Annotated in this window: 41 protein-coding genes and 2 pseudogenes (1 of these 43 running past the window's edge); 33 read left to right on the top strand and 10 right to left on the bottom strand. The window is 42.6% G+C overall.

Going from position 1 to position 57671, the window contains the following annotated elements:
- The 3 genes from NLF99_RS19035 to NLF99_RS19025 all read left to right on the top strand — a co-directional run.
- On the top strand, positions 1–2134 hold the 3' portion of the coding sequence (locus tag NLF99_RS19035) for a putative LPS assembly protein LptD (protein ID WP_214648520.1). Its footprint begins 479 nt before the window's first position; 2134 of the gene's 2613 nt are visible here — the last part of the coding sequence; its start codon lies beyond the left edge, outside the window; it ends in the stop codon at positions 2132–2134.
- Positions 2135–2160: 26 nt separating this feature from the next.
- Entirely contained in the window at positions 2161–3411 is a 1251-nt protein-coding gene (locus tag NLF99_RS19030; protein WP_254530163.1) for a competence/damage-inducible protein A, read from the top strand.
- A 107-nt stretch (positions 3412–3518) separates the two neighbouring features.
- Positions 3519–4943: a dihydrolipoamide acetyltransferase family protein gene (locus NLF99_RS19025; protein WP_254530160.1), complete on the top strand. Its 1425-nt coding sequence runs from the start codon at positions 3519–3521 to the stop codon at positions 4941–4943.
- Positions 4944–4989: 46 nt separating this feature from the next.
- On the opposite strand, the gene NLF99_RS19020 is transcribed toward NLF99_RS19025, so the two are convergent.
- Entirely contained in the window at positions 4990–6366 is a 1377-nt protein-coding gene (locus NLF99_RS19020; protein ID WP_254530158.1) for an MATE family efflux transporter, read from the bottom strand.
- A gap of 154 nt (positions 6367–6520) precedes the next feature.
- Here NLF99_RS19020 and NLF99_RS19760 point away from each other — a divergent pair, with 154 nt between their 5' ends.
- From NLF99_RS19760 to NLF99_RS19005, 3 genes are all read left to right on the top strand, one after another.
- Positions 6521–7066, top strand: coding sequence for a twin-arginine translocase TatA/TatE family subunit (locus NLF99_RS19760; RefSeq protein WP_185218541.1), 546 nt, complete (start codon positions 6521–6523; stop codon positions 7064–7066).
- Positions 7067–7141: 75 nt separating this feature from the next.
- On the top strand, positions 7142–9391 hold the full coding sequence (locus NLF99_RS19010; protein WP_254530156.1) for a Tex family protein: 2250 nt from the start codon (positions 7142–7144) through the stop codon (positions 9389–9391).
- A gap of 111 nt (positions 9392–9502) precedes the next feature.
- Positions 9503–9790, top strand: coding sequence for a hypothetical protein (locus NLF99_RS19005; protein WP_254530154.1), 288 nt, complete (start codon positions 9503–9505; stop codon positions 9788–9790).
- Here the strand turns inward: NLF99_RS19005 and NLF99_RS19000 are convergent.
- Entirely contained in the window at positions 9735–14102 is a 4368-nt protein-coding gene (locus tag NLF99_RS19000) for a translocation/assembly module TamB domain-containing protein (protein WP_254530152.1), read from the bottom strand. The genes NLF99_RS19005 and NLF99_RS19000 overlap by 56 nt on opposite strands.
- A gap of 148 nt (positions 14103–14250) precedes the next feature.
- Between NLF99_RS19000 and tsaD the strand changes: the two genes are divergently transcribed.
- A complete protein-coding gene (tsaD, locus tag NLF99_RS18995; RefSeq protein WP_254530150.1) occupies positions 14251–15252 on the top strand; it encodes a tRNA (adenosine(37)-N6)-threonylcarbamoyltransferase complex transferase subunit TsaD in 1002 nt (333 codons plus the stop codon).
- A 224-nt stretch (positions 15253–15476) separates the two neighbouring features.
- On the opposite strand, the gene NLF99_RS18990 is transcribed toward tsaD, so the two are convergent.
- Positions 15477–16769, bottom strand: a complete 1293-nt coding sequence (locus NLF99_RS18990) for a carboxypeptidase-like regulatory domain-containing protein (RefSeq protein WP_254530147.1) — start codon at positions 16767–16769, stop codon at positions 15477–15479.
- Positions 16762–17337 carry an RNA polymerase sigma factor gene (locus NLF99_RS18985; RefSeq protein ID WP_185214330.1) on the bottom strand — a complete coding sequence of 192 codons (576 nt, stop codon included), beginning with the start codon at positions 17335–17337 and terminating at the stop codon, positions 16762–16764. Before NLF99_RS18985 ends, NLF99_RS18990 begins: the two co-directional genes overlap by 8 nt.
- Before the next feature lie 79 nt (positions 17338–17416).
- Between NLF99_RS18985 and NLF99_RS18980 the strand changes: the two genes are divergently transcribed.
- Positions 17417–19249, top strand: coding sequence for a von Willebrand factor type A domain-containing protein (locus tag NLF99_RS18980; RefSeq protein ID WP_185214331.1), 1833 nt, complete (start codon positions 17417–17419; stop codon positions 19247–19249).
- Between the two features lie 512 nt (positions 19250–19761).
- Here the strand turns inward: NLF99_RS18980 and NLF99_RS18975 are convergent.
- Positions 19762–21147, bottom strand: a complete 1386-nt coding sequence (locus NLF99_RS18975) for a LutB/LldF family L-lactate oxidation iron-sulfur protein (RefSeq protein WP_185218547.1) — start codon at positions 21145–21147, stop codon at positions 19762–19764.
- A gap of 184 nt (positions 21148–21331) precedes the next feature.
- Positions 21332–23086, bottom strand: coding sequence for an aspartate--tRNA ligase (gene aspS / locus NLF99_RS18970; protein ID WP_254530145.1), 1755 nt, complete (start codon positions 23084–23086; stop codon positions 21332–21334).
- A 435-nt stretch (positions 23087–23521) separates the two neighbouring features.
- Between aspS and mraZ the strand changes: the two genes are divergently transcribed.
- The 15 genes from mraZ to NLF99_RS18895 all read left to right on the top strand — a co-directional run bounded on the left by mraZ (position 23522) and on the right by NLF99_RS18895 (position 40852).
- Positions 23522–23995: a division/cell wall cluster transcriptional repressor MraZ gene (gene mraZ / locus NLF99_RS18965; RefSeq protein ID WP_185214334.1), complete on the top strand. Its 474-nt coding sequence runs from the start codon at positions 23522–23524 to the stop codon at positions 23993–23995.
- Positions 23988–24899 (top strand): 16S rRNA (cytosine(1402)-N(4))-methyltransferase RsmH, encoded by a 912-nt coding sequence (gene rsmH / locus NLF99_RS18960; RefSeq protein WP_254530232.1) that lies wholly within the window; start codon positions 23988–23990, stop codon positions 24897–24899. Before mraZ ends, rsmH begins: the two co-directional genes overlap by 8 nt.
- Before the next feature lie 12 nt (positions 24900–24911).
- Positions 24912–25322 (top strand): FtsL-like putative cell division protein, encoded by a 411-nt coding sequence (locus NLF99_RS18955; protein ID WP_185214335.1) that lies wholly within the window; start codon positions 24912–24914, stop codon positions 25320–25322.
- A gap of 16 nt (positions 25323–25338) precedes the next feature.
- Positions 25339–27465: a penicillin-binding protein gene (locus tag NLF99_RS18950; RefSeq protein ID WP_254530143.1), complete on the top strand. Its 2127-nt coding sequence runs from the start codon at positions 25339–25341 to the stop codon at positions 27463–27465.
- Position 27466: 1 nt separating this feature from the next.
- On the top strand, positions 27467–28924 hold the full coding sequence (locus NLF99_RS18945; protein WP_254530141.1) for a UDP-N-acetylmuramoyl-L-alanyl-D-glutamate--2,6-diaminopimelate ligase: 1458 nt from the start codon (positions 27467–27469) through the stop codon (positions 28922–28924).
- Positions 28925–28929: 5 nt separating this feature from the next.
- Entirely contained in the window at positions 28930–30174 is a 1245-nt protein-coding gene (mraY, locus tag NLF99_RS18940; protein WP_254530139.1) for a phospho-N-acetylmuramoyl-pentapeptide-transferase, read from the top strand.
- A 9-nt stretch (positions 30175–30183) separates the two neighbouring features.
- Complete coding sequence (murD, locus tag NLF99_RS18935) at positions 30184–31557, top strand: UDP-N-acetylmuramoyl-L-alanine--D-glutamate ligase (RefSeq protein WP_254530137.1); 1374 nt, start codon at positions 30184–30186, stop codon at positions 31555–31557.
- Between the two features lie 11 nt (positions 31558–31568).
- Complete coding sequence (locus NLF99_RS18930) at positions 31569–32762, top strand: FtsW/RodA/SpoVE family cell cycle protein (protein ID WP_185214340.1); 1194 nt, start codon at positions 31569–31571, stop codon at positions 32760–32762.
- A 12-nt stretch (positions 32763–32774) separates the two neighbouring features.
- The gene (gene murG / locus NLF99_RS18925) at positions 32775–33881 is read left to right on the top strand and encodes an undecaprenyldiphospho-muramoylpentapeptide beta-N-acetylglucosaminyltransferase (RefSeq protein ID WP_254530135.1); all 1107 of its coding nucleotides are present in this window, start codon (positions 32775–32777) and stop codon (positions 33879–33881) included.
- A complete protein-coding gene (gene murC, locus NLF99_RS18920) occupies positions 33878–35236 on the top strand; it encodes a UDP-N-acetylmuramate--L-alanine ligase (protein ID WP_254530133.1) in 1359 nt (452 codons plus the stop codon). Before murG ends, murC begins: the two co-directional genes overlap by 4 nt.
- Positions 35226–36056: a cell division protein FtsQ gene (locus NLF99_RS18915; RefSeq protein ID WP_185214343.1), complete on the top strand. Its 831-nt coding sequence runs from the start codon at positions 35226–35228 to the stop codon at positions 36054–36056. The genes murC and NLF99_RS18915 overlap by 11 nt, the downstream gene beginning before the upstream one ends.
- Before the next feature lie 33 nt (positions 36057–36089).
- Complete coding sequence (gene ftsA / locus NLF99_RS18910; RefSeq protein WP_185214344.1) at positions 36090–37472, top strand: cell division protein FtsA; 1383 nt, start codon at positions 36090–36092, stop codon at positions 37470–37472.
- Positions 37473–37613: 141 nt separating this feature from the next.
- Entirely contained in the window at positions 37614–39320 is a 1707-nt protein-coding gene (ftsZ, locus tag NLF99_RS18905; protein WP_185214345.1) for a cell division protein FtsZ, read from the top strand.
- Positions 39321–39451: 131 nt separating this feature from the next.
- Positions 39452–39637, top strand: coding sequence for a histone H1 (locus NLF99_RS18900; protein WP_185214346.1), 186 nt, complete (start codon positions 39452–39454; stop codon positions 39635–39637).
- A 78-nt stretch (positions 39638–39715) separates the two neighbouring features.
- On the top strand, positions 39716–40852 hold the full coding sequence (locus NLF99_RS18895) for a sugar phosphate isomerase/epimerase (RefSeq protein ID WP_185214347.1): 1137 nt from the start codon (positions 39716–39718) through the stop codon (positions 40850–40852).
- Between the two features lie 50 nt (positions 40853–40902).
- Here NLF99_RS18895 and NLF99_RS18890 read toward each other — a convergent pair whose 3' ends face one another.
- Entirely contained in the window at positions 40903–41547 is a 645-nt protein-coding gene (locus NLF99_RS18890; protein WP_185214348.1) for a response regulator transcription factor, read from the bottom strand.
- Between the two features lie 333 nt (positions 41548–41880).
- On the opposite strand from NLF99_RS18890, the gene mscL reads away from it, so the two are divergent.
- From mscL to tsaB, 5 genes are all read left to right on the top strand, one after another.
- Positions 41881–42288 (top strand): large-conductance mechanosensitive channel protein MscL, encoded by a 408-nt coding sequence (mscL, locus tag NLF99_RS18885; RefSeq protein WP_185214349.1) that lies wholly within the window; start codon positions 41881–41883, stop codon positions 42286–42288.
- Between the two features lie 171 nt (positions 42289–42459).
- The gene (gene rpmH, locus NLF99_RS18880; RefSeq protein ID WP_093098370.1) at positions 42460–42618 is read left to right on the top strand and encodes a 50S ribosomal protein L34; all 159 of its coding nucleotides are present in this window, start codon (positions 42460–42462) and stop codon (positions 42616–42618) included.
- Positions 42619–42678: 60 nt separating this feature from the next.
- Entirely contained in the window at positions 42679–43092 is a 414-nt protein-coding gene (locus tag NLF99_RS18875) for a ribonuclease P protein component (protein ID WP_185214350.1), read from the top strand.
- On the top strand, positions 43055–43309 hold the full coding sequence (gene yidD / locus NLF99_RS18870; RefSeq protein WP_185214351.1) for a membrane protein insertion efficiency factor YidD: 255 nt from the start codon (positions 43055–43057) through the stop codon (positions 43307–43309). Before NLF99_RS18875 ends, yidD begins: the two co-directional genes overlap by 38 nt.
- 6 nt (positions 43310–43315) lie before the next feature.
- Positions 43316–44026 carry a tRNA (adenosine(37)-N6)-threonylcarbamoyltransferase complex dimerization subunit type 1 TsaB gene (tsaB, locus tag NLF99_RS18865; protein ID WP_254530130.1) on the top strand — a complete coding sequence of 237 codons (711 nt, stop codon included), beginning with the start codon at positions 43316–43318 and terminating at the stop codon, positions 44024–44026.
- On the opposite strand, the gene NLF99_RS18860 is transcribed toward tsaB, so the two are convergent.
- Positions 44021–44926 (bottom strand): CorA family divalent cation transporter, encoded by a 906-nt coding sequence (locus NLF99_RS18860; protein ID WP_185214353.1) that lies wholly within the window; start codon positions 44924–44926, stop codon positions 44021–44023. The genes tsaB and NLF99_RS18860 overlap by 6 nt on opposite strands.
- A 152-nt stretch (positions 44927–45078) precedes the next feature.
- Positions 45079–45690: an OmpH family outer membrane protein gene (locus NLF99_RS18855; RefSeq protein WP_093098363.1), complete on the bottom strand. Its 612-nt coding sequence runs from the start codon at positions 45688–45690 to the stop codon at positions 45079–45081.
- Between the two features lie 201 nt (positions 45691–45891).
- Between NLF99_RS18855 and gyrB the strand changes: the two genes are divergently transcribed.
- The 5 genes and pseudogenes from gyrB (at position 45892) to NLF99_RS18830 (ending at position 56636) form a co-directional block, all read left to right on the top strand.
- Positions 45892–47850: a DNA topoisomerase (ATP-hydrolyzing) subunit B gene (gene gyrB, locus NLF99_RS18850; RefSeq protein WP_185214354.1), complete on the top strand. Its 1959-nt coding sequence runs from the start codon at positions 45892–45894 to the stop codon at positions 47848–47850.
- A 399-nt stretch (positions 47851–48249) separates the two neighbouring features.
- On the top strand, positions 48250–50301 hold the full coding sequence (locus NLF99_RS18845) for a helix-hairpin-helix domain-containing protein (RefSeq protein ID WP_254530128.1): 2052 nt from the start codon (positions 48250–48252) through the stop codon (positions 50299–50301).
- Between the two features lie 2 nt (positions 50302–50303).
- Positions 50304–52397, top strand: coding sequence for a ComEC/Rec2 family competence protein (locus NLF99_RS18840; protein ID WP_254530126.1), 2094 nt, complete (start codon positions 50304–50306; stop codon positions 52395–52397).
- The gene (locus tag NLF99_RS18835; RefSeq protein ID WP_254530124.1) at positions 52327–54246 is read left to right on the top strand and encodes an ATP-dependent DNA helicase RecQ; all 1920 of its coding nucleotides are present in this window, start codon (positions 52327–52329) and stop codon (positions 54244–54246) included. Before NLF99_RS18840 ends, NLF99_RS18835 begins: the two co-directional genes overlap by 71 nt.
- 143 nt (positions 54247–54389) lie before the next feature.
- Positions 54390–56636, top strand: a pseudogene (locus tag NLF99_RS18830) (sodium-translocating pyrophosphatase).
- A 72-nt stretch (positions 56637–56708) separates the two neighbouring features.
- Here NLF99_RS18830 and NLF99_RS18825 read toward each other — a convergent pair.
- Positions 56709–57671: pseudogene (locus NLF99_RS18825) on the bottom strand (alpha-2-macroglobulin); the annotation flags it as partial.

Below are 57671 nucleotides of genomic sequence, written 5' to 3'. Positions count from 1 at the left end.
AGAGGTAAGGAAAAACATCTATGATGAAATGTCCCTCTACAAAGGGCTTTACTCCACCTGTAACCTACCTTATCCACATACCCACTTTGGTATTCAGATTACCAAAGGGGTCATCACCCAGAAACAGATTATTGCCGGACCTTCCTATTTGGTCGTAGCAAATATTCCGATTAAGTTTTTGGCCATCCCATTTGGTTTTTTTCCTAAACAGGACAAGAAAAGTTCCGGATTCCTATTTCCCTCTTTCGGTGAAGATGCCGCTAGAGGTTTCGCGATGCGTGATCTAGGATGGTACCTGACATTCAATGATTATTGGGACTCGGAAATCAGGGGTACCTTATATTCCAAAGGAACCTGGGAAGCCAATGTGAGGACCCAATACTTAGTGAATTATAAGTTCAATGGTAACTTCGCCCTTCAATATGGCTCATATGTGCAAGGGGTGGAAGGAACCGATAATTATGGTCGCGAGAAAAACTTCCGATTCACTTGGAACCACTCTCAACGTCAAGAAGCAAATCCAGGTACATCATTCTCCGCATCGGTAAACTTCGGTTCTCGAAATGCTTACCGTAATGCTGCCACAACAGGTGGCTATAACCCTCAGCAAGCGATCAACAACAGTATGCGTTCATCGGTTGCTTACGGAAAAGTGTTTGCTGATGGCAAGGTGAATTTCACGGCAAATATGTCCCATGAACAGAACCTATCGACAGGTGCCTTGTCCATGGACCTACCAACCATCAGTTTAAACGTTGCAACCTTCAACCCATTCGATTCCAAAGACCGTATCGGTGAACAGAAATGGTATCAGCGTATCACGGTAGGATATAGCTTGCAAGGTCAAAACCGAATCGTAACGACAGATTCCCTGTTGTTCAGAAAAGAATCACTGAATAAATTCACCAATGGTGTACAGCACAATATCCCAGTAAGTTTAAGTTTAAACGTGATGAAGTACTTCCAATTCAATACTTCATTCAACTATACAGAACGCTGGTACCTTCAATATGTAAGGAACAGACTGGTGAACCAACCTTATGGATTTCAAAACGTAAGAGATACCCTTCAGGGCTTTAAGCGTGCTTACGACTATTCAGTATCTTCAGGATTATCGACCAAGATCTATGGTCAGATGAACAAGAAGATCGGGAAGATCGAAGCCATGCGACATACCATTACCCCATCGGTGAATGTGAACTATAGACCCGATTTCTCGGATGCCCGTTATGGTTTCTATCGGGACTTTACGGATGAAAATGGGGTGTACAGCAGATACTCCATCTTCGAGAACGGTATTTATGGAACACCGAGCGCAGGTAAATCCTTTGGTATTGGATTCTCCGTGGATAATACCCTCGAGGCCAAGATCCGGAACGATAAGGACACCACCGGTACCGGGATCAAAAAGGTGCCCATAATCCAAGGTCTGACCTTCAGTGGTAACTACAACGTGGCGGCCGATTCCCTGAAACTTTCCCAGATTACTTTCTCTGGTCGTACAGCCCTGTTCGACAAAAAAGTAAATGTGAACTTCAACGGGGTATTCGATCCATATACCTACGATAAATATACCGGTAACCGTATTGACCGTTTTGCAATCAAAGATGGTACGCTAGCACGCTTGACCAACTTTGGTTTATCCTTCGACTATAGTCTAAACCCGAAAGCAAACCAAAACAGAAGCGATAATATTGACTCCCTGAGAAGCTCTATGCCTAACCTAACGCCTGAACAGGCGCAAGCCTTGGCAAGGATCAGTACCGACCCGAATGCATTTGTGGATTTCAATATTCCATGGAACTTGGCCGGTTCATTCAGTATGAACTATGCCCGTGTATTCAGTCGTGAAAAGCAAAGAATGGAGACCAGACTGACCAGTACGGTAAACGTGCATGGTGATTTTAATGTTACTCCAAAGTGGAAGGTACAATTCAACACCGGTTACGACTTTGTGCAGAAAGAAGCATCCATGACCCAGGTCAGCATCTATAGAGATCTGCACTGTTGGGATATGTCGGTGGGCTGGGTGCCATTCGGAACCTATAAGAGTTATAATATTACCATACGTGCGAAAGCATCCATATTACAGGATTTAAAATTGACCAAGAGACAGAGTCACTATTCGTACTAATAGACATTCTGTATAAAACTATATCTATGAAAGCTGAAATTATTACCATTGGTGATGAAATCTTGCTCGGACAGATAGTAGATACCAATTCTGCTTGGATAGCCCAAGAGCTATTCGCCCAGCAAATCCAAATACAACAGATCACTTCTATCACAGACCAGGAAAGCCATATCCTGGAAGCATTGCATGATGCTGCCAGCCGTGCCGAAATCATCATCTGTACCGGTGGTCTAGGGCCTACCAAAGATGATGTGACCAAGTTTACAGCTGCTAAATTCTTTAACACTTCTTTGGTCCATAATCCAGAGGTGATGGAACATGTCAAACAGATCTTCCATCGTTTCGGACGTACCATGCCTGAAATCAATAAGGGACAAGCTGAAGTATTGGCCAATGCCGATGTGCTGTTCAATGATTGGGGTACTGCTCCCGGTATGTGGGTAGAGCATGATGGCAAGGTCTATGTGTTCCTTCCTGGGGTTCCATTTGAAATGAAGAACCTGATGACTTACCGTGTCCTTCCTAAATTGAAGGACTTTAAGACGGAAGAAAAGGTGGTCAACAAATATATCCTGACGGTCGGAATAGGAGAGTCCCATCTAGCTGAACATATTGCAGCAATTGAGGATCAATTTCCTCCTCATATCCATTTAGCATACTTGCCTAAGATCGGCTTGGTTCGATTAAGGTTGACTGCAACTGGATCAGATCTTGAAAAGCTTGAAGTCGAAGCAGAGGACTGGAAAAATAAATTGGTCGATCGAATAGGCAATGCGGTGGTAGCTACTGAGGATATCAGTTTTGAAGAGGTCATCGTCCATGCTTTTTCTGAAAAGGGAAAGACCTTAGCGACAGCAGAAAGCTGTACTGGAGGCAATATCTCCAGGTTGATAACCGAAATTCCGGGCTCCAGTAAAATGTTCAATGGAGCGGTTGTTGCCTATGCCAATGAAGTTAAGGAGCATGTGTTAGGGGTAGATAGGGAAACCTTGATCGCCCATGGAGCCGTAAGTGAGGAGACCGTCATTCAAATGGCAAAGGGCGTTCAGCAAAGGTTAGAAGTGGATTATGCCATTGCTACCAGTGGAATTGCCGGCCCAGATGGGGGTACGGCCGAGAAACCTGTAGGGACGGTCTGGGTGGCCATTGCGGGTAAGAATGAGGTGAAAACAAAGCTGTTTCACTTCCATCATGACCGTTTAATTAACATAGAACGCACTACTGCTCAGGCATTACTGATGCTCTGGAACTTATTTCAACAAGAATCAGAGTTTTAACAAAACGATATTTTGTTAATTATATATGATAAAATATTTAATTTTGTTCACTTGTCAAGTAAGTATTAATAATTAACTTAGTAATCTAACAATCCAAATAATAATAGATGGCAATATATAAACTTTTGTTACCTAAGATGGGGGAGAGCGTCTCTGAAGCGACCCTGACCAAATGGGTAAAGCAGGTTGGGGATCATATTGAAGAGGATGATGCAGTTGTAGAACTTGCTACCGATAAGGTCGATTCTGAAGTTCCATCGCCAGTATCTGGAATTCTTAAAGAAAGATTGTTCGAAGAAAATCAGGTAGTTCAGGTCGGTGAGGTCATTGCCCTGATTGAAATTGAAGGACCTGAGGAGGAAAGCCAAGAGCCTCAGTCTACCCAACAGGAAGAACCTACTGAAAGCTCAGATACGCCTGTAGATACTGCAAACGAATCCGAATCCATTCATAAGGACCTTGCTGATGTCGAATCACCGGCATTGGAAATACCAGACCATGATATCCCTGGTCTTGATCAGGTTCAGGAAAAAAATATTCAAATCGAATCCAACCATCAGGAGATCCACTCCGGCATCCGCTTCTATTCTCCTTTAGTAAGGAATATCGCTCAGCAAGAGGGTATTTCCCAAAAAGAGCTTGACGGTATCCCAGGTACTGGCGGTGAAGGAAGGGTTACCAAACAAGATATCTTGAATTACCTTGAACAGAACAAAGGCGTGCAAGTGCCAAAGCCTGTTCAACCCGCTACGGAAGAAAGACCTCAGCCTAAAATAGTTGAACCTCAAACCCCAGCAGCTCAGGTCGTGAAAAGTAGTAATGGTGATTCAGAGATCATTGAAATGGACCGTATGCGTAGGCTGATTGCAGACCATATGGTGAACAGTGTCAAGACTTCTCCGCATGTTTTCTCTGTAGTCGAAGCCGATGTAACCAATTTGGTGAATTGGAGAAACAAAGTAAAAGATGGCTATAAGAAATCTGAAGGTGAGAATATTACCTTCACACCATTGTTCATTGAAGCTATTGCAAAAGCCATCAAAGATTTTCCAATGGTGAATGTTTCAGTAGATGGTTATAATATTATCCGTAAAAAGAACATCAATATTGGAATGGCAACGGCACTGCCTACTGGCAACCTTATCGTTCCGGTAATCAAGAATGTCGATCAACTGAGCTTAACCGGAATCTCCAGGTCTGTGAATGACTTGGCAAACCGCTCTCGAGGCAACAAACTTAAACCAGACGATACCCAAGGTGGTACTTTCACTTTCACTAACATCGGTGCATTTGGTAATATCTTTGGGATGCCGATCATTAACCAACCTCAGGCAGCTATCCTAGCCGTCGGAACGATCAAAAAGAAACCCGCAGTTCTTGAAACTGAATTTGGTGATGTCATTGCTGTACGCCATATGATGTATATCTCCATGTCCTATGACCATCGCGTTATTGACGGTGCATTAGGTGGGCAGTTTATCCGACGTGTGGCTGATTACTTAGAAAATTGGGACTCTGAAAGAGTTATCTAATCCATAATAAAACAAAAACGCTCATCATCCGATGAGCGTTTTTGTTTTATCCATTTACCATAAGCTGATGCCTCGGTAATTTCATCATCACCATATAGCGGTATCTGAAATATAGTAATATCGAAGAGGTCAATAAGCCCAAGGTCAAACCGTACCATATTCCCTTAACGCCAAAGTTCAGTTGAATTCCCAAGAAATAGGCTGTTGGTAAACCGATCACCCAATAGGCAAAGAAGGTAATAAAAGTAGGGGAATTCACATCACCCATACCCCGTAATGTACCTAGACCTACCACCTGCGTACCATCAAATATTTGGAACATTCCTGCAATGATCAATAACTGTGATGCCATAACCACTACTTCATGATCCTTGCTGATGATGTATGGCAGGTATTGATTGAACACAGCAAAAATAATTGCACAGATAACCATGAAAATCAATACCAAATGGTAGGACACCGTTGCAAACTTCTGTAAGCGGAAGAAGTTTTTGTTTCCATAGGCATTGCCCACCTTGATGGTAGCCGCAGAAGCAATTCCACTTGCCATCATATAGGTCATTGCCGCCAGTGTTATGGCCGTTTGGTGAGCTGCCTGCTCTACAGCACCGATCTTACCTGCAATTAGCGCCGCTCCTGCAAATGCTCCGATTTCAAATACATATTGCATCGCCACAGGACCGCCTATCTTAAAGATCTGTTTTACTCTATTGAAGTCAATAAACTTGGCCGAGAAATGGTCGATATAGCGCTTGAAGTTTTTCGATTTCAATACATACCAAGCCATCACGATCATCATCAAGATGCGGTCAACCAAGGTTGCAATACCCACTCCACGCACGCCCATCGGTTCGATTCCGAACATCCCTTTCACAAGGATTACGGCAATGATGACGTTCAGCACATTCCCCCAGATGGTAATGTTCATCGCCTGTTTGGTGAATCCCAAACCTTCTGCAAACTGTTTGAAGGTATTAAAGACCATTAAGGGCATGATAGAAAGACTCAAGATCAACAGATATGGCTTCGCAGTCTTAACTACCTCAGGATCCTGATCGGCATGTTCCATGGCAAACATAGAACCATAAAAAACGAATAGGAAGAGGAGGATAGCTGATACAATGTTCAACCAAAAACTATTGGATAATAATTTTGCACATTCCTTATAATTCTGCCGACCGTTTTCTTGGGCGATCAAAGGTGTCAAGCCGTAAGCTATCCCCAAGCCAATCACCAAAACTACCATGAAAACAGAGTGTACCAAGGAAACTGCTGCCAATGGGATGGTCCCTGCAAAGTGACCGACAATAATGGTATCTGCTGTTTGGACCAAGGTATGCCCCAATTGTGAAATCACAACCGGACCCGCCAAAGCCATCGTACTTAAGTAATAAATTTTATTGGATTTGATTTTCTGCAGCATATACGAAAAAAGTAAAGAGCACAAAGGTACGAGTTAAAACTTGCTTAGCGAATCATGTTTGGGTTAACTTTTTGTTTCTAAATATTTACATCAAAAAATTGCTGAAAAAAAATAATAGACTTACCTTAGCTTATTAACAATTAATAAAGTAGAGATGAATTTAGCGTTTTTGAACATTGGTACCCAAGAGATGATGCTTATTATTTTAGTTGCATTATTGCTTTTTGGTGGCAAGAAATTACCAGAATTGGCTAGAGGACTGGGACGTGGTATCCGGGAATTTAAAGATGCTTCTGAGGGGATTAAGAGAGAGATTTCAGATCAGATCAATAACTTCGAAAAAGAAATTGACGATATAAAAACAGATATTGATAAAGAGCCTGAAACCAATAAACCTGCTGCAACACCTATCCAAGATTTTGAACAGGTAAATGCAGCCACCGAAACAGAGGAAGTGTCCGAAGAGGGTGTAGTAGAGAAGAAAGTTCCTCAATTTACGGCTCCTGCTGGAACCTATGAGCATAAGCCATACAGCACGCCAACACAGGACGATTACTATAGCTATGGTTATAATGATCACTTTGGAAGCAATGACAGCCCAGCTGCTGATGACACCCAAGCAGTAGCTAACTCAACGGAAACCCCTGAACCCGAAGTTGAGCAAAATCCATTAGAAGATAATAATTCTAAAAAAGCCTAAAACAATTAAGAATTCTATATCGATAAGCTGTTGGAATCCATTCAACAGCTTTGTTTTTTCATTTTAAAATATTTTATGAGTACATCCCACGAGATTATCGTATCGAAAGAATTGTCGATTAGCGAGAAACAAGTGCATACCACCATCAACCTATTGGATGAAGGTGCAACGGTTCCTTTTATCGCGAGATACCGTAAGGAATTGACCGGAAGCTTGGATGAAGTGCAGATTACAGCCATCCGTGATCGCATGCAGCAATTGAGAGACTTGGACAAACGTAAGGAAGCCGTCCTGAAGTCGATCGCTGATCAAGGTAAGCTTACTCCGGAACTAGAGATCCAAGTGAAATCAGCCGAAACCATGGCTGCCTTGGAAGATATCTACTTGCCTTACAAACCTAAGCGCAAGACCAGAGCTTCTGCAGCGCGCGAAAAAGGCCTGCAGCCTTTAGCTGATCTCTTGCTTACGCAAGATAAATTGGATGTGGAATCCAATGCTGCCAACTTCATCGATGATGAAAAAGGTGTAGCAACCTTGGAAGAAGCACTCGCTGGTGCTCGTGATATCATAGCCGAGCAAATCGCTGAAGATGCAGAAGTGCGCGCTCATGCCCGAAAAACATTGTTGAACAAAGGACAGTTCGTTTCGCGTGTTGTTCCAGGCAAAGAAGAAGCTGCACTGAAATACAAAGATTATTTCGAATGGACTGAATCCCTGAAAGAGGCCCCTTCGCACCGTGTCTTGGCCATGCGAAGAGGTGAAAAGGAGGAATTATTGTACCTCGATATTGATATCGCTGAAACAGATGTCGTTCCAGGCATTGAGAAGCTATATATCAAAGGAAACAATGAAGCGAGCAAACAAGTGTCATTGGCACTGTCCGATAGCTATAAACGTCTCCTAAAGCCTTCTATGGAAACGGAAATCCGCGTATTGACGAGACAGAAAGCTGATGAGGAAGCCATTAAGGTATTTGCGGACAATGTTCGTCAATTGTTATTGGCGGCACCACTTGGTCAAAAAAGACTGTTGGCCATTGACCCTGGGTTCAGGACTGGTTGTAAGACGGTCGTTTTAGATGCGCAAGGGAACCTTTTGGAAAATACAGCTATCTTCCCGCACAATGGCGCGGCCGGACAGGCGGAAGCTGAGCGTATCATCAAAAAATTGATCTCAGCACATGATATCGAAGCCATTGCTATCGGTAATGGTACTGCCGGTAGGGAAACGGAAGATTTTATCCGTAAAATGAACATGCCGGGAGCAACAATCGTAATGGTCAATGAAAGTGGAGCATCTATTTATTCTGCTTCAGAAGTGGCAAGGGAAGAATTCCCTGACCATGATGTAACCGTGAGAGGTGCAGTCTCCATTGGTAGAAGATTAATGGACCCTTTGGCCGAGTTAGTGAAGATCGATCCTAAATCAATCGGGGTTGGACAGTACCAACATGATGTGGATCAAAATAAATTGCAGTCAGCGCTGGATGATACCGTGATGTCCTGTGTGAACTCGGTTGGGGTGGAGCTGAATACAGCTTCGAAACAGATCCTATCCTATATATCTGGATTGGGACCTGCTTTGGCACAACAGATCATTAACTATAGGAAAGAAAATGGTCCATTCAGTTCTCGCAGGGAATTGAAAAAGGTGCCTAGGCTAGGGGACAAGGCTTTTGAACAGGCCGCGGGTTTCTTGCGTATCCGCAATGCGGATCATCCTTTGGATGCCTCTGCAGTTCACCCCGAGCGTTATGCTTTGGTGGAACAGATGGCGAAAGATATCCATGTTTCCATCCAGGACCTGATGAAAGATGAAAAGGTCAGAAAGAGTGTTGACCTGAAGAAATACATATCGGATGAAGTAGGGTTGCCTACCTTGAATGATATCATGGCTGAATTGGCTAAACCAGGGTTGGACCCTCGTGATAAGTTTGAAGCCTTCTCATTTACCGAGGGAGTGAATAAGATTTCAGACCTGAAAATCGGTATGAAACTGCCAGGTATCGTTACGAATATTACCAATTTTGGAGCATTCGTGGATATCGGTGTTCATCAGGATGGATTGGTTCACCTCAGCCAACTGGCTAACCATTTTGTTTCTGACCCCCATGAGGTCGTAAAAGTTCAACAGCAGGTGACCGTTACAGTGACTGAAGTTGATGAAAAAAGAAACAGAATCAGTCTGACCATGAAAACGGAGGAAAAAGCCCCAAGGAAACATTCGGAGAAACGTTCAGATAAACGTTCCGACAAACGTCAGGAGCGAGCACCTGAAACCGATATGGCAGCTAAACTGGCAGCCTTGGCAAGCAAGTTTAAATAATAAAAACAAAAGGGCGATAATCGCCCTTTTGTTTTTAACTATCTCTTGAAATCTATCGCCTCGAAAGCCGCACGATTTCCTTTATCTTAAAAAAATGAATATCTTAATTCCATGACTTTAGAAGAATTTAAATCAACCTTGAAAGACGCTCAGCCAAATCCAAACTGGAATGTACAGGTTCAAGCACTATGGTATGATGCGAAAGGGGACTGGAAAAATGCCCATGACCTGATCGATCACCTTAATGATAGGGAGTCTGCCCATGTACATGCTTACCTACATCGTGTGGAAGGGGATCTATGGAATGCTAGGTACTGGTACAACCGTGCCAAGCAGCCTGAGTTTACTGGAAGCCTGGAGGCGGAACATAACCAGCTTTTGGAGCTTTACCTGGATTAACGTTCGTACTGCTGTCAGACGAGCTCTTGATGCTGTCCTGTGGGATGTTAGGGATAGATGGGATGCTGTCGCGCTTAGGCTTCCATGTCCACATCTTACGCCAAAACTCACCAAGGGTATTGAATTCCTGACGGTATACCAAACCGACAGCATTGATATAATCGTCCGTAGGGGTAAAGAGAATATTTCTTGTATTCAATCGGTTATATGCCCTAAACATCAAGCTACCATCTCTCCTGATCTTATAGGTCAGTTCAGCATCGGTCGCCACCTGGTTAGAGAAAAAGGTCAGGTCGGTCGTCTGTATGTTCCTACGGTCCACAATTCCTCCTGTCAAAACCAATCGGTCATCAAAGAATCGGAAGGATGCAGAGGCATCGTTTAGCGATCGGATGTTGAAATCCAGGAAGTTGATCTTTAGGGATTGCGCCAGAATATTGTTCAATTGGTTAAAGGCGATTTCCGTTCCGGCAGATAATAAGGTATTGTTTACCTCCCTGCCAATTTCTCCCGAGTTTCCAGCGGTAAAGCTTCTCCGGATAATTAAACTCAATGCCTGTTGATTGACATTATTGGCGTCACTGAAATAGGCTTGCAGTTCATCCTTGACATATGGTGTTTGTGGGAAGTTCAGGTCAAAGGAGACATCGGGCTGGCTCAAGGTTCCCTTGATGATCATGTCAGCCTGCGCCAATACTCTTTCGTCCGTGCCGGCACGCCCAGCTGCATTATACAGATCACCAATGGAGGTGCGCTGCTGATAAACTGCCGTGATATTGACGGTTGCTCCTGAAGGAGATCCCGTCCAGCGAATCGTTCCACCTTGCTTGATGTCGAAATATTTGTTGATAAAATCCTGCGCCGTAAAGTGGAATTTTCCTGAATTGATGGCGTAATCCCCGAACATCTCAAAATCGCCCAAACTGGAAATCTTCAAACTGATTTCTCCGGTTCCAGTACCTTTCAGCGAACCAATGTCGGTCTGTAGGTTGACCTCTGCACTCGGAGTCAACTCCAGGTCCATATTCATCGTCATGCCCTTTAGGAAATATCGGTTTGCATTTTCCTTGTTTACGCTGGAGTCTTTACTGACAAAGTAGATAAAGTCACTTTCTGAGATCGTCATGGCCGTATTGAATGGAATACTGATTACCGTATTGTCCTCTGACCTGGCCTTGATATTAATGTCGATCGCCGAGGTATATCCTTTAAATTGATAGGTTCCTGTGGCATATGCAGTACCATAATATAGGTTATTGTCCTTATAGGTTGTATTCAGGATCATCACATTATTGGTCGCTACATTCACATCGATATATGGATTGCTCAATGTTGAAAGATTGACTACTCCACCCGCTACGGCCTGATGCCCTTTAGAGTCGGTAAAGGTCAGGTTATTCATCATGACCGCGTTATTATCGATCATCACAGACTGATTGTTCAGGTTATAGGTGGTCTTTAGGTAATTAACCTTGAAGGATGCACTTTCAATCTTCGCTGAACCATTGATTTGAGGATTTTGAAGTGTTCCTGTGATTTGAAGGTCCGCATCCATTTTTCCTTCCAGGTCGGATGCCAAGCTACGGATAAAAGGTTGGAACAAGATCAATTCGGTCTGGTTCAGGTTTCCCTTTAAATTTATGGCTTGTTCACCGGATACCACTTGGTAGGTACCGTTCAGGGTCAATCCTCTTTTTCGGTCGTCCAATAACTGGAAATCCAAATTGGCCACCTTCGATTCCGGATCGAAATCTGCTAACAGGACCAATTGCCCAATTGGTATTTGGTTCCACACCAAAGGTGTGGTAGTTACGTTTGCAGATAGGTAAGGCTTTTTGAAAATGGAATGCAATTCGATGTTTCCGTTCAATTCACCATCTAAATGAACCCCTATTGGCTTGGTTACCGTTTCCAAAGAATGCAGGTTGAACCTTTCAAATTTGATGTCTAGTTTATCGTCTTCATTGGATAATACGCCATTGAATTCCACCCTTTGGTTTCCTTGGGATGCAATTAAGTTGTTTAAATAGAATTTCCCCTTGGACACCCGCATTTCAGCATCTTTGTTGAAAGCCCAAGGTTCATAATTCACAACGATGGTGGACTCCTCAAAACGGATATATGCAGGTTTATTGTGGGCGAAGTGAATGTTACCATTCAAACGCATGTAATTCTTTTCGGTTTCTTCTGCCCCTTTGATATTAAACAATAGGCTGTCCTTGGAAAGGATATTGTTGATTTCAACATTATTGACAAAAACGGAGTCTGTCAGAAATGCCTTGTCCGCTTTCAGGTTGAGGGAGAAAGCATTTTCGTCAGCAATCTCATCGATGCTCAGGTTTTGCAGGTTAATGCCCTGATACTTTACAAAAGGACTAAAGGCATTGAATTCGGCCGTAAAATCTTCTGAATTAAAGTGGGCCTCTAAGGTTGCTCCATCCTCCAAGGTTAAGGTTGGGTCCAAAAATGCGGATACAGGTTCAAAGGATTTGACCTTGAGTTCAAGGTCGAAAATTTGAGGATTGTACGGTTCTGTTTCCAAGCCAATTGCCGGTGCATATTTCATGGCCAATGCCTTGAAATAAGGTACAAGTGTGTTCAGGTCTATCACACCTTTCATCTCTCCATCCATCACATTGGATTTTAGGGTCAAGAGCCTATCCGTTTCATTGCCTTCAGCGGCAAAGAACACATCATCAATGCTGAATTTCCCCTTACTGGTCTGCATGTTGATCTGATTGGCCCGAAGGTCTCCGTTCAGGTTGTTGAGGTTGTTGCCGGTCAGGTGCGTGCTGATATTGGAATCATAGATGATGATGCTATCCTTATTGACCAAGCCTAATTTCTTTAGGTTGATTTGATCGATCTGGGCATCAACATTATAGATGTTGAATTCACCGGATAGGTTAATTTTCGAATCATAAGCCAAGGCAATGTTCGGGTCACTGATGTGGCCATTCATTTCAATCTGCTCCTCAAATAGGAAGGCATCCACGGATACGCTGTCGTATTGGTAATTATTAAGTTGTAGTCTTCTCAGGTCTCCTATGATGTTCAATTGAATTTCTTTGAAATCCAAGTTTTGCCCATCAAAGTCCAGATTAAGCCCCGTGTTCTTGATGCTATTGCTGTTGATCAAATTTCCAATCTGAAACTCTTCAGATTGCATGTTTCCAGCGTACTGAATATTCTTTTGGATGTCTATTTTAGCGTTGGTCTCTAATTTTCCCAATTCCGTGTCGAAGGCCCCCACGACATCAAATAAGTTATACAGCCCTTTAAAAGTCCCCCTAAAATTAATCTGTCCCAATCTATGAAGCTGCTCAGGTAAGTCAAAAGAACCTCTGTTAGAAAGTTCAGGTACCAGTTTTTCCACGTCAGAAGCGCTGGTCTGCAACTGATTGGCATTGAAATCAAAAATTGTCCTGTTGATATCGGGTAGCCCCTTGATGCTGAAATCCCCCGTCAATCGGGTTTCCTCTCCGGTCTGTATATCGGCATCCTTCACGAACATATTGGCTACCGTACCCTTGACACTACCTTGGTTTACTTTGGCTTTAAACTTGACAAATTTCATGTCTGGCGCAAAGTATTCGATGTCCTTGGAATCAACAAATACATTGCTCATGCTTGACTCAATCTGTACTTTCTTCACGAAATCACCAAAGTCGCCAAAATCTTTATAACTGAATTTCAAGTGTCTTCCCAAAGAGGAATTGTTGGTGATCAGCTTTAATTGGTCAAATTCCATGGATTGGTCCGTAACGAAGGCATCTGCACTCAGTTCTCTTACGATAAAACCAGATTTCTCCTGGAATGTCAATTTCTTGATCTTGGCTTTTATCGAACTGCTATCCTGTTCTATCTTGCTGAAATTGCCTGTGAGATGGGTCAGTTCGATGTCCGAAAAATCCACTCCACGGTTATAGTGTTTCTGGGTATGGTTAATGATCTTGACATGGTTGTCAACCAAATTGACTTCGTACAATTTCAGTTCCATTTGCTTCTTAGGGCCAGTTTTTTTCTTCTTTTTCGGGCTGAAATAGTCGATAAGGAATTTGATGTTTGAACTGTCTTTGTAGACCTGAAAATCCACATAGGCCTGCTCAATATTTAATTTTTCAATGATGACCTTGTTCCGGAAAAAATCCGTCAGGATAAGGTCTGCATTTAATTTCTTTGCAGAAAGAATAAGGTTTCCATTTTGGTCTGCCAGGTTGAAATTATAGAGATTAAGTTCGGAGAAAGGCTTGAAGTAAATGCTTCCGATTTCTACTTTGGCATTAAGCTCTTTGGAAAGGTATTTTGCCACTTTTTTGGTGACAAATGTTTGAACAGATGAAAATTGTAAAGAGAATAAAATTACCGACAGCAGTGCGAGTATGCTGAGCAGGCTAATAAGCGTTATTTTAAGTATTTTTTTGATACTTTTGTAAATTAAATTTTATACTTCTCTCAAAATGGCCATTATTCTAGGAATAGAATCTTCATGTGATGAAACTTCGGCCTCTATATGTATAGACGGCGAAATTAAGTCAAATATTATTGCAAGTCAAGCAATTCATGCTAAATATGGGGGTGTGGTTCCTGAGTTAGCTTCTCGCGCACATCAACAAAACATCATTCCAACAGTAGACCAAGCTATCGCTGCTGCTAAAATACGGAAAAATGACATAGATGCAGTAGCTTTTACACGCGGACCTGGACTTTTAGGTGCTTTATTGGTGGGGACCTCCTTCGCAAAATCATTTGCCTTGGCCATGGATATCCCATTGATCGATGTCAATCATATGCAAGCACATATCTTAGCGCACTTCATTGATGATCCAAAGCCTAATTTCCCTTTCCTATGCCTTACCGTTTCGGGTGGTCATACGCAAATCGTATTGGTCAAGGATTATTTTGAAATGGAACTGTTGGGCGAAACTTTAGACGATGCAGCAGGGGAGGCCTTTGATAAGACTGCAAAGATTTTAGATCTTCCTTACCCTGGCGGACCTTTGATTGACAAGCATGCCCAAAACGGAAACCCCGATGCCTTTAAGTTGCCCGAACCTCAAATCCCAGATCTGAACTTTAGCTTCTCCGGATTGAAAACCGCAATTTTATATTTGGTACAGGCTGAAATAAAACAGAACCCTAATTTCTTGAATGAAAAAATGGATGACCTATGTGCATCTGTTCAGAGCCGTATCGTTTCCATCCTGTTGAATAAATTAAAGAAAGCAGCCAAGCAGACCGGAGTGAAGGATATTGCCATCGCCGGTGGGGTATCTGCCAATTCTGGTTTAAGGAATGGTCTGACTGAAATGGGGAAAAAATATAATTGGAATGTATTTATCCCTAAATTTGAATACTGTACAGATAATGCAGCCATGATTTCCATTGCAGGCTACCAAAAGTTCTTGAAAGAAGACTTTATTGGACAAGAGGTTGGACCTGTAGCTCGAATGGGAGTATAATCAAGCTCAAATAGAGTTTTGTTCAATATTATCGGTCAGAAAAATTTTAGTATTAATATTTCAGCTCATACTTTGACCTTATTCGAGACATATTCGGAAATCTGGCAATATGTCTCGAATATGTCTCGAAGCATTCTCGAAGAATTTTCAGAGCAATAGATAGGATGAATTCATGATTTATCCTTTTTTATTTTAGCAAGATTAAACTTTAAAGGGGATGTATTTTATCTGAAATTGATCTTGACTTCAATCTTTTTGCCATCATTACCTTTTTTCCAATCTGGTCCATTGTGGATAATCTGAATGGCTTTCTGACTTAGGTCAGGATTGCTTGATTTCTTGATGCTGATGTCAATCGGCCTACCGAATGTTGAAATATCGAAGATCAAGGTAACGGAGCCTTTGCCCAACAGGGTTTGGTAAGAATTATCGTTGATGTACTTCTTGTAGGCAACCCAACCTACTAGAGGTTCTGATTTTACCTTTTCCGTTTTATTTCCATAGCCAACGACAACTACTTCGTCAAGTGCTCCAAAGCTTGGTTTGAGTTGCACGATCTTATTGTTGCTGGCAGTGATCAATTCTTTCTCGTAACCTAGGGAAAGGATTTCCAGTTTTTGATTGTCTGAAGTCAAGGGCAGTATATATTGGCCAGAAGAATCGGTCATGACCACATCGTTGGTCTTGACATCGCGCACCGATGCACTAACGATCGGCCTTCCAGATTGCTGATCTAGGACACGGCCGGTCGCTAACTTTTTAACGTCTTGTAGGGAGCTAACGCGGTCTGCCGAAGCAACTGCAGCTTGGCTAGTTTGTTTTGACTTCGCTGGCGTCTTTCCATTCATCAGGATGACATTGGTTTTGTCTATCTTTTTGAAGGATCCCATTTCGTTTGAAGCTATTCGATTGTCAATTTTATCATGGAAAGTACTTGTGTCCGATCGAGGAACTTCCCTTAAGAAAACATCGGAATTATCAGCAAGCACTTCTTCTACCGTAGGCTTTGCAATATTCGCGTTTTTTTTCCTTTGGGCTGAAGCTTCCGCTCCAGCTGGAGCAGGTTCGGCTGGTGTAGCAAGGGCAATCAGGTTGTCCTCTTCGGAGAGGCCATCTAAACTGTCCAAATGTATACTGTTCAGCGTGGTATCCGTCGGCACATCGGCTTTGTTGTCCATGGCCACGGTTTCCATCGTCTCAGCGACCTTGTTCTGGTCCCTGTTTAAGTACCAAATCGTACCGATACCTAATGCCAGTAATACCGAGGCTGCGATCGATAGGTTTCTATAGAAGCTGAATGGTCTAACCTTCGCAGGATGCGTCCTTTCGAAAATTGCGGAATGAAGATCTGCGACTTCAAGAGGGTTGTTCAGTTTTTTCTCTTCCTCCAATCCCATCAATACATCCATTAAAAGTTCATCTTCATGGGATGCCTTTTCAATAGCATACATTTCGGAGTCGCTCAGTTCTCCGTTCACGTATTTGCGTAGATATGCTATGTCAAAGTCCTTATTCATGAGAATTCCTTTCCATACAGTTCTTCAAATTCCTTTTGCCATTTTGGATATAGCTTTTTACATCGTTCATGCTGTAGCCGGTTATATCAACCACTTCTTTGTAGCATTTCTGTTCGATGAAAAAGAGCTGAATACTTTTCTTTTGCTTTTCTATTAAGGTATCCAAGCAGCTTTCCAGTCTCAATAACTGTTCCTCCCTTTCTTGATAGTTTTCCTCCTGATGCAGGTTCATTGAAAATTCCACAAAATTATCTGTAACAATTTCTTGTTTGTTTTTTGCAGATCGCAGTGCCATCAGGCAGTGGTTCTTACTGACCACGTAGAGCCAGCGGGGGAAATCCTGTATATCTTGTTTTTTGACTTTGTCGATGAGTTCCTCAAAGATTTGCATGACCGCATCCTTGCTGCGTTCAGGCTCTTTAAAGTATCGTAAACACACATAATAGACCATTTCACTATGCTTTTGATAGAGGTCTCCCAGATGGTTGAGGTCGCCATCCAGCAGATAGAGTTTTAGCAGATCTTCATCCGATAGATTTTTCTGTTTTGACAAGGTCCTAGTGCTCATTTACTGCTGAAAATTAATTTTTTTTTCTCGTTTATGGAAATTTGATTTTTTCTGCATCCTTTGGCAAAACTTACTAGTCATGAATAAAATATTTGCATTATTAGTCTTTTTGCTTACTCTAGGTGGTAGCGGACTAGCCCAAGAAAGAATGATCAAAGGTATTGTAACTGAGGCGGGAACACAGCTGGCACTCGCCGGTGTGGAGGTTCGCGTGGAAGGAAAGCAGCAAGCAACGCTGACCGATCAGCAAGGAGCATTTTCCATAAAAGCTGCTGAAAAAGATATTTTGCTGTTTAAATTTTTAGGGTACGAAACTAAAAAAGTAAAGGTAGGAAAGAAGAATAGCATAAAGGTAGTACTGCAAGCAAGGGAAGCCTTATTAGAAGAAGTTGTTGTTGTAGGCTATGGTAATAAAGCACAAAAGAGGGTAACCGGCAGTGCAATGGCACATTCAAACGGTTTATATTTGCAACCTAGACCTCAAAATACGGAAACTTATGGTCGTTTTGAAGAGAACGGATTTATTTCGCCTACGAAAGAAGCTTTGTCAACTTTTGCTGTAGATGTGGACGCTGCTTCTTATTCTAATGTAAGAAGAATGATCAATGCAGGGAATCTGCCGCCTAAAGATGCGGTAAGGGTAGAGGAGATGATCAATTATTTCCAATATGACCTACAAGGTCCGACCAATGGCGAGCCCGTGAAGATCTATACAGAGCTAACCACTTCGCCCTGGAATAAGGAGCATCAGTTGATGCGTATCGCCTTGAAGGCAAAAGATATTCCTAAGGAAAATTTGAAGGCATCCAATTTTGTTTTCTTGATCGATGTATCAGGATCTATGATGGGAGATAATAGATTACCATTGGTGCAGTCTTCCTTGAAGATGCTGGTGGACCAATTGAGACCAGAAGATAAGGTTGCCATTGTTACCTATGCAGGCTCTGCTGGAGTAAAATTAGAAAGTACCCGTGGGGATCAAAAGATGAAAATCAAGACTGCCATTGATGAACTGACAGCTGGAGGTTCTACTGCCGGTGGAGAAGGAATTAAGAAAGCCTATCAGATTGCCCGAGCAAATTTTATTAAAGATGGAAACAATAGAATTATCCTGGCATCGGATGGAGATTTCAATGTGGGTGAGTCCAGTGATGAAGCGATGGAAGACTTGATTGCCAAAGAACGCGAAAGTGGGGTTAACCTGACTGTATTAGGTTATGGAATGGGAAACCTGAAAGATAGTAAGATGGAGACTTTGGCGGACAAAGGAAGAGGCAACTATGCCTATATCGATAATATTTCAGAAGCAAGAAAGGCTATGGTGACTGAATTTGGAGCGACCTTATTTACCGTTGCCAAGGATGTGAAAATTCAAGTGGAGTTTAATCCGGCTTATGTGCAAGCCTATAGATTGGTGGGCTATGAAAACCGTTTATTGGAAGCGGAAGATTTCAATAATGATGCTAAAATAGGCGGAGATATGGGGGTTGGACATACCGTAACTGCGATCTACGAAATCATTCCGGTAGGTGTTAAGAGTTCAATTATTGGAACGGTTGATCCATTGAAATACCAGAATAACGATAAACCAAATCTGGGGTCTAAGAATGGGGAATTGGCAACCGTGAAATTCAGGTACAAAGACCCTAAATCGGACAAGAGTGAATTGCAGCAGACTGTCGTGAAAGATGCTCCAAAAGCATTTGATACCGTGAGTGAGGATTTCCGTTTTGCAACAGCAGTTGCTGAATTTGGGATGTTGTTGCGTAATTCAGATTATAAGCAAAACTCAAGTTTTGCAAGCTTGATCGCCCGTGCAAAAGCTGCAAAAGGAAAGGATGATGAAGGCTATCGTGCAGAGTTTATCCGTATGGCAGAAAATAGTAAGTCAATTGTCGATACAGAAAAGTAAAAGTGAGGAGATAAATAGGTTTTTAATGTTTTTATTTTTAAAGGTTCGCGAAAGTGAACCTTTTTTTCTATTAAAAAAAAGTCTGGAAGATGAAATTTACCAAAGGGCGTAAATATCATCGACTATAGGAACCTAAAGGATCCTCAAGTACGAAGTCGAGTTGACAATAATTTTCTTTGTTACTTTTTCAAGTTAATCTGAGGCAAAAAGATTATCGAAACCATTCAAGCAATGAGTTTTTTGGCGTACAGTTCCTGCACCTTTCGGTGCAGAATGACAGGGCCTGATGGAGGAGAACCGAACGGATTCTTTACTGACCGTTCAGAATTGGAAATGCGCTGGAGTTGTATTCATAGAAAGCTAAAGGAGCAGAGTCGAGCCACATCCTAGTTCATTCTCCGTTCTTGGTCTATCCTCGAATCTGTTGAATCCTGGTTCATTCCCAGATCTTGGTCCATCCTCGAATCCCGAACATCCTGGTTCAAAAAACGGACCTGTTCAATAAGATTTATCTACTTATCTTTCTGTTTTTCTTTCCATTGCTGGGAAAAAGATTTATCGGCAATTTTTGGAAGTTCGCGTTGGTTACCCCAAGCTTTCTTGAAGAAGTTTCGGACAAAGAAGTTTTTGGTCTTTCCTCCGAAGAAATCAAGGAGTTTTCTTTTTTGGATTGCCCAAGTGAACATGCTCCAGCCTTTCTTCTCTACTGAAGAAACCAGGTCTTGTTGAACAGCATCCCTTCTGTTTACCAAAAGCATCTTTTGAATATCGATGCCTACCGGACAGACCTCTGTACATTTTCCGCATAAGGAAGAAGCATAGCTGAGATGCTTGAATTCTTTCATGCCATTCAAGTGAGGTGAGATCAGGGAGCCAATAGGACCTTGATAGGTTGTTTCATAAGTATGGCCACCAATATTTTGATAGATTGGGCATACATTGAGGCAAGCGCCACAACGGATACAGTACAATCCTTGGCGTTGCTCTTTCTGTTCAAGTACATTGGTACGGCCATTGTCCAAGAGGATGACATACATCTCCTCAGGGCCATCGTATTCCGTGTTTTTCCTTGGGCCAGATAAGACGGTATTGTATACCGTTAGATTTTGACCAGTTCCATGGGTGGCCAATAAAGGCCAGAAAAGGTCTAGGTCGTTTATGCTCGGCAATATTTTTTCGATCCCTACAACGGCGATATGCACTTTAGGGAAGGTGGTAGTCAATCGGGCATTTCCTTCATTTTCGGTAATGGCGATGGCACCGGTATCTGCCAATAGGAAGTTTGCTCCTGTGATTCCGATATCGGCTTGGGTATATTTCTCTCGCAATATTTCCCTGGCTTTCATCGTGAGCTCTTCAGCTGTAGCTTCCAATGGGGTATCAAACTTTTCATGGAATAGTTTCGCAATCTCCTCCAAGCTGAGGTGCATGGCAGGAGTGACGAAGTGATACGGTTTTTGACCAAGCAGTTGAATGATAAATTCACCCAAGTCACTTTCAATGGTCTCAATGTTTTTCTTTTCCAGGAAATGGTTGAGCTCAATTTCCTCGGTGGCCATGGATTTGGATTTTACTACCGATTTGGCTTGGTGCTGTTCCATGATCTTCCAGATTTCCTCCCGAGCTTCTTCAGCATCGTTTGCCCAAATGACCTTGCCGCCATGCGCTGTAAAATTGGATTCAAAATCCAGGAGATAGCGATCCAGATTCTCTATTACCTTCCATTTGATCAGGTTTGCCTTGATCTTGGAATTTTCGAGGTCTAGGAACTTACTTTTCCCTTTTTCAAAAGCATGCTCATACTTATCAATGTTATTATTGATAATCTGTCTATGCTGTAAATCGAAGGATTTTGAAGCACTATCTTTCAGGAATTTCTCAGCTACTGTCTGTGCCATAGGGATGTTCTGTTGCTCATGCAAAAATAAAGGTTGAGCGTGATAATCAACCAATTTTAAAGATAAAAAAATATCTGCTAAAGGCAGTAAAATGTTTATAACTAAAGCGCTGTTCAAAATTTGAGCTATGAACAAAAAAATAGCGGTCAATTTTCGTTGACCGCTATTTTTGCTTTTGTGTTTTTTATTTTTTCGGTTCGATTAAGCTGATGCTTAGTTCGTCCAATTGTTCTTTGGCAATTTCAGCAGGAGCATCGATCATAACATCGCGTCCGGAATTGTTTTTCGGGAATGCGATAAAGTCACGGATGGTTTCCTGACCTCCTAAGATTGCGGTCAAGCGGTCAAGGCCGAATGCTAAACCACCATGTGGAGGAGCTCCATATTGGAAAGCATTCATTAAGAAGCCAAACTGCGCTTGTGCCTGTTCAGGAGTAAAGCCTAGGTGCTTGAACATCAAGGCTTGCATATCCTTGTCGTGGATACGGATAGAGCCACCGCCGATTTCATTTCCGTTCAACACCAAGTCATATGCATTGGCACGAACCTTTCCTGGGTCAGTATCCAATAAAGGCATATCCTCGATTTTCGGAGATGTAAATGGGTGGTGCATAGCGTGGAATCTTTCCGTTTCTTCATCCCATTCCAATAATGGGAAGTCTACTACCCATAGTGGAGCAAATTCGTTCGGCTTACGTAAGCCCATGCGATTTCCTAATTCCATACGCAGGGCGCTTAATTGCGCTCTTGTTTTATTTGCAGGTCCAGAAAGGATTAAGATCAGGTCGCCAGTTTGAGCGCCGGTTACCTCGGCCCATTTAGCTAGGTCAGCCTGGTCGTAGAATTTATCTACTGATGATTTATAGGTTCCATCAGCTTCACATTTTACATAGACCATTCCAGAAGCGCCTACTTGGGGGCGTTTAACCCAATCAACTAGCTCATCGATCTGTTTTCTAGTGTAGGAAGCAGCGCCTGGAACTGCGATACCAACAACCAATTCGGCATTGTTGAAGATCGCGAAGTCCTTATGTTGAGCTACGGTATTCAGTTCGCCAAACTTCATTCCGAAACGGATATCTGGTTTGTCGTTGCCATAGGTGCGCATCGCTTCGTCAAAAGTCATTCTTGGGAATTGATCCAATTCGATTCCATGGATGGTCTTTAATAGGTGACGCGTCATACCTTCGAATACGTTCAAGATATCTTCTTGTTCTACGAAAGACATTTCACAGTCGATCTGTGTAAACTCAGGTTGTCTATCAGCACGTAAATCCTCGTCACGGAAACATTTCACGATTTGGAAATATTTATCCATTCCACCCACCATCAACAGTTGTTTAAAGGTCTGTGGAGATTGGGGAAGTGCGTAAAACTGACCAGGGTTCATGCGGGATGGAACGATAAAGTCACGGGCACCTTCAGGTGTGGACTTTATTAAATAAGGTGTTTCGATCTCGCAGAAATCTAGGGCAGATAAATAGTTTCTTACCTCTTGGGTTACCTTATGACGGAACAATAGGCTGTTCTTTACGGGATTTCTACGGATATCCAGGTAACGGAATTTCATACGGAGGTCTTCACCGCCGTCTGTTTCATCTTCTATAGTAAAAGGAGGTAATTTTGATTCGTTCAGTACCTCAAGGTTGCTGACTTTGATTTCAATATCTCCGGTAGGGATTTTAGGGTTCTTGCTGGAACGTTCAATAACGGTACCTGTAACTTTAATAACATACTCTCTTCCCAATTCGCGGGCTTGGCTACGAAGTGATTCATTGTCTTCGGTATTGAAAGTTAGCTGAGTAATACCATATCTATCACGAACATCAATAAAAGTCATTCCACCTAAATCGCGTGATTTTTGTACCCATCCGCTCAGGGTTACGGTTTTTCCTAGGTCTTCAATTCTTAATTCGCCACAAGTATGTGTTCTGTGCATGATTATCTCAATTTTATTGAGCCACAAAATTATCGCATTTATGCGAGAATAAAGAATATTTAAGTAATAACCAGAAGGAGGGTAGGGCTTGAGCAAAAGCCCTATGAAATCCAGGTCAAAAAACAGCCGATTCTACCACTTTCCCCCACTCGACATGTCATTTGGTTCCAGTTGCTCCACTTCGCCCCACTTTTGCTGTTTTTTGAGTCTACAATTCCTTAAAAACAAGAGAATTGGGGCTAAATATTACCGTTATGGGGGTGATTTTTACAATTCTTAATTTATTGTATTTCAATGTTATTATGCTTTTAAAGTGCAATAAAGGGCTTTTTTGTAGTTGATAGGCTATGTGGAAAACTTTTTTGTGGGGCATTGTGGGAGATTGTGGGAGAAAGTGTATACTTTTACATTAAAATTAGAGTAGAATTATAGGAAATGATTCAATTAATCGGAGAATTCGAATGCAAGCTAGACACCAAAGGAAGAATGGTGGTCCCTGCTGCGCTCAAAAGGCAACTGCCTGATGTAGAGCGTGAGGGGCTTGTTATGAATCGCGGTTTTGAGAAGAATTTAGTGATCTATACCAAAGAAGAATGGAGCAAGAAGATGCACCAGCTTTCGAAATTGAACCAGTATAACGAGAAGACCAGGAACTTTATCCGTCAGTTTATGCGTGGTGCTACGGAGCTTTCTTTGGATTCTGCAGGTAGGGTTCTTTTGCCAAAATCATTGCTGGAATATGCCAATATCAAAGGTGAGGTTTTCTTGCAATGTCAGTTTGATAAGATTGAGGTTTGGGCGAAAGACGAATACGAAAAAATGATGGACAGTAGTACTGACGAGGATTTTTCTGCATTGGCTGAGGAGGTAATGGGTGGATTTAACTTTGCAGGAGATGACAATGAATAATGAAATTGGATATCATGTTCCTGTGATGTTGCAGGAATGTATCGACGCACTAGCGATAAAGCCAAACGGGATTTATGTAGACGTGACATTTGGGGGTGGTGGACACTCGAAGGAAATCCTAAAGCATTTGGGGCCAAATGGCAGATTGATCGCTTTTGATCAAGATCCAGATGCGATTAAAAACACACTTCCTGATGATCGATTTACATTGATCCATCAAAATTTCAAGTTCTTAAAAAATTATTTGCGCCTGGAAGGGGTGAAACAAGTGGATGGGATTTTAGCTGACCTTGGTGTTTCATCGCATCAATTTGATGCTGCAGACCGTGGCTTTTCCATCCGTTTTGATGCGGATCTGGATATGCGAATGGATCAAGTAGCTGATTTGGATGCCCGTAAAGTACTGAATACCTATCCTGAAGAGGAATTGCACAGGATTTTTGGGATGTACGGTGAGATCCAGAATGCGAAATCCTTGGCCAAAACCATTGTGACGAGCCGATTGAGCAATCCGATCCAGACGGTGGCCGAGTTGAAGCAGGTGATCCAGAAATTGGTTCCTAAAGGCAAAGAGCATAAATATCATGCTCAGGTTTTTCAAGCCCTGCGCATTGAGGTGAACAAAGAGCTGGAAGCCTTGCAGGAATTTTTGGAGCAGACCTCATTGGTCTTAAAACCGGAAGGTCGTTTGGTAGTCATGTCATACCATTCATTGGAAGACAGGTTGGTAAAGAATTTCATGGCCAAAGGGAAGTTTAAGGGCGAAGTGGAGAAGGATTTCTTTGGGAATGAGATCAAGCCATTTAAAGTGATCAGTCGAAAAGCGATCGTTGCTTCGGAAGATGAAGTAAAACAGAACAATAGAGCACGCAGTGCGAAGTTGAGGATTGCGGAAAAAATATAGTAGCGAAGGTATATGGCAAAGAGAAATACTATAAAGCAAAATGAACTGAGTGAGGAAGTGCAAGAGGAGATGTCTGATGCACTGGAGGAAAAGGTTGAGGAAACCCAAGACTTCCTGAAGACCTTCTTTTCTCAGAAAAAGCTTTCTACATACCTAGTTGCCAAGAATCTGCCTTTCGTGGCATTTCTTGCCTTATTAGGTTTGCTGTATATCTCAAACCGTCACTTGGCAGAGAATACGGTTAGAAGGATCGATAAGTTGGGCAGGGAAGTGAAGGAGTTAGGTTGGGACTATAAATCGTTGAATGCCGAGTTGATGAAATTGACCACGCAGACAGAGATTGCAAAACGTGCGGATACCTTGGGCTTGAAAGAAAGAACGGAACCGCCAATCAAGTTGGAAATAGTAAGGGAAGTAAAATAAAGATTAAGACCAAAACATGAATATTAGGAAGTCCATATTGATTAGGGTGTACCTGGCGTTTGGCCTGATGGTTTTTGGTGCTTTAATGGTATTTGGGAAATTATTGCATTTGCAATATGTGGACGGTGATAAGTGGCGTGAGATTGCAGATAGCTTGACGATACGCGAACGCGTAATCGAAGCGGCAAGAGGAAATATTTATTCCAATGACGGAAGTTTACTGGCTACTTCTGTTCCGGAATATGAGATACGGTTTGATGCGATGGCCATTCCATCCGAGCACAACAATGTGTTCAATGCTCGGGTGGATTCTTTGGCCAGTAAGCTAGCGGCCTATTTTAAGGATAAATCGGCCAGACAGTACCTGACTCAGTTGAAAGAGGCAAGGGCTAAAAAACAACGTTACGTTTTGATCAAGCGTAATGTATCACACCAACAGTTGAAGGTCCTAAAGACCTTTCCTTTGTTGAGAAACTTTAAGGAAGAGAAGGAAAGATTCTCCAGTTCTTTGATAGCAGTAAGAGAAAACAAGCGTATCCTGCCATTCACGAATTTGGCAGCCCGTACCATTGGTTATAAAAACAGCAAGGGCGATACCGTTCGTGTTGGATTGGAAGGTGCATATGGAGATTATATCGAAGGTAAGAGCGGGGTGCAGTTGATGCAGCGTATTGCCGGTGGGGTATGGATTCCGGTAAACCGTGAGATGGAGGTCGCTCCAACCGATGGTTCGGATATCATTGCCACCATTGATGTGAATATGCAGGACATGGCGCAACGCGCCTTGGAAAAACAGCTGATCATCAGTAATGCAGACAACGGTTGTGTGATCCTGATGGAGGTGGAAACTGGAGAGGTACGTGCGATTGCCAACTTTACCAGAGATGGTGAAGGGGTATATAGAGAGAAATTTAATTATGCCATTGCGCAAGGTGCTGACCCTGGTTCAACTTTCAAGGTTGCGTCCTACCTAGTGGCATTGGATGATAATAAGGTTGATACCAATACAGTAATCGATATCGGTAATGGTACCTGGAAAGTTCCTGGCCATACCATTAGAGATTCTCACCCACCGAAAAAATCAAAGGTGACCATCAAGGAGGCATTTGAAGAGTCTTCCAACGTGGGGGTTGCCAAGACGATCGGGAATGCATATGGCAAGAATCCAGAGAAATTCACTGGCAAATTGCACGAGTGGGGAATGGCCAAGCCATTAGGCTTGCAAATTCCAGGTGAGGCAAATCCTTGGGTGAAAATGCCGGACAGCAGGTCTTGGAGCAAGCTGTCATTGGTACAGATGGCCTATGGATATGAGTTGAAATTAACGCCATTGCAGACATTGACCTTGTACAATGCAGTTGCCAATGATGGTAAGATGTTGGCTCCATTGTTCGTAAAAGAAATTCAACACCTAGGTTCAACGGTTAAGAAGTTTGAAGCTAGGGTGATCAATAAGCAGATTGCTTCCAAAGAGGCGATCGGTAAGATGCAGAAGATGATGGAAGGGGTGATGGTTGAAGGGACCGGTAAGAAATTGAAGAGCCCACTTTATTCATCTGCAGGTAAAACAGGTACAGCGCAGATGGCTGATGGTGCAAGGGGATATGGAGCGAGAAGATACCAATCATCATTTGCAGGTTATTTCCCAGCGGAGAATCCAAAGTATTCGATGATCGTCGTGATTCGTAATCCTAGGAATGGATACTATGGTGGTTCGGTAGCAGGTCCTGTATTTAGAGAGTTGGCTGATATGGTTTTTGCAAATGACCTGTCATTGCACAAGACATTTAACAATAGAAAAGTAAATGTAGCTGGAAATAAAGTTCCATATACTTTGAAAGGTTCTAAGGATGCTACGGCGAAGGTCTATGAGATGTTGGGCGTGCAGGCCGTGAACTGGAATTCCATTGTTGCTGCTGATAAGGATTCAGCGAACCATTCGGCGGGCGCATTTACAGTGGCAGAGTTTAAGGAAGGTGTAGTGCCGAACGTGAAAGGAATGGGATTGGTAGATGCAATCTACGCGATGGAGAATGCGGGATTCAAGACCACTGTAAGGGGAAAAGGAAGAGTAATAAATCAATCATTGGTTGCTGGTCAGAAATTAAAACCTGGCACCCATGTTCTAATAGAATTGAATTAATATGTTGTTGAAAGAGTTGCTACATGCCATTCCGGTAATTGATTACCGAGGGTCTCTGGACACAGAGGTTAGCTCGCTATGCTTGGATTCAAGAAAGGCGGTTAAGGGCAGTGTATTTGTGGCAGTTCGTGGGCATCAGACCGATGGACACCTTTTCGTCAATAAAGCGATTGAATCAGGTGCTTCCGTGGTGCTGGTAGAAGAATTACCAGAGGAGATCAAGGAAGATGTAGTTTATGTGGTAGTCGGCGATTCGGCTTATGCACTGGGTGTAATGGCCTCTACATTTTACGGAAATCCATCCTCGAAATTGAAGTTAGTGGGCGTGACAGGTACCAATGGGAAAACGACCGTGGCTACCTTGCTGTTCAACCTGTTCAGCAGATTGGGTTTTCATGTAGGCCTGTTGTCTACGGTGCAGAACCAGATCGGTGAGCGCATTGTTGAAGCGACCCATACCACTCCAGATCCCATATCATTGAATTCCCTGTTGAAGGAAATGGTGGAAGATGGATGTGACTACTGTTTTATGGAAGTGAGTTCGCATGCTGTTGTTCAGCAGCGTATCGCAGGGTTGAAATTTGCGGGTGGCATCTTTACCAATATCACGCATGATCACTTGGACTTCCATGGAACTTTCGCCAACTATATCAAGGCGAAGAAAAAGTTCTTTGATGATTTAGACAGATATGCATTTGCATTGACCAATATTGATGATAAAAATGGTCAGGTGATGCTTCAGAATACATTTGCCCATAAGAAAACCTATGGCTTGCACCAAATGGCGGACTTTAAGGCAAGAATCTTGGAAAGCCATTTTGATGGGATGTTATTGCAGGTTGACGGACAGGAAGTGTGGGTGAAATTGGTCGGTGATTTCAATGCCTATAACCTATTGGCAGTGTTCGGTGCTTCCATTTTATTGGAGCAGGAGACTGTAAAGGTGTTGATGGCTTTGAGTGAGATCACCGGTGCTGAGGGGCGTTTTGAAACCTTAAAATCTACTACAGGTGTGGTTGCCATTGTGGACTATGCCCATACCCCTGATGCGGTGGAAAATGTTCTGGAAACCATTGGCGGATTGAGAAAGCCTGGTCAACAGATCCTGACGGTGTTGGGTTGCGGTGGAGACCGTGATAAGACTAAACGCCCAGAGATGGCAGAAGTAGCCTCACGATTGAGCGATAAAGTGGTCCTGACTTCGGACAATCCAAGAACGGAAGACCCTGCTGCCATTATCAAAGAAATGGAAGTTGGTATTCCTGGAGATAAGCGCAAGAATGTTTTCTCGATTACAGATAGAAGAGAGGCTATCCGTGCTGCTTTCCATCTAGCACAACCAGGGGATGTGATCTTGGTCGCTGGAAAAGGACATGAGAAATACCAAGATATCAATGGGGTGAAAAATCACTTTGACGATAAAGAGGAATTAATAAAGATTTTTAACGAACATAATTAGACTGCATGCTTTACTATTTATTCACTTGGCTTAACGAGCACGTACATATTCCAGGTGCTGGATTATTCCAATATATCTCGTTTCGTACGGCCATGGCAGTCATCCTTTCGTTAATCATCACAACGGTATTTGGTAGCCGATTGATTCGTTTACTGCATCAAAAACAAGTGGGAGAGACCATCCGTGATTTAGGATTGGAAGGTGAGAAGAAAAAACAAGGAACCCCTACAATGGGAGGTCTGATCATCATCGCCGGTATCTTGATCCCAACATTGCTCTTTGCAAAATTGGATAATATCTACATCATCCTGATGATCATCACAACGATCTGGATGGGTGCAATCGGGTTCTTGGATGACTACATCAAAGTATTCCGTAAGAATAAAGAAGGATTGGCTGGGAAGTTCAAGGTGATTGGTCAAGTGGGATTGGGCGTATTGATCGCGATCACGATGTATTTCCACCCTGAGATTGTTGCTAGACAGCAAGTGGCAAATCCTACTTCTTCAAAACCGGTGGAAGTGATCATCAATCCATCAACAGGGGAGAAGACCTATGCCGAGAATGTGAAGTCTACCAAGACGAACATTCCTTTTTACAAAAACAATGAGTTCGATTACGCCAAAGTGTTGGACGTATTCGGTATCAATAGCCCTTTGGCAACGTTCTTTGTTTTCTTGGTTGTTGTCGTGTTTATCATCACGGCAGTCTCCAATGGAGCTAACATTACAGATGGGATCGATGGCCTCGCCACGGGAACCTCCGCTATTATAGGGATTACCTTGGCCATATTGGCCTATGTATCCGGTAACATCATTTTTGCGGATTACCTGAACATTATGTTTATCCCGAATTCGGGTGAGCTGGTAATCTTCGCGGGTGCATTTGTTGGAGCCTGTACAGGTTTCCTTTGGTACAATGCCTACCCTGCACAGGTATTTATGGGAGATACGGGTAGTTTGGCGATCGGTGGTATCATTGCTGCTTTCGCGATCCTGATCCGTAAAGAATTATTGATTCCGGTATTGTGTGGTATTTTCTTGATCGAGAATCTATCGGTTATCCTTCAGGTTTCCTACTTCAAGTATACCAAGAAGAAATATGGCGAAGGCCGAAGGATTTTCCTGATGTCGCCTTTGCACCACCATTATCAGAAAAAGGGTTATCATGAGTCCAAGATCGTGACGCGATTTGTGATCGTATCGATCATGTTGGCCATATTAACCATAGTTACATTGAAAGTAAGATAGTAGAAGAAGATGTCGAATATAGCACACACATATTACCCTCAAACTGGCCGCCTAGTGATCTTAGGCGCAGGCGAGAGTGGAGTTGGTGCAGCGATCCTAGGTAAGGATAAGGGTTTTGATGTGTTTGTGTCAGATATGGGAACGATAGCTGATACGTATAAAGCCACTTTGGAAAAAGAGGGGATTGCATTTGAAGAGGGGCAGCACACACAGGAATTGGTTATCAACGCCGATCTAGTGGTGAAGAGCCCAGGGATTCCGGAGAAGGCTCCATTGATAAAAGAATTAAGAGGTTTAGGTCTACCGATCATTTCGGAAATCGAGTTTGCAGCTCAATATACGGATGCCAAATTATTGTGCATCACGGGTTCAAACGGCAAGACAACATCAACCTTGTTGACTTACCATATATTGAAGAATGCAGGTCTGAATGTAGGTCTAGCTGGAAATATAGGAAATAGCTTTGCCTTGCAGGTAGCTAGAGAGCAACATGATGCTTACGTTTTGGAGATCTCCAGTTTTATGCTGGATGATATGTACCACTTCCGCGCTGATGTTGCCGTGATTTTGAATATCACACCCGATCATTTGGATCGATATGATTATAAGATGGAGAATTATGTGGCCTCGAAGTTCCGCATGGTTCAAAATCAAAAGCCGACGGATTACTTTATCTATTGTAAAGATGATCCGGAGACGATGGCAGCCCTGGAGAAACATCCAACAGCAGCAATGCACCTGCCATTTACACAGGAAGGAACCGTAGATACCGGTGCGTATCTGGACGAGGAGAAGAATTTGTACATTTTAATACCAAATAGAGAAGCTTTTATCATGAATATCGAAGAATTATCACTGCAAGGCAAGCACAATGTTTACAACAACATGGCTTCAGGACTGGTTGCTAAGGCTCAGGAATTGAGGAACCAAACGATGAAGGAGAGCATGGGTTCATTTGTGAACGTGGAACACAGATTGGAGCATGTAGCTTGTATCGGTGGGGTTAATTATATCAATGATTCTAAAGCGACCAATGTCAATTCGGTTTGGTATGCACTTGAGAGTTTCTCTACGGATATTGTGTTGATCATGGGTGGTGTAGATAAAGGCAACGATTATGAAATGTTGAAAGACCTTGTGAAATCAAAAGTGAAAGCAATCATCTGTATCGGAAAGGATACGGGCCGTATTCATGAGGCTTTTGAGGATGATACGGATGTAATCGTCAATAGCGCCTCGATGAGTGATGCTGTTCAGATCGCATCTCATTTGGCGAAGAAAGGTGATACCGTATTGTTATCGCCAGCATGTGCCAGCTTTGACTGGTTCAAGAACTACGAAGATCGTGGTGATAAATTTAAGGAAGCGGTAATGACTTTATAATTAGGAGGACAATGGAATACATTTTTTCTAAACTAAAAGGCGATAAATGGATCTGGATCATTGTGATCTTGCTATCCATTTGGTCACTATTAGCTGTTTATAGCTCAGTAGGCACCTTGGCATACAAGGAAGGAAAAGGTACAGAACTTTATTTATTCAAACACCTTTTCATCGTTGTTGCAGGTTTAGTGATGATGTATCTATCACATAAGTTGGATTACCGCTATTATGCTGGGATTTCCAAGTTGCTTATGGTAGTCACGATTCCATTGTTGTTATATACCCTTGTTTTCGGTAGCAAGGTAAATGATGCCAGTCGTTGGTTGACTATTCCCGTGATCAATCAGACTTTCCAGACTTCGGATTTGGCGAAATTGGCCTTGATTACCTTCTTGGCGAGGATGCTGTCCCGCAAACAAGAGGAGATCAAGGACGTGAAGAAATCCTTTATTCCGATAATGGGAGCGGTTTGTTTTGTATTCGTATTGATCGCTTGGGCAAACCTTTCCACAGCCTTGATGCTGTTTGGGGTGAGTGTATTGTTGTTGTTGATCGGTCGTATCAGTTTCAAACAGATTGCAGTGGTGTGTATGGGCGGAGGAGTGCTGTTGATGCTGGTGATCTTTATGGGGCCTAGACGAGCTACTTATATCAGCCGTATTCAAGGTTTCTTCAATACAGAAGAAGTGCATGAAGGGAAAGGGTCCTTTCAGGATGATAAAAACTACCAGGCAAACAATGCCAAGATAGCGATTGCTACGGGTGAGATGTTTGGTAAAGGTGTCGGTAACAGTGTTCAGCGTAACGTTTTGCCTCACCCATATTCAGATTTTATTTTCGCCATTATCATTGAGGAGTATGGCACGATCGGAGGGGCGGTGTTGCTCTTCCTGTATATAGCATTGATGTATCGATGTATCCGGATTGTCACCTTAAGTCCGCGGGCCTTCGGGGCATTTCTGGCAGCCGGGTTGGGCTTCAGTCTGACGATTCAGGCTTTGGCAAACATGGCGGTTGCCGTTGGTCTTGGACCAGTGACCGGGGTTCCTCTTCCATTAGTGAGTATGGGGGGAACATCGATCTTGTTTACGAGTGTAGCCTTAGGGATCATCCTAAGTGTGAGCCGTAATGTTGAAGAGTTGAAAGTTAAAGAAGAAAAAGAAGTTGTAAAGGCTCCACGCAAAGTGGTAGTTGGCTCAATTTAATTGAAATATTGAATGGCGCATCGAGTAATCATAAGTGGTGGTGGAACCGGAGGGCATATCTTCCCGGCGATAGCGATAGCCAATGCGTTAAAAAACCTGTCTCCAGATATTGAGATCCTGTTCGTAGGGGCCAATGGCAAAATTGAGATGGAAAGAGTACCGGCAGCGGGATATGAAATCGTAGGACTGGATATCGTTGGGATCAACCGTCAGTCCTTACTGAAAAATATAAGTCTTCCATTCAAGATGTTGAAAAGCTTGTGGAAGGCGAGGAAAGTTCTTAAAGAGTTTAAAGCGGAAGCGGCGATTGGTGTTGGCGGTTATGCATCTGGGCCATTATTGATGATGGCGAATATGATGGGGTTGCCGACGGTAATCCAAGAGCAGAATTCCTTTGCAGGGGTGACAAACAAAAAGTTGGGTGCTAAGGCCAAAAAGATCTGTGTTGCCTATGAAGGCATGGAAAGGTTCTTTCCGGCAGACCGCGTTTTGTTGACCGGTAATCCGATCCGTAAATCTTCAGTAGCCATTGAAGGTAAACGAGAGGAAGCTATCCATGCTTTTGGATTGGATCTGGACAAGAAAACCTTGTTGGTTACTGGTGGAAGCCTTGGTGCATTGACCTTGAATGATAGCATTAAAGCCGGTTTGGAGGAATTGGTGGCAGCAGGAATACAGGTAATCTGGCAATGTGGTAGCTACTACTACGAGAAATTGAATGCTGAACTGGCAGATCAATTACCGGAGACCATCAAGTTGATGCCATTCTTAGAGCGTATGGATTATGCTTATGCAGCAGCTGACGTTATCGTGGCGAGAGCAGGAGCAGGGACCATATCAGAATTATGCGTGGTAGGTAAGCCAGTGGTCTTGGTGCCATCGCCAAATGTAGCGGATGACCATCAGACCAAGAATGCAAATGCCCTGGTTGAAAAGGATGCCGCCCTGATGGTGAAAGATAATGTGGCTCGTGAAGAGCTGGTTCCTACGGTCTTGGCTTTGTTTCAGGAAGAAAGCAAGCAGAAAGAACTAGGCGAACATATTCTGAAATTGGCTTTGGCTGACGCAGATGAGGTGATCGCACAAGAAGTATTGAGTATAATAGAAAATAGAAAATGAATATCGACAAAATAAAAAGAGTTTATCTACTGGGTATCGGCGGAATCGGCATGAGCGGATTGGCTCGTTATTTTAGTCGTTTGGGCTGTGAGGTGGCCGGTTATGACCGTACCTCAACAGAGCTTACCAGAACATTAGAAGCGGAAGGCATGCCGATCAGTTATGCTGATGATGTGGATTCCGTTCCTGCTTCTTTTAAATCGGCAAGCGATGAAACCCTGATCATTTTCACACCTGCTATTCCAAAGGATCTAAAATTGAAAGCGTTTTTTGTTGATCACGGACATGAACTGTTCAAACGCTCTCAGGTACTTGGTTTTATCTCTGCAAGTAGATTTACCATTGCAGTTGCAGGTACACATGGAAAGACAACAACTTCGACCATGGTAGCACATGTTTTGAAACATTCTGGTTTTGATTGCTCAGCCTTCTTAGGCGGCATCAGTACCAATTATCAAAACAATGTTCTCTTTGGAGAAAATGATGTAGTGGTGGTTGAGGCCGATGAATATGATCGCTCATTCCTGACCCTGCATCCAAATATTGCCATCGTGACGTCTGCGGATGCGGATCACTTGGATATCTACGGCGATCCTCAGGAGTTGATTACTTCTTTTGAGATGTTCCTGGATAGGGTCGTAGATGACGGAAAGAAAATCGTAAAGATTGGATTGCCTTTTTCAGGTGATATCAGCTATGCAAGAGAGCAGGTCTGTGATGCCTATGCAGAAAATGTAAGGGTGGAAAATGGAGAGTTCTATTTTGATTACCACTCTGCAGATTTAGTGATCAAGGATATCCATTTAGGAATTCCAGGATTGCACAATGTTGAAAATGCAGTTGCGGCCATTACGGTTGCACATCTTTTGGATATCCCTGCTGATAAAATCGTTGCGGCATTATCTGATTTCCAAGGTGTGAAAAGACGCTTTGAATATATCGTGAAGTCTGATAAGAATGTGTACATCGATGATTATGCACATCATCCAGAAGAGTTGAGGGCTTTTTTGACCTCGATGAAAAAACTGTACCCAAACAAGAAATTGACGGTAGTTTTTCAACCGCACCTTTTCAGCAGGACAAGGGATTTTGTTGATGGCTTTGCAGAAGTGTTGGCCTTGGCAGATGAGTTGCTGTTGATGGAAATCTATCCGGCAAGGGAATTGCCAATCCCAGGTGTTGACTCAAGATGGTTGTTGAACAAGATCGAATTGGAAAACAAGCGTTTGGTAAGCCCAGAGGAAGTTCTAGAAATCGTGAAAACAGAAGATCCAGAATTATTGGTAACCGTTGGAGCTGGAGATATTGACAAATTGGTGAAACCTCTTAAAGAAGAATTGAACCATGCTAAATAGAATAAGAAATATACAATGGCGTCAAGTCGGCTATTTTTTCTTAGGATTAGTGGCCATCGTAGGTGTCGGCATGTTGATGAGCTTGGTCAACAAGAAAGACCAGGTGCAAGAATGTACCGCACTCAAAGTGATGGTAGAAGGAAAGGAGACTTTCATTGATCAGAATGATATTTCATCGATGATCAAGGAGAAGTTTGGAGCAGTGGTAGGCAAGCAATTGAACCAATTGCCATTGCAACAGATCGAAACGGAATTGAAAAAATCACCATATGTATCCAATGCTGATGTTCATATGGATATGGATGGTACAATGCGCGTTTCCGTTCAGCAGCGCGAGGTTGTTGTCAGGATCATCAATCAAGGTGGGCAGGAGTTCTATGTAGACTCCAAAGGAAATAAGATTCCAGTGACCTTAAAATATGTACCGCATGTCATGGTTGCAAACGGAAATATCAAAGAGGGCTATAAGAAATCTTTGGAGCCTGTACAGAGCCAGTTGGTGAAAGACCTGGTTAGGATCGTTGAGGAAACAAAAGCAGATGAGCTTTGGAGCAACCAGATCGTCCAACTTTATGTCAATGATGAAAGAGATATCGAGATTGTTCCTAGAGTGGGCAGCCAACAATTGATCATCGGAAATGCAGACTCTTTAAGCTACAAGTTGGAACGTTTGAAGAAGTTCTATACGCATATCCTTCCAAGAGTAGGCTCCGATGCATACAGCAAGGTGAACGTGAAGTATAGCGGACAGATCGTCTGCGAGCGCAAGGGTGATTGGTTTATCGATAGCCTGCAAATGAAAATTAACAAGAAGATTTAAGAAACAAATTACATACAGCATCAAACACAGCATATGAAACCTAGAATTGTAGAAAATGAAAAAGAAAATCCAATTATCGTTGGATTGGACATCGGTACGACAAAGATCTGCGTAACTGTAGGTCGTCGTAGTGGATCGAACAAGGTTGAGTTATTAGGTGTAGGGAAAGCGGAATCTGCCGGCGTAAATCGTGGAGTTGTTGCCAACATCCAGAAGACCGTTACAAGTATCCGTGAGGCTGTTGCTGTGGCTGAAGGTCAATCCAATGTTGACATCAAAGTTGTCAATGTAGGTATTGCCGGACAGCACATCAAGAGTATCCAACACCGTGGTATTTTAACAAAGAATGACGATGATGAAATCGGACGCCTGGATATCGAGCGTTTGATCTCGGACATGTACAAATTGGTACTGCCTCCGGGAGAGGAGATCATCCATGTCTTGCCACAAGAATTTACCATTGACAACGAACCTGGTATCAAGGAACCAATCGGTATGGCGGGAAGAAGAGTGGAAGCTAACTTCCATATCATTTCTGGTCGTGTTACCGACATCAAGAACATCAAGAGATGTGTGGACAACTCGGACCTTGAAGTTTCTGAATTGATTCTTGAACCTCTTGCATCATCCGAGGCTGTGTTGGATGAAGAGGAAAAGACTGCAGGTGTTGTGTTGGTGGATATCGGTGGTGGAACTACCGACGTTGCTATCTTCCATGAGGGCATCATCCGTCATACGGCTGTTATTCCTTTGGGAGGAAATATCGTTACGGAAGATATCCGTCAAGGTTGTGCCGTATTGCGCAATCAAGCTGAGCAATTGAAAGTACGTTACGGATCAGCTTTAGCCGATGAGAACAAAGAGAACGAGGTTATCTGTGTACCTGGTATCAGAGGAAGAGAAGCTAAAGAAATTTCCGTTAAGAACTTAGCATATATCATTCAAGCGAGAATGGAAGAGATCATCGAGCACGTGTTCTATGAAATCAAATCTTCAGGTTATGAAGACAAATTGATTGCAGGAATCGTGATCACTGGTGGTGGTGCACAATTAAAGCACTTGGTTCAATTGGTAGAATATATCACTGGAATCGATTGTCGAATTGGATATCCGAATGAATACCTTGCAAAAACCGATATGTTGAACAAGCAGGCATTTGAAGAATTGAAGAGCCCATTGTATGCAACCGGTATCGGTCTATTGATCAAAGGGATTCAGTCGATCGAGGAAGAAGAGAAACGGAATGAAGAGAAATTCATCAAAAAGACTGCGCCAACACAAGGAAAAGTGAAAGAAGGCGTTAAAGAAATAGCGGAAGGTCAAAACAAAAAAGAAGGGTGGTTGACTCGTTTTTTAGGCGATTGGATCAAAGATGGGGCGGATATAGACGACGACACATTCATCGGTAAGAAATAATTATCAACATCGACTTGTTTTTTCCACATTTTAACAAATGTGGAAAACTCTTGTTAAGAATTTGGTAATATTACATTAGAATTGTTGACTTGCGTTGTGTTAACGTAAAGGCTTGATGAAGAATTAAATAGGATAAAATATATGTCGATACAATTTGAAATGTTAAAGGAGAACTCATCAATTATCAAGGTAATTGGTGTAGGTGGGGGCGGCGGAAACGCAGTCAATCACATGTATAAGCAAGGAATTAGTGGTGTTGATTTCATAGTTTGCAATACAGATGCGCAAGCTTTGGAGCTTAGCCCTATTCCAAACAAGGTGCAATTGGGAGCGAGTCTTACAGAAGGTATGGGTGCTGGCGCTGATCCTGATGTTGGTGAAAACTCAGCTATCGAAAGTATTGAGGATATCAAACGCATGTTGGGTACCAATACAAAGATGCTTTTCATTACTGCAGGAATGGGTGGTGGTACTGGTACTGGAGCTAGTCCGGTGCTTGCCAAGGCAGCAAAGGAATTAGGAATCTTGACCGTTGCTATCGTTACAACTCCATTTACATTCGAAGGTAAACGTCGTCGTATGCAAGCAGAAGACGGTTTGGGAGAACTTCGCAAATACGTTGATTCTTATCTAGTTATTTCAAACGACCGTTTGCGCGAAATCTTCGGGAACCTGACGATGACTGCTGCATTTGCCAAAGCAGATGATATCTTGACCACTGCGGCCAAAGGTATAGCAGAGATCATCACCATCCCTGGATATGTAAACGTCGATTTCAAGGACGTTCGTACCGTAATGAACGATTCTGGTGTTGCGATCATGGGTAATGCTGTGGCAACAGGTGAACAACGTGCATTAGATGCTGTAACAGGCGCGTTGGCATCACCATTATTAAAAGACAATGAAATTGAAGGTGCTCGTTACATCCTATTGAACATTACTTCCGGTACCCGTGAAGTAACCATGGATGAGGTTGCGATCATTACAGACTATATCCAAGAAAAAGCTGGCCTTTCAGCTGACTTAATCTGGGGTAACTGTATCGATGCAAACTACGAAGAGGAACTTTCAGTAACCATAATCGCTACTGGTTTTCAGACTTCTGAAGAGCGTGTGAAGGAAAAAGAAATGGAAAAGATTGCCATTCCTTTGACTCCTGAGGTATCGACTTCAGCATTCGTTAAACCGGTAACGACCAATCAATTCGTGGATAGAAGCAATACTGAAGCTAGTGCTTTCGTGAAGCCTAGTACGCCAGTGGACTCGCCATCGAATCAAGCTCCACAAAGCGACTTGTTTTCAAACAAAGCAGCAGTAGCTGCCCAACAAGCAAATGCAGTGGAAAAAAACGAATCTCAAATCGTTCGCCATACATTGGAATTAGATGATAACTCTGATGTGGAAGAAATTGAGGAAGATCCAAATCCACATGGATTTGAATTAAAGACTTCGCCATCACTGTTCGAGTTCAAGTTGCCTACTGTATTTGATACATACAAACCTACCGAAGAGAAGGAAGAGCCAACTCCAGAACCAGTGAACGAAGTTGTTCAGCCAAAAGCTGAAATCGAGTTGGAAGAAGCGAAGAAAGAAGAAACTAATTTCGAAGATCAGTTGTTGAAAACCAAGGAGCGTATCCTTCGCCTGAAAGAACTGAGCATGAAGTTGAAATCTTCAAATGGTCTTCAAGAGCTTGAGAATGAGCCAGCTTACAAAAGAAAGCAAAAAACATTGGATGATGTTCCTCATTCCTCAGAATCTCAGGTTTCCCGTTTCACCCTATCTTTTGATGATGGTGAGACTGAAATCAGACCGAACAACTCCTTTCTACACGATAATGTAGATTAATCTTATCCTATTTAATAAATAAAGGGTGGCTTGAAAAGGTCACCTTTTTTGTTTTTTAGATTTTGTTTATAGAAAAAAGATGCTAATTTTAAGTGAGTTACTATTAAAAATTATAAATAAATCTAAAAGTTATGGCAAGTATTGATAAATTCAAAGAGTTGAAGTCTCTAATTGACGGATTAGAAAATGACGCAGACAAGTTTTTTGCAAAAGGGAATAGTGCCGCTGGTACACGAGTAAGAAAAGGCCTGCAGGATATCAAGACATTAGCTCAAGATCTACGCCTAGGAATCCAAGGTCTGAAAAACAAGAAATAAAGATCTTTAAACCCTATTAAGAACTAAGCCCATTATTGGGCTTTTTTTATGTGTATATTCGAATAAACTAGATATAAGATGAAACAGATCCAGAATCCCATTTGGCTGATGAGCTCCGCATACGACCAGTTGGGACAATCCGAACTATTAGATACTGCTGCCCAATTAGGTGCGCAGGGAATTGATCTCTGTGTGTTCCGTAAGGATGGTTCCAGGGCTGACCATACCGCTACCCATTTGGATTACGAAGGCTTCGGTCCAGAGGAGGCCAAAAGAACATTGGAAGCCTTCAATAATAAAGGGCTAAGGCTGTCTTTGGGGGCTTTTGAGAACATGATCGGCGGTGATGAGGGGGAAAGGCTGAAAAACCAGGACCATCTCTTAAAACTGATTAGAATAGCTCATTTGCTGGGTGGAGATGAAAACAATGTCATGGTGGGGACATTCGTAGGCTATAACCATGAGCTGGGTAACCAAATCGACGGCTTCCAAAAGAACCTCGATGAATATAAACGGGTTTTCGAGCCCATCATCCGCTATGCAGAAGACCTGGGCGTAACGGTGGTCTACGAAAACTGTCCGATGGAAGGATGGCGTTCCTCTCGTTACACAAGTACCTTCAACAACCTGCCCGGCGTATTGGCAGCTCGCAAACTAATGTACACGATGATCCCTAGCAAGGCACATGGAGAGATATACGATCCTTCCCATGATATCTGGCAGAATACAGATCCCGTGGAGGTAATTGAAGAAATGGATATCGAGCGATTGAAGCGTGTACATGTAAAAACAACTAGGATGCTGAGCAGCAAGGCTAGGGTAGAGTGGGGCGGAATGTATCCCATGCAGCAGGTGCATGCTGAACTTGCTAAACGAGCGGGTGTCAGTGTGCCCCAGAGCGATTGGGACCGTCATCATTATACCGCGATGCTTCCGGGTTTTGGAGGTACTGATGATATGGACTGGAACAGCTTTGCGGAGGTTCTGCACGAGCGCGGCTTTTCAGGGCCCTTTGAAATTGAAAACGAAGCGAAGAATTCCAAGGACACGCATAATATGGCGGCGATCAACCAAGGTGCCAAAGCCTGTATCAGCTTCCTTTCGCCATTGCTCTGGAAGCTAGATGCCAATGGATATGAATTTACCGAGCAGAAGCCTTTAAATGTAGTTTCGCGAGAAGACATTCCCGTGAAGAGCATGGCTGATCTGACCTAAGGGTTTTAAACCATAGGCAGAAGATAAAAAAATAAGGAATAACCGTTTGGTTATTCCTTATCTGCGTTCATTTTGAACAGCGATATCAAATCTGGGATGTTGTGTACACCCAGTTTCTCGAAGATTCTACTCTTATAGGTACTCACTGTGGATGAGCTTAGGTTCAACCTGTTTGAAACCTCAATGATTCCCAATCCTTCTATTAAGTGTCTCGCCACGTCCATTTCGCGATTAGAAAGTTTGTACAGAGGGTTCAGGCTATCCACCTTGGATTTACTGGTCGTCAATTTTTGAACATAGAGGTCCTTAATGGCTTCTGACATATAGCGTCCGCGTTCAAAAATGCTATTGATGGCATTGGTGAATTCGGTCATGCTAGTCGTTTTATTGACATAGCCCGCTGCACCAGCCTCTATATAGCGAAGGGCGTACAGGGTCTCGTCATAAGAAGAAAAGACTAAGATTTTTAAGTCAGGTTGAATGTCCAACAACTCCTTGATCACCTTGATGTTATTTCCTCCCGGCATATTGATATCTAGGAGAAGTAAATCAAAATGTGTTGTCTTTAATTGTGCAAATACCTCATCATATGTTTGCGCATGGACTATCTCAACCGCTTTTAAAGTCTCTTTAATGGCAGTTGAAACCCCCAGTCGGACAATAATATGGTCGTCGGCTATTAATATTTTTTTCATAAAGTTATTACACAAATTACCCTAGATTCACATGATTTTTTTTATTTCTCAACGTATAGATTTGGGTTGAAAAATTGTATTTAGTAGTTAATTTGTTTCCTCAAATATAATAATTTTATATGTATTCGTTCTCTTTAAAAAATAATTTAAAGTTTTGTGTGCGGCTACTTCAGTACAAGTACCTAGTATACAATAAAAATACTCATTTATTTTGAAAATAATTTTAGTTTGTGAATGTAAACCGCTTTTTTTGTAAGATATTCAATACATTACACAACTATTAAGGGAAAAACAATTTAAACATATTATATTCACTTTTAGACTATTTAACTTATGGGATTTTTAAAAGAATTTAAAGAATTCGCTATGCGCGGCAGCGTGATTGATCTAGCTGTCGGTGTTGTTATCGGTGGCGCGTTTGGAAAGATCGTTACCTCCTTGGTCGATGATATCATCATGCCTCCTATTGGATTCATCACCGGTGGTGTGGATTTCTCCGCCATGAAGTATGTTATCAAAGAAGGAAACGAAGCAGCAGGTGTTGCCGAAGTAGCCGTAACGTATGGTAACTTCATCAACGTGTTGATCCAGTTCCTGATCATTGCTTTCTGTATTTTCTTGGTGATTAAAGGGATCAATTCTTTGAAAAGAGAAGAACCAAAAGAACCAGAAGCAGCTCCAGCTCCTACAAAAGAGGAAGCATTGCTTGCTGAGATTCGCGATATTTTAAAAAATAAATAAGCATAAAATATATGCTCTAAAGCAAATTATGAGGGTTATTGGCCCAAATAATTTGCTTTTTTTTATTTATTAGATTTAGAGTGTTGCGTATGTGTGAAATAAACTTTATTTTTGCATTCCTCTTTTGAGGGATAATTTGATTAAAAGTATTAAAACAAGCATAAAAGCGTCATGAAGAGAACATTTCAACCTTCGCAAAGAAAAAGAAGAAATAAACACGGATTCAGAGAGCGTATGAGCTCTGCAAATGGTAGAAGAGTACTTGCTGCTCGTAGAGCAAAAGGAAGAAAACGCCTTTCAGTTTCTGACGAAAGCCGTCACAAAGGTTAATCTTGCGCTCGCCGGTGATATAGGGACCGCGCTGTTTTAGCCGGCTTTATGGTCATCGTGATGAAAAAATATACATTTAAAAAAGAAGAACGATTATGTAGCAAAAGGTCTATTGACGATCTTTTCCATAATGGTTCTTCTTTTGTTGTATATCCTTTCCGAGTGGTTTACCTTAGCCAGCCCGCCAGTCCCGAACAGCAATTCCCCGCTCAGGTCATTACCTCGGTCCCCAAGAAACGCTTCAAAAAAGCAGTGGACCGAAACCGTATCAAAAGACTTACCCGGGAATGTTACAGGCTCGAGAAAGACAAACTCTATTCCTTTTTGCAAGATCATTCCTTAAATTTGTTGCTGGCCATTCAGTACGTAAGTAATGAAAAGCTACCTATGGAAACGCTTCAGGGCAAGCTTGGTCAATTGATCGGTAAACTAGAACATGAAATATCTAAATCTAATCTGGGAGAAAGGAATTAAGTTACCCATAAAGTGGCTTTTTTTGCTCATAATCAAGATTTACCAGCTATTTCTATCGCCATTGCTCGGCGCTAGCTGTCGATATTCCCCAACCTGTTCCCAATACGGCAAAGAAGCAATTCTTAAGCACGGCCCTTTCAAGGGTGGTTGGCTAACTATTAAACGTATTGCCCGTTGCAACCCTTGGGGTGGACATGGGCACGATCCAGTCCCTTAATTCACTATGTCAAATTCGTATATCCTTTCCATCGAGACTGCGACCAATCTGTGTTCAGTTTCTCTTTCCAATCATGGTCAAAATCTATGCAGCGTAGTCGGCAATGAGCCCAATCTTCATGCGACCAAACTGACCGTTTTCATCCAGGAATTAATGGATAAGGCTGCCATGTCCCTCGATCAGCTTGCCGCAGTTGCCGTAAGCATGGGGCCAGGATCTTATACCGGATTGCGAATTGGCGTCTCTACGGCAAAAGGACTGTGTTACGCCTTGGATATCCCGCTTATCGCCAATAATACCTTAGAAGCGCTAAAAGACGGTTTCATGGCCAAATATCCCCAAAGTGATCATAAGGTGCTACTGTTGCCAATGATCGATGCAAGACGGAGAGAGGTTTATACCGCAGTATTCCACACAGACGGAAGCCTGTATAAGGAAACTGAAGCCTTGATCATCGATGAACATACATTTGATGGTTACCTGAACGATGGATACCGACTGATACTTTTCGGTTCAGGTGCAGATAAGTTTATGCCTACGTTTGAAAATAACGATCAGGTTCAGGTCATTGCTGGCTTCGATTCCATTGCCAACTTCCAGGATGAAGTTTCCTACAAGAAATTTGTGGATCAGAAATTTGAAGATGTGGCCTATTTTGAGCCTTTCTATCTCAAAGATTTTGTGGCTACTACGCCCAAGAAATCGCCTTTATTATAACCATCTTTTCCTTTTGAACCAGATGTAGATCATTAGGGAAACCAAGATCATCAAGATCCAGACTGCAGGATAGCCTAGCAACCATTCCAGTTCGGGCATATATTTGAAGTTCATCCCATATACCCCGACGATAAAGGTCAATGGCATAAAGAACACCGAGATAATGGTCAGGATGCGCATGATCTCATTTGTGTGGTTGGATTCTATGTTAAAGTAAACAGAAAGCAACTGAGCCGTGTTTTCAGCAATATTCCTATACAAGGTGTTCGTTCTGGAGTAAATGTCCCTAAGGTCCTGCGTATAGATGTTCTGGTATTCCGGCATATGGAAATAGTCCACAATGTCCTTGTACAGGGTTAGGATTATCTTGATAAGGTCTACCTGCCTTTTCAGGTAATAAAGCTTCATCAGGAAGGGTTTCCGCTTTCTGTGCAAAAACACGATCTCTTCATAATCATCCAGTTTCTCGGCCAAATCATTGATCACCAGGTTTTCGAAAGTTTTCAGCGATTGCGATACCAAGCTGTTGACCAGGCTCTTGCTGGACTTCAGCTTTTTATTGGTCTTGTCCAGTTCAATCAGTTCATTGAGCAATGGGATTTCATTCCTGTGGACCGTTATGATGAAATCTTCATCATAAAAGACCGAAATACGTAAGGTGATATCCGCTAAGGTATCCGAATTTTCCGGAAAGGAATCTGCAATGGAACGCAAGATCAGGAAGTGGTAATTGTCGAATTCCTCAATCTTGGGAAGATGGCCAATTTCCAAACAATCCTTGATGGAAGCGTCGTTCAGGTCGTATTTTGCCTTGAGTTCGATAAAGTCCTCTAGGGTAGGGTCCAGGATCTCGTACCAATCGTAACCATTTTCTTCTTTTCGGAGGATATGTCGTACCATGTATTTCGTTTAAAGATGAAATTTAGTGAGATTCCATTAAATTACAAATTTGATTTGTAAGGCTAGGCATGTCTTTGACAGTTTTTTGGGGAACTGTAGGGCATAAAAAATGCCCCGATAGATCGGGGCATCTCCATAATTTTCTTTACTGCTTATTTTTTGTCAGCAGCGCTTTTGTCTTTATATTCCTTGTTTAGGGCATCTAAAACTTCGTTTGTGATGTCCATTTTAGGATCAGCATACAATACCGCAGGATTGGTTTTTGAATAGGTCAATACCAATTTGTAACCTTTTCCTTCTGAGTGTTTCTTCAGGTGGTCGGTAATGGTGGTGTACACTTTAGTGAATTCAGTCTGTTCTTCTTGCGCAATGGAAGTAGATGCATTTTGGTCCATACGGCCAAGGTCATTTTGGTGTCTTACCAAACGCTCTTCTGTAGCTTGACGCTCCGAAGCGCTCATGGTCGCTGCTTTTTGTTGGTATTCAGCTAGTTCACGTTGGTAAGCTTGTCCTTTCGCTTGAAGGTCGCTCTGAGCTTTTTTCACTTTAGCTTCCAGTTTAGTGCGAACGTCTTTGAAATATTGGTATTTCTCAGAAAGAGTATCCGAGTTTACATATGCGATTTTGTCAGTAGGGTCAGGTGTAGTAGCGGTAGTTGTTGCTGCAGATGGTGATTTTTCTGCTTGGGTACTAGCCTGTTGATTACAAGATACGATTGCTGCAGTAGCAACAAGACCTAAGGTAATTTTTAATAGTTTATTCATTCTGTGTTTTATATTTCGATATTCTTAATGACAAACCTAATATAAAAATTTCAATTATTCTAAAAACGCCGCTATTTCCTATGGAATTTAAATAGTGAAATAATGTTAATTTTGCTCGTTCACGTTGCCTTTTTTATTTGATTATTAGGGGAAAATTTCGTATTTTTGAAAGTTAATCAACAGTAATTTTAAAGGATTTTCATGAGCGAAGAAAATAAAAATGCATCTACGTATTCAGCGGATAATATCCAGGTATTAGAAGGATTAGAAGCTGTACGTAAGCGCCCTTCCATGTACATCGGTGATACAGGCGTAAAAGGCCTACATCACTTGGTTTATGAAGTAGTCGATAACTCTATCGATGAAGCTGTTGCCGGTTATTGTAACGACATCGTCGTAACCATTCTAAAATCTAACGGTGTATCTGTACGCGACAATGGTCGTGGTATTCCAACAGGAATCAATAAAAAAGAAAAGAAATCTGCTTTAGAGCTTGTAATGACTGTATTGCACGCCGGTGGTAAATTCGACAAGGATACCTATAAGGTGTCCGGAGGTTTGCACGGTGTGGGGGTTTCCTGTGTGAATGCCCTTTCCACTCATTTACGCGCTGAAGTACATAGAGAAGGTAAGATCTTTGTCCAAGAATATGCACAAGGAAAACCTCAGGCTGATGTAAAAGAAATCGGTACCAGTGATGTCACAGGAACCATTGTTACATTCATTCCTGATCCGGAAATCTTTACCACTACTACCGTATATAACTACGATACCTTAGCAAACCGTCTTAGAGAGCTTTCTTTCTTGAACAAAGGCATTAAGTTGACCTTGATCGATGAAAGGGAAATCTTGGACAATGGCGAGTTTAAGAAAAATGTATACCTGTCAGAAGGTGGTCTTCAAGAATTCGTGAAATTCCTGGACGGTAATAGAACCGCTCTGATCCCTGAACCAATATATGTGGAAGGTATCAAACAAGGCGTTCCTGTTGAACTTGCCCTGCAATACAACGATACGTACTCCGAGAATGTTCATTCTTATGTAAATAACATCAATACCATCGAAGGTGGTTCTCACGTTGCTGGTTTCCGTAGAGGATTGACCCGTACCCTGAAGAAATACGCTGACGATTCGGGTCTATTGAAAAACTTAAAAGTCGAGATCACCGGTGATGACTTCCGTGAAGGACTTACTGCGGTAATCTCGGTAAAAGTTGCAGAACCTCAATTCGAGGGACAGACCAAAACCAAATTGGGTAACTCGGAAGTAATGGGTGCCGTAGATGTTGCCGTAGGCGAGATCTTGAGCTCTTATTTGGAAGAGAACCCGAAAGAGGCTAAGCAAATCGTTCAGAAGGTAGTGATAGCTGCCCAAGCACGTGCTGCTGCGCGTAAGGCAAGAGAATTGGTGCAACGTAAAACCGTAATGGGTGGTTCCGGACTTCCTGGTAAACTGGCCGACTGTTCGGATAGGGATCCTGAAAGATGTGAGATTTTCTTCGTCGAGGGGGACTCAGCGGGTGGAACGGCGAAACAAGGCCGTGACCGTGCTACTCAGGCCATCATGCCTTTACGTGGTAAGATCTTGAACGTGGAAAAAGCCATGGAACACAAGATCTATGAAAATGAAGAGATCAAGAACATGTTCACTGCATTAGGCGTGTCGATCGGTACTGCCGAAGATTCCAAAGCCTTGAACATTGATAAACTTCGTTACCACAAGATCATCATCATGACGGATGCCGACGTCGATGGTTCGCACATTGCAACCTTGTTGTTGACTTTCTATTTCCGTTACATGAAAGAATTGATTGAACGTGGCTATGTCTATATCGCTACTCCACCATTATATTTGGTGAAGAAAGGTAAAGATTTCGAATACGCTTGGACCGAAGATCAGCGTCTGGCAGCAATCCAACGCTTAAAAGGTGCAGGTAAAGAAGATAGCGTACATGTTCAACGTTATAAAGGTCTTGGAGAGATGAACGCTGAGCAGTTATGGGATACGACCATGGATCCTGAAAAACGTACGCTTCGCCAAGTCACCATTGAGAACGCTGCTGAATGTGACCGTATCTTCTCCATGCTAATGGGTGATGAGGTTGCGCCACGTAGAGAGTTCATCGAAGCGAATGCGCGTTACGCAAAAATAGATATCTAAGAATAGATAAAAATATAAGTTTCACAGAGTAAAGGTGGTCAGAAGTAATTTTGACCACCTTTACTTTTTCTTAACATGAATTTGCCATGAATTTTTCCCCCATTCTGATTTTGGTCTTATTCGGGACATATTCGGAATTTTCGCAATATGGCCCGAACATGCCTCGAACAAGAGTAAGGTAAAGTTTTCCAACTTTTTTCGATTTTTTTATTTTTCAACCCTATTTTTCTTTAGGTTTTTTCCCCTTTCCCTGTCCTGATCTTCAGCTGTACTTTACCAAAAATTATTTTACAGTACCGTACCCTTAGCCTTAGTTTAAAATTGAAATCATTCCCGATTAACAGAGGGCAACGATATTTAGCATGAAAACCCGAGTGTGGATTTGTATTGCTTTTTTGAATGAATAGTATATTTCGTTGTTTGCTTTCCCATTTTGCCCTATGCCTTTTTTCATGTTCTGTACTTGCCCAAAATGAAAGTGAAACCGAAGAAATAATAGTCAACCAGATTCTGGATGAAAGTGAAGTAGATGCAGGTCTTTCCGACTATGCAGAAGCTTTATCTCAATACTTAAAGCGACCCCTGGATTTGAACAAGGTAACAGCAGCGGATCTAAATCAATTGATTTTCCTTTCACCATTTCAGGTACAGCAGATCCTGCTACACCGCGAGAAAGCTGGACCATTTATCTCTACCTTGGAACTTCAGGCTATTCCAAGCATCAATCTAGAAACTTTAGAAAGACTGCTTCCCTTTGTCAGGGTCAATGAAAACCTTTTGGATGGAGATGGGCATTGGCGCGAATTGCTCAAGGATCCAGGTGGATCTTGGATGATGACCTATTCCCGTGGATTGCAGGTGCCTAGAGGTTATGAGATTGCCGATCCTAAGCGCTCAAGGTATTTGGGCAGTCCAGACAGGATCATCAACCGTATCCGCTGGAATGCCCGAAAGAAGCTTAAGGTCAGCCTCAACATGAAGAAAGATGCGGGTGAACCCTTTTCGATAAAGGGTAAAAGGATGGGATTCGATTATTATTCAGGATCGATCTTGATCAATAAGCTAGGACCTTTTGAGCAGATTGTTGTGGGCGATTATCTTTTACAGTTTGGTCAAGGCCTTTCCTTATGGAATGGATCTGTAGTGGGTAGGTCAGCATCTGTTGCAAACATTATGCAACAGGGATTGGGGATCAGGCCGCATACAGGAATGATGGAAAGTAAATTTATGCGTGGCTTGGCGATTCGGATCAAGAGGAAAAGCTTTGAGCTAAGCCCTTTTTTTTCCTACAATAACCTCTCGGCCAGCCTAAATACCGAAGGCAAAGAACCCTTTGTCGAGCGCATCAATTATTCTGGATTACATCGAACGCCCACGGAATGGAAAAATCGAAAAAGGCTCAATCAAATGGTCTACGGAATTCAGGTGGGTTATCTGAATGAACGTTTTAAAGTAGGGGCAAATCTTTTGAATACGCAATTCAGCTTACCCCTAAAGCTAAATACGAAAGCCCACAGCCGGTATAGATTTGAAGGTCAAAATTTACAGAACGTTTCTGCCTACTATCAATACAATCTATACAACATGTTGCTATTTGGAGAATCAGCACATTCCATTGGATCAGGCTGGGCCCATAACCATGGATTGATAGCAGCGCTGGGAAGGAAGTTTTCTGCTTCCATTTCCTATAGAGATTATGCGAAAGATTATCATGCTTTCTTTGCTCAGTCTCTTCAGGCACAATCTCATTTGTCCAATGAAAAAGCCTGGAGCCTGGGTTTCGCCTTTCAACCAAACCGGAAAATAGAATGGATGAATAGCATAGACTATGTAAAATTTCCTTGGATGAAATTCAGGACCAAAGAAGCTTCCTATTCCTTTCAGGGACGCACCCAAATAAGTTATATCTGGTATAAGAAAGGGCATCTGCGATTACGGTATCAATATAAATTCTATCAGGAGAACTATCGTGCTACGCAAAAGGGATCAATAGCTGTGGCAGATGTAGCCAGGCAACAGGCGAGGCTGATCTTCCTGTACAAGCTCAATAATTCGGTACAGATTGGACATCAGATGGAAGTGAAAGAGTTCCATAAAAGCAACTTGGGGAAAAAGCATGGTTTCATGGCATATCAAGATTTGATCTGGAATAAACCTACCTGGCGGATCGGGGGGAACCTCCGCTTGGCCTATTTCAATGCTGAATCCTATGAATCGCGATTATATGCTTACGAAAGGGATGTACTGTATGGATTTTCATTTCCATCTTATTTTCGAAAGGGCTTTCGCGCCTACCTCAACCAAAAAATAAGACCTATTAAAGGGATTGATATTTGGCTCAGGTATGCCCTGACACACTATCTAGGTCAAACGCAGATAGGCTCTGGCTTGGATCAGATATCGGGGAATATAAAGTCGGATATAAAATTGCAAATCCGTTATTCCTGGTGATCATGGAAATCCAAGAATTAAAATTAGAGCAGATTCCCTTCTTTCGGATATTTCTTTGCTTCGGACTTGGCATATTGGTCTCCTTTCAGATCCATTGGAATTATGCCTATTTCCAAGGATTGGCACTATTGATCCTGATGTTGTTTGTTCTCCTTCTCCTGTTTTGGATGCGGAAAAAATCAAGGAATCTTTACTATCTGATCTATGTCCTATTATTTCTGTTTGGGGTCTTGGGCCTTGCGATAAAAATGCCCAAAGAAAAAGTCGATCTATCCAAAACGCTGATCTATTCAGGGAAATTATTGGAAGAGCCAAGCAGAAAGGGTCAGGTTTTAAGAAGTAAGCTTGAACTGAATTTTCAACATCTTCCTTCAGGTCCAAAACCAAAGAGTATCCTGGTTATGGCCACTATTTGGGATAAAGATTCCAGCATAGTTCATTTGCACAAGGGCGATATCATTGGATTTAGAACCAAGATTAAGGAATTGGATCCAGCCTTTAATCCAGGACAGTTTGACTATTCAAAATATTTAAATGGGAAGGGGATATTCTACCAGGTCTTTATCCCAAAAGACCAATTGTTGCGACTGAAAATTGCCAAGATCAACAGGTTTGAAAGCTGGGTTTTGCAATATCAGGAAAGGCTCCAGATGAACTTCAGGAAATTTATCAACGATCCTTCAGCCTTTCAGATTGCCAGTGCGATTACTTTTGGATATCGCTCCGACATGGCCGATGAGCTGATGGAAGTGTTCTCTAACACCGGGACCATTCATGTACTGAGTGTATCAGGCATGCACGTCGGTTTGATGTTCTTGCTTTTGACCTGGATATTAAAACCAATAGATCGCCTAGCACATGGTCGAAAGGCAAGATACCTTCTAATTCTCTGTTTTATATGGTTTTACGCACTGATCTGTGGATTTGTCCCCGCCGTGCTGCGAGCAACATTAATGTTTAGCCTGTACTTGATCGGACATTGGCGAGCTCGGGTCGTCCTATCATTAAACACGGTCTTTTCCTCTGCATTTCTTTTATTGGTTTTTGACCCCTTTATGCTTCTTGATATAGGTTTTCAGCTTTCCTATCTTGCAGTTATTGGAATCCTGCTGTTTATTCCCGTACTCCAAGGTTTATATTATACATCCCACATATGGATCAATAAGCTATTGGACCTGTTATATATTTCCGTTGCAGCACAATTATCAACAACTGCCTTGGTAATTTTCTATTTCCAGCAGTTTCCCACCTTCTTTCTGTTTTCTAACCTTTTTATCAGCTTGCCATCTACGGTTATCCTTTATTTAGGCATGGGGCTAGTCGTTTTTTCAATGGAAGGGATAGGAGAGATCCTTGGAAATCTCTTGAACGAATGCATTTTGTTTTCCTACCAAATCCTTAAGTACATTGATTCCATTCCTTTTTCCAGCATCAAAGGAATGGTAATAGATGCGAAAGTAACCTTTCTCTGCTACTTAGGTCTTGCCTTTCTTTTTATTGGATTTCAGAAACAGTCGAAAATATTTCTCTGCACTTCTTTGATTTCCTTTGTCATGCTATTTTCCATGGTCCTAAAAATAAGGCTGGATCATCGATCCTTTCGGGGAGTAAAAATCTATAATACAAGAAAAGAGTTGAGCATTGCCTATATCAATCGTGCAGATGTACTGCTCTTGAGTACCTGTGATTCTCTTCAGCATAAAAGCCTGCGATTTTCAGTATTGCCAGATTTAAAGAAGTATGTGGATCCAAAAGATATTCAGTTTGCCAGCTTGAAGGTTAAGGATGAAAACCAATGCCTACATCTCTATGATGATATGGACTTATATATCCAAAATACCAAGGTCCATGATCACCAGGCTTCCAAGATTTTATTGCTCAGAAAGAATGCGCAGCTACCGAGTGAATTGAATGCTTCCATTTGCATTTTGGATGGGTCCAATTCAGATTGGTATATCGAGCAGACAGTGGCAGAATTAAAAAGGGTAAACAGGGCTTATTACATATTGAAGGATAATTTTGCGTATGTTTGGGAGAGTAATCAAGATGGAAAAAACGAGCTTATCCATATTAAAGGAGTTCTGGGGATACGATAAATTCCGTCCCTTGCAGGAAGAGATAATCCATGAGATCCTGTTGGGAAATGACACCTTGGCTTTGATGCCAACCGGTGGCGGGAAATCTATTTGTTTCCAGGTACCTGCCATGCTCCAAGAAGGGATCTGCATCGTGATCAGTCCATTGATTGCCCTGATGAAAGATCAAGTCGAAAATCTACGCAAGCGAAATATTCCAGCGATTGCCATTTATTCAGGTATGTCGCATCGAGAAGTGGATATTGCATTGGACAACTGTATTTTCGGCAATATCAAATTCCTCTATTTGGCACCGGAGCGATTGTACAACGATATGGTCCAAGAAAGGATTCGCCACATGAAGGTGAATCTGTTTGCCATTGATGAGGCCCATTGTATTTCGCAATGGGGATATGATTTTCGCCCATCGTATCTGGAACTGATCAAGTTAAGGGAATTACAACCCAAAGTTCCGATACTGGCCTTGACCGCCACCGCTACCCCTAAGGTCGTTGAAGATATACAGGAAAAATTAGGATTTGCGAAGCCAAATGTACTCTCCAAGAGTTTCCGAAGGGAAAACTTGGGTTATATGGTTTTCAAGGAAGACAATAAGATGGGTCGGATGTTGAAGATCATTTCCAAGGTCGGTGGAACGGGAATTGTCTATGTAAGGAACCGTCGGGAAACCCAAGAGGTGGCTCGCTATCTGTTGAACCATGGTATACCGGCTGATTTCTATCATGCCGGATTGGATATGCAAAGCCGTTCCAAAAAACAGGATGCTTGGACCAGTAACCAGGTACGGGTCATTGTAGCGACCAATGCCTTTGGGATGGGAATAGATAAGCCTGATGTACGTTTTGTCATTCACCTGGACATTCCAGACTCCCTAGAGGCCTATTATCAAGAAGCTGGAAGGGCAGGTAGAGATGGAAAAAAAGCATTTCCAGTCTTGTTGTATCAACAAGCTGATCGAAATGAACTCTGGGAAAATATAGATTTGAGCTTTCCGGATTTTCAATATATCCAACAAGTCTACCATCATCTCTGTAATTATTTCCAGATTGCGTACGGTGCTGGGAAAGGGTTGACCTATGATTTTGATGTGGTCGATTTTGCCAAGAAATATAAGCTGGATGTGGTCAAGACCCTGAGCTCCTTGAAATTCCTGGAAAGAGATAAATGGTTGTCATTAAGTGAAGCGGTGTATATTCCGGCAAGGATTAAATTCGAGGTGGATTTTCAGGAGCTTTATAAATTTCAGGTCCAGAGTGCGCAGTATGATCCATTGATCAAGGCCATCTTGCGGATTTATGGTGGTGTATTTGATTATTATGTCCCGATCAATGAATTTGAAATTGCCAAGAAGTTGAACAAGCCCTATGATGAGGTTGTTCGGATGATGCGGTACCTGCAACAACAGGAGCTGATGACCTATGTGGCCAAGACTGATTCACCACAATTACAATTTTTACAGCCAAGGGTGGACTATAAGAACCTCTACATCGATACCGCGTTTATTGCAGAACGAAAACTGATCAAAGAGGATCAGGTAAAGGCCATATATCATTATCTGGACAGCAAGGATTGCCGGAGTTTGAGTTTGCAGCATTATTTTGGGGAAGAAGCCAAGGAGCCCTGTGGCGTATGTGATCTCTGTGTGGTCCGCGAGCATAAATCGGGTTTGGCCGAGTCTATCGAAAAGAAGATCCAGTTCCTATTGCTGGCAAAGCCCATGTTGCTTCATGACCTGATCGAAGCTATTGAGATAGGCAAAGATGAGGACCGCCTCAAAGTCCTCCGAAAACTATTGGATTCCGATGAAGTGAAATTGGAAAACGAGCACTATAGTTGGAATGCCCTCTAACCGATTCCAGCATAAAAAATCTTAAGCATAAGTGATTGTTCCTCCAAGGTTTATCGATTGAGTACGAAAACAAACAAGTTTTTGTACGCTTGTATATTGATAAAAAAATGTGTTATCTTTAATACTAACCAAATAAACTTTGTATGGAACAATTTATCATCTATTTACCAGCAGCACTCGCTGTATTGGGTCTGTTATTTATGTTTGTCAAAGCAGGATGGGTTGGTAAGCAAGATGCTGGCGACGGCAAGATGCAATCCATTTCCAAGAGTATCCAAGAGGGGGCGATGGCTTTCCTAAAAGCGGAGTACCGAATCCTGTTAATTTTTGTTGTGATCGCCTCGATTGCACTTTTTATCGTTTCTACCTTGGTAGAGACTTCCCATTGGATCATTGTCGTTGCTTTTGTCTGTGGTGCCTTTTTCTCGGCTTTGGCAGGGAATATCGGGATGCGGATAGCGACTCGTGCCAATGTCAGAACAACCCAAGCAGCCAGAACCAGTCTACCACAAGCCCTAAAGGTTTCCTTTTCTGGAGGTACCGTTATGGGATTAGGCGTAGCCGGATTGGCGGTATTGGGATTGAGTATTTTCTTTCTGTTGTTCCTTAAGATGTTTTTGACCGAGGGTGGTAATTTCTACCTGGAGATGACCGTTGTTTTGGAGGCTCTGGCAGGCTTTTCCCTAGGTGCTGAGTCAATTGCCCTATTTGCACGTGTTGGTGGTGGTATCTATACCAAAGCAGCAGACGTTGGAGCGGATTTAGTAGGTAAGGTGGAAGCTGGGATTCCAGAGGATGATCCTCGTAATCCGGCGACCATTGCCGATAACGTTGGTGATAATGTGGGTGACGTTGCAGGGATGGGGGCCGATCTATTTGGGTCTTATGTAGCAACCGTATTGGCATCTATGGTGCTGGGTAACTATATCATCAAGGACATGTCGGAAGTAAATGGATCGGAGTTTACGGATGCATTTAATGGCATGGGACCGATCTTGCTTCCTATCGTGATTGCAGGAGTAGGTATTTTAGCCTCTATTATCGGTACATTCCTGGTTAAGGTTTCATCGAATGATGCCCGCGAAAATCAAGTACAGAAGGCCTTAAATATGGGGAACTGGACATCGATCCTATTGACGGTGGTTGCTTGTTTCTTTTTGATCCAGTATATGTTGCCAGAGGTTATCCAGATGAAGTTTTTTGGTGAAGGCTATCAGGATGTCCCTCGAATGAACATATTCTATTCAACCATTGTAGGCTTAGCCGTTGGAGGTTTGATTTGATCTTTCACGGAATACTATACCGGTTTGGGTAAGAAACCAGTTTTGAATATTGTACAGAATTCTTCTACCGGTGCAGCGACCAATATTATTGCGGGATTAGCAACCGGTATGAAATCGACGGCTTCTTCAGTTATCCTATTTGCATTGGCAATTTGGGGTTCATATGAACTGGCGGGTTTCTATGGAGTGGCAATTGCGGCTTCAGCGATGATGGCGACCACAGCGATGCAACTAGCCATCGATGCCTTTGGACCAATTGCCGATAATGCCGGCGGTATTGCGGAAATGAGCGAATTGCCAAAAGAGGTGCGTCAGCGTACGGATGTTTTGGATTCGGTGGGTAATACTACTGCGGCGGTAGGAAAGGGTTTTGCCATTGCTTCAGCAGCATTGACCGCACTCGCTTTATTTGCTGCCTATGTGACCTTTACAGGAATTGATGGTATCAATATTTTTAAGGCCGATGTATTGGCTGCCTTGTTTATTGGTGGTATGATTCCGGTTGTATTCTCCGCTTTGGCGATGCAATCGGTAGGTAAAGCAGCCATGGATATGGTGAACGAAGTGAGAAGGCAATTCCGTGAAATTCCAGGCATCTTGGAAGGAACAGGTCAACCTGATTATGGAAGATGTGTGGATATTTCCACCAAAGCCGCCCTGCGCGAAATGATGTTGCCGGGTGCCATCACCATTATCACGCCGATCATTGTTGGGTTTGTGATGGGAGCAGAGGCATTAGGAGCGTATATGGCGGGAGTTGCGGTTTCCGGAGTCATGTGGGCGATCTTCCAAAATAATGCCGGTGGTGCTTGGGATAATGCCAAAAAATCCTTTGAAGCTGGTGTCATGATCAATGGCGAGATGACCTTTAAAGGTTCAGATGCCCATAAAGCAGCTGTAACCGGTGATACCGTTGGTGATCCATTCAAAGATACTTCCGGTCCTTCCATGAATATCTTGATCAAATTGACTTGTCTGGTAGGGTTGGTGATTGCTCCAATCTTGGGCGGACATCACCTTGCAGAAAATGCAAAGAAGGATAAGGTAGATAATAAAGAAAAAGTGGTTATGGTTGATCATAAACCGGTAATCACGAAAAACAAATAAGCATTAAACCTTTCTAAAATAAAAGCCCTCTGTCAAGCAAATTGCGACAGAGGGCTTTCTTTTTTTATGTGCTTACTTTACAATCGTGATGACCTTGTTATCAGATCTTGCATTCACGGTAGGATCGTACATGCTTTCGATGTTGGTTATACCGGAGTTGAATTCACCTAGGTTATTGGCCTTGACCTCGTACTCGAAAGTCCTTTTCCCTTTTTGCAGGGCGTTGAAGAAGTAGTTGGTCGATGCGTCCTTCAGGGTGAAATAGTAGTTGTTCCTCCAGCTGTATCCCGAAGGTACGAATACAGGTTCCACGCCTGCAGGTCGGCTGTCCTTCAGGTGCACATATTCCAGGTCCTGGTCGTTGATGACGGTGATGATCACCTTGATCTTTTCGCCCAGTTTTGCCTGATTGCTCTCCACCCATTTACCGTTCCGCTCTACCATGTACTGTTTGCTGACCTTGATGTCGTTGGTCGATGCCTTCACTTCGGACACAGGAAGGAAGTACTGATGGAAAACTCCACCGAAGACCGTGCGGTCGTTGTGGTTCTCGATCTTTACGGACCTGTTGCGGTCAAGATCCTGCTTATTGAAAGTCTTGGAGATCTGTCCCAGTACCACCGAGTCCATCTTGGCGTTCTGTCCGTCGACCAGTACGGTTACGGCATTGTCCAGGTTGAAGTCCTTTGGATTGTTGGCCAGCAACAGGCTATAGATGGCATCCACGGTCATCCAGGTGTTTCGCCAATAGTTGGCTTCCTTGCGGAAGAAGATCCATTGGCTGATCGGATTGAGCTTGCTCGGATCATGGAGCTTGTATGCCTCCAGCATATAGCTATGCAGGCTGATATCGTTGTACTGCTTTCCGTTGCTCTCCCAGTACATGCCCTTGTCGAGATCCAGGATGACCTCCTGTTGGATCCTGTTGCGGATCTCGTTGGACTCCTTGGACTCACCGAACAATTGGTTGACGATCCATGCCTTTGCGGCATAGCCGGCAGGACCCTTGGCGGTGATGATCGGAGCCTTGGCGAT

Origin of the sequence: Sphingobacterium sp. LZ11T8 (assembly GCF_024261425.1) — a bacterium.
In the GTDB taxonomy this organism is placed as follows: domain Bacteria; phylum Bacteroidota; class Bacteroidia; order Sphingobacteriales; family Sphingobacteriaceae; genus Sphingobacterium.
Note: the sequence above shows the minus strand (reverse complement) of the source record. Positions and strands in the feature narration are given on the sequence as shown.

What these genes read in the sequence shown, in the direction of transcription:
- NLF99_RS19030 (WP_254530163.1), top strand. Translation starts at nt 2,161, where the DNA reads ATGAAAGCTGAAATTATTACCATTGGTGATGAAATCTTGCTCGGACAG.
- NLF99_RS19025 (WP_254530160.1), top strand. Translation starts at nt 3,519, where the DNA reads ATGGCAATATATAAACTTTTGTTACCTAAGATGGGGGAGAGCGTCTCT.
- NLF99_RS19020 (WP_254530158.1), bottom strand. Translation starts at nt 6,366, where the DNA reads ATGCTGCAGAAAATCAAATCCAATAAAATTTATTACTTAAGTACGATG.
- NLF99_RS19760 (WP_185218541.1), top strand. Translation starts at nt 6,521, where the DNA reads ATGAATTTAGCGTTTTTGAACATTGGTACCCAAGAGATGATGCTTATT.
- NLF99_RS19010 (WP_254530156.1), top strand. Translation starts at nt 7,142, where the DNA reads ATGAGTACATCCCACGAGATTATCGTATCGAAAGAATTGTCGATTAGC.
- NLF99_RS19005 (WP_254530154.1), top strand. Translation starts at nt 9,503, where the DNA reads ATGACTTTAGAAGAATTTAAATCAACCTTGAAAGACGCTCAGCCAAAT.
- tsaD (WP_254530150.1), top strand. Translation starts at nt 14,251, where the DNA reads ATGGCCATTATTCTAGGAATAGAATCTTCATGTGATGAAACTTCGGCC.
- NLF99_RS18990 (WP_254530147.1), bottom strand. Translation starts at nt 16,769, where the DNA reads ATGAATAAGGACTTTGACATAGCATATCTACGCAAATACGTGAACGGA.
- NLF99_RS18985 (WP_185214330.1), bottom strand. Translation starts at nt 17,337, where the DNA reads ATGAGCACTAGGACCTTGTCAAAACAGAAAAATCTATCGGATGAAGAT.
- NLF99_RS18980 (WP_185214331.1), top strand. Translation starts at nt 17,417, where the DNA reads ATGAATAAAATATTTGCATTATTAGTCTTTTTGCTTACTCTAGGTGGT.
- NLF99_RS18975 (WP_185218547.1), bottom strand. Translation starts at nt 21,147, where the DNA reads ATGGCACAGACAGTAGCTGAGAAATTCCTGAAAGATAGTGCTTCAAAA.
- aspS (WP_254530145.1), bottom strand. Translation starts at nt 23,086, where the DNA reads ATGCACAGAACACATACTTGTGGCGAATTAAGAATTGAAGACCTAGGA.
- mraZ (WP_185214334.1), top strand. Translation starts at nt 23,522, where the DNA reads ATGATTCAATTAATCGGAGAATTCGAATGCAAGCTAGACACCAAAGGA.
- rsmH (WP_254530232.1), top strand. Translation starts at nt 23,988, where the DNA reads ATGAATAATGAAATTGGATATCATGTTCCTGTGATGTTGCAGGAATGT.
- NLF99_RS18955 (WP_185214335.1), top strand. Translation starts at nt 24,912, where the DNA reads ATGGCAAAGAGAAATACTATAAAGCAAAATGAACTGAGTGAGGAAGTG.
- NLF99_RS18950 (WP_254530143.1), top strand. Translation starts at nt 25,339, where the DNA reads ATGAATATTAGGAAGTCCATATTGATTAGGGTGTACCTGGCGTTTGGC.
- NLF99_RS18945 (WP_254530141.1), top strand. Translation starts at nt 27,467, where the DNA reads ATGTTGTTGAAAGAGTTGCTACATGCCATTCCGGTAATTGATTACCGA.
- mraY (WP_254530139.1), top strand. Translation starts at nt 28,930, where the DNA reads ATGCTTTACTATTTATTCACTTGGCTTAACGAGCACGTACATATTCCA.
- murD (WP_254530137.1), top strand. Translation starts at nt 30,184, where the DNA reads ATGTCGAATATAGCACACACATATTACCCTCAAACTGGCCGCCTAGTG.
- NLF99_RS18930 (WP_185214340.1), top strand. Translation starts at nt 31,569, where the DNA reads ATGGAATACATTTTTTCTAAACTAAAAGGCGATAAATGGATCTGGATC.
- murG (WP_254530135.1), top strand. Translation starts at nt 32,775, where the DNA reads ATGGCGCATCGAGTAATCATAAGTGGTGGTGGAACCGGAGGGCATATC.
- murC (WP_254530133.1), top strand. Translation starts at nt 33,878, where the DNA reads ATGAATATCGACAAAATAAAAAGAGTTTATCTACTGGGTATCGGCGGA.
- NLF99_RS18915 (WP_185214343.1), top strand. Translation starts at nt 35,226, where the DNA reads ATGCTAAATAGAATAAGAAATATACAATGGCGTCAAGTCGGCTATTTT.
- ftsA (WP_185214344.1), top strand. Translation starts at nt 36,090, where the DNA reads ATGAAACCTAGAATTGTAGAAAATGAAAAAGAAAATCCAATTATCGTT.
- ftsZ (WP_185214345.1), top strand. Translation starts at nt 37,614, where the DNA reads ATGTCGATACAATTTGAAATGTTAAAGGAGAACTCATCAATTATCAAG.
- NLF99_RS18900 (WP_185214346.1), top strand. Translation starts at nt 39,452, where the DNA reads ATGGCAAGTATTGATAAATTCAAAGAGTTGAAGTCTCTAATTGACGGA.
- NLF99_RS18895 (WP_185214347.1), top strand. Translation starts at nt 39,716, where the DNA reads ATGAAACAGATCCAGAATCCCATTTGGCTGATGAGCTCCGCATACGAC.
- NLF99_RS18890 (WP_185214348.1), bottom strand. Translation starts at nt 41,547, where the DNA reads ATGAAAAAAATATTAATAGCCGACGACCATATTATTGTCCGACTGGGG.
- mscL (WP_185214349.1), top strand. Translation starts at nt 41,881, where the DNA reads ATGGGATTTTTAAAAGAATTTAAAGAATTCGCTATGCGCGGCAGCGTG.
- rpmH (WP_093098370.1), top strand. Translation starts at nt 42,460, where the DNA reads ATGAAGAGAACATTTCAACCTTCGCAAAGAAAAAGAAGAAATAAACAC.
- NLF99_RS18875 (WP_185214350.1), top strand. Translation starts at nt 42,679, where the DNA reads ATGAAAAAATATACATTTAAAAAAGAAGAACGATTATGTAGCAAAAGG.
- yidD (WP_185214351.1), top strand. Translation starts at nt 43,055, where the DNA reads ATGAAATATCTAAATCTAATCTGGGAGAAAGGAATTAAGTTACCCATA.
- tsaB (WP_254530130.1), top strand. Translation starts at nt 43,316, where the DNA reads ATGTCAAATTCGTATATCCTTTCCATCGAGACTGCGACCAATCTGTGT.
- NLF99_RS18860 (WP_185214353.1), bottom strand. Translation starts at nt 44,926, where the DNA reads ATGGTACGACATATCCTCCGAAAAGAAGAAAATGGTTACGATTGGTAC.
- NLF99_RS18855 (WP_093098363.1), bottom strand. Translation starts at nt 45,690, where the DNA reads ATGAATAAACTATTAAAAATTACCTTAGGTCTTGTTGCTACTGCAGCA.
- gyrB (WP_185214354.1), top strand. Translation starts at nt 45,892, where the DNA reads ATGAGCGAAGAAAATAAAAATGCATCTACGTATTCAGCGGATAATATC.
- NLF99_RS18845 (WP_254530128.1), top strand. Translation starts at nt 48,250, where the DNA reads ATGAATAGTATATTTCGTTGTTTGCTTTCCCATTTTGCCCTATGCCTT.
- NLF99_RS18840 (WP_254530126.1), top strand. Translation starts at nt 50,304, where the DNA reads ATGGAAATCCAAGAATTAAAATTAGAGCAGATTCCCTTCTTTCGGATA.
- NLF99_RS18835 (WP_254530124.1), top strand. Translation starts at nt 52,327, where the DNA reads ATGTTTGGGAGAGTAATCAAGATGGAAAAAACGAGCTTATCCATATTA.